Source organism: Burkholderia sp. R-40 (genome assembly GCF_049942845.1).
Lineage (GTDB): Bacteria > Pseudomonadota > Gammaproteobacteria > Burkholderiales > Burkholderiaceae > Burkholderia > Burkholderia ambifaria.
Map to the genome: position 1 here is coordinate 687815 of NZ_CP187969.1, position 56637 is coordinate 744451.

The following is a 56637-nucleotide window of genomic DNA, read 5'->3' on the forward strand; positions in this document are numbered from 1 at the left end:
GCCGCCGCGCGGTGCGCTCGCGCACGACGGCATCGTCGACGACGTGCTCGAGCGGCTCGGCCTGCAGCGCTTCGCCGATACGGCGGCCGGCGTGCTGTCGCACGGCCAGCAGCGCCGGCTCGAGGTCGGGATGGCGCTGGCGGCGCGGCCGCGCGCGATCTTTCTCGACGAGCCGACGTCGGGCATGGGGATCGACGATCTCGACGACATGAAGGCGCTGATCCGTGGCCTGCGCGACGACTACACGGTCGTGCTGATCGAACACAACATGGGCATCGTGATGGACATCTCGGACACGATTACGGTGATGCAGCAGGGCCGCGTGCTGGTCGAAGGCAAGCCGGATGCGATTCGCGGCGACGAGCGCGTGCGCAGCGCGTATCTCGGCAACATGATCACGGGAGGCCGCGCATGATGCTCGACGTGAAGGAAGTCCATGCCTGCTACGGCAAGAGCCACATCCTGCAGGGCCTTTCGCTGAACGTGAACGAAGGCGAGACGGTGACGCTGCTCGGCCGCAACGGCGCGGGCAAGTCGACGACGCTCAAGACGATCGCCGGAGTCGTCGCGCCGACCGGCGGCACGGTGACGTTCGCGGGCCGGCCGGTGTCCGGGCAGCCCGCGCACCGGATCGCCGCGCGCGGCTTGTGCTTCGTGCCCGAGCATCGCGGGATTTTCCGGCTGCTGTCGGTCGAGGAGAACCTGCGGCTCGGCGCGCGCCGCGATTCGCCGTGGCAGCTCGACGACATCTACCGGATCTTCCCGCGCCTGAAGGAGCGCCGCCGCAACGGCGGCGCGCAGTTGTCGGGCGGCGAGCAGCAGATGCTCGCGATCGGCCGCGCGCTGATGAACCACCCGCGGCTGCTGATGCTCGACGAGCCGGTGGAGGGGCTCGCGCCGGTGATCGTCGAGGAGATCGTCGCGCAGCTGAAGCAGATCAAGGCAGCCGGCGTCGCGATCCTGCTCGTCGAACAGAACCTCGAAGTGTGCACGCAGCTCGCGGATCGCCACTTCGTGATCGAACAGGGCGTGATCGTCTACGAAGGCAGCAACGCGGCGTTCGCGGCCGATCACGAGGTGAAGGACCGTTACCTGGGCGTCGGCGTCGCGTAAGCGCCGCGCCCTTTCATTGCGAGGAATTCCATCGATGCAAGTTCAGGATTCGACACCGGGCGTCGCGGCGTCCGGCTTGCGCGTCGACGGCGCGCGGCTGTGGGACAGCCTGATGCGTCTCGCGCGGATCGGCGCGACCGACAAAGGGGGCGTGTGCCGCCTCGCGCTCACCGAACTCGATCGCGAGGCGCGCGACCTGTTCACCGCATGGGCGAAGGAAACCGGCTGCACGGTACGGGTCGACGCGATCGGCAACATCTTCGCGCGGCGCGCGGGCGAACGCGACGACCTGCCGCCCGTGACGACGGGCAGCCATATCGACACGCAGCCGACCGGCGGCAAGTTCGACGGCAACTACGGCGTGCTCGCGGGCCTCGAAGTGCTGCGCACGCTCGACGACGCGGGCGTGCGCACGCGGGCGCCGCTCGAGGTCGCGGTCTGGACCAACGAGGAAGGCTCGCGCTTCGTGCCCGTGATGATGGGCTCCGGCGTGTTCGCGGGCGCGTTCACGCTCGACCATGCGCTCGCACAGTGCGACCGCGACGGCGTGTCGGTGCGCGACGCGCTGGCCGCGATCGGCTATGCGGGCGATGCGGGCGATGGGCGGGGCGCTCATCCGGTCGGCGCGTATTTCGAAGCTCATATCGAGCAGGGCCCGGTACTGGAGGCGCACGACACGACGATCGGCGTGGTCGAGGGCGCGCTCGGGCAGCGCTGGTATGACGTGACCGTGCACGGCATGGAGGCGCACGCCGGCCCGACGCCGATGGCGCTGCGGCGCGACGCGCTGCTCGTCGCGTCCGATCTCGTGCGCAAGGTGAACGCCATCGCGTGCGCGCATCCGCCGCATGGACGCGGCACGGTCGGCTGGGTCGACGTGCACCCGAATTCGCGCAACGTGATTCCGGGCCGCGTGACGCTGACCGTCGACCTGCGCGCGGCCGACGATGCGACGCTTGCGGCGATGGATGCCGAACTGCGCGCGGCGTGCACCGAGCTGGGCACATCGGCCGGCATGCCGATCGACGTCGAGCAGGTCGTGTACTTCCCGCCGCAGCCGTTCGATACGGCACTCGTCGAGCAGGTTCGCACGGGCGCGAGCACGCTCGGGCTGTCGTCGATGAACGTGATCAGCGGGGCCGGCCACGACGCCGTGTATCTCGCGCGCGTCGCACCGACCGCGATGATCTTCGTGCCGTGCAAGGACGGGATCAGTCACAACGAGATCGAGGAGGCCGATCCCGCGCATCTGGAGGCAGGCTGCAACGTGTTGCTGCACGCGATGCTGGGCGCCGCTGGGGTCGCGGAGGGCCGCGCACGATGAAAATCCTGATCGCCCGGATGAATCACGAGACGAACACGTTCTCGCCGGTACCGACGCCGCTCGCCGCGTTCGGCCGCAACGGCCCCGACTGGGGCGACGACGCGTATCGCGCGAATCACGGGATGCGCACCGCGATGGCCGCGTTCATCGATGCGGCCGTGCGTGAAGGCGCGGAGATCGTCACGCCGGTGTCGGCCGCCGCGAACCCGAGCGGCCCGGTCACGGCCGACGCGTATGCGGCGATCTGCGATGCGATCGTCGCGGCCACGCCCGGCTGCGACGCGGTGATGCTCGACCTGCACGGCGCGATGGTCGCCGAGCAGAGCGCGGACGGCGAGGGCGACCTGCTCGAACGTGTGCGCGCGGCACTGCCCGGCGCACCGATCGCGGTGGCGCTCGACCTGCATGCGAATGTCACGCAGAAGATGATCGACCACGCGGACGTGATCGTCAGTTTCAAGACCTATCCGCACGTCGACATGTACGAGACGGGCGAGCATGCGGCACGCGTGCTGCTCGAACGGCTGCACGGCCGCGCGCGGCCCGTGCTCGCATGGCGCCAGCCGCCGCTGATGACGTCGACGCTGCGCAGCGCGAGCGCCGAAGGCGCGATGCGGCGCGCGGTGGAGGCCGCGCGCGCGGCCGAGGCCGACGGAATGCTCGCGGTATCGGTGCTGCCCGGCTTCGCGCTCGCCGATATTCCCGCGCCGTGTATCAGCGTCGTGGTGGTCGCCGACGGCGACCGCGCGGCAGCCGACGCGGTGGCCGAACGCATCGCCCGGCAGATCTGGGACGCGCGCGACGCGTTCGTGTACCGCAGCGCGCCGCTCGCGGAATCGGTCGCGCAGGCCGCGGCGCTGGCGGGCGGCGCGGACCGTCCGGTGCTGATGCTCGATCACGGCGACAACTGCATGTCGGGCGGCCCGTGCGACACGATGGACCTGCTCGAGTCCGCGCTCGCGCAGGGGCTCGACGGGATCGTCAGCGGGCCGCTGTGCGACCCCGAAGCCGTCGCCGCGCTGATCGACGCGGGCGTGGGCGCGACCGTCACGGTGCCGGTCGGCAACCGGATGCCGTCGCATGGCGGCGCGCGGCGCGCACCGTTTCGCGCGACGGGCATCGTGCGCGCCATCACCGACGGCGAATACGTGATTACCGGGCCGACCTATACGGGCCAGCGCGCATACATGGGCCACGCGGCGGTGCTCGATATCGGCGTGGCGACGCTGGTCGTCACCGAGCGCACACAGGAACCGTGGGATCTCGGCGTGTTCGAGAGCGTCGGCATCGATCCACGCCGCGCGCGATTCCTGCTGCTGAAGTCGCGCATGTATTGCCGGCCCGTGTTCGTGCCGATCGCGGCCGCGCTCGTCGAGTGCGACAGCCGCGGCGTGACCGGGTCGGACTTCGGGCTGTTCCGCTACGAGCGGCTCGCGCGGCCCGTGTATCCGCTCGACGACGTCCGTCAGTGGGAAGGCGCGGGGCCGCGCACTCGCTGACCGGCGGCCGCGACACACCGGTTTCGCGTGCTTTCGGGCATCATGCGATGGCATCGACCCGTCGAGCAGCAGGGTCGTGCGATTCCTTGCGTCCGCAACCGATCCGGAGAACCGTCCGTCATGCATTCGAATCCTTTTCGCCTTCGTCGCGCCCGTCTGCTCGCCGCGCTGACGCTTGCCACCACCGCCGTCGCCGCGCATGCGGCCGACTGGATCGTGTCCGGCAACGACGGCAAGTACCAGCGCGTCGAAGGCCGCGACACCTTTCTCGCATCGCCGCCCGCCGACACGCTGACGCTGCTCGATGCGAGCGTGTTCCCGCCGAAGGTCGCGCTGCAGGTCGACGTCGAGAACGGCATCCAGGGGCCGCCGCAGGCCGTCGCGATCACGCCCGACGCGAAACTCGCGCTGGTCGGCGCGCCGACGCGTTACGACACGAGCGCGAAGCAACTCGTGTACGACACGTTCCTGCAGGTCGTGAATCTCGATGCGTCGCCGGCGGCGATCACGCGCATCGACCTCGGTACGCACCCGCAGGGGATCGCGATCGACCGGTCGGGTCGCGTCGCGCTGGTGGCGAACGTCGACGGCAGCGTGTCGATCCTGCGGATCGACGGCACGCAGGTGACGCTCGACGGCAACCTGAAGATCGGCAAGAAGCGGCTCGCCGGGATCAGCTTCACGCACGACGGCAAGCATGCGCTCGTGTCGCTGCGCGACGAGCAGGGCGTCGCGGTGCTGAACGTCGACGACGGCAAGGTGACCGACAGCGGCGCGCGGCTGAGCACGGGCGTCGCGCCTTACACGATCGACGTGTCGAGCGACAACCGCTGGGCTGTCGTCAGCAACGTCGGGCTCGCGGGGCTGCCGGGCTATACGGGCACGCTCGCGGGCGATGCCGATACGGTCGCGCTGATCGACGTGTCGCGCACGCCGTTCCGCACGGTCCAGTACCTGAACGTGCCATCGTTGCCGGAAGGCGTCGCGATCTCGCCGAACGGCAAGTGGATCGCCGTGCAGGCGATGGACGGCTCGAACCTCACGGCCGACAACCCGGGCCGCCACAAGCTCGGCAAGGTCGTGCTGTTCGAGATCCGCAACGGCCGCGCGGTGCAGACGAGTGAAGTGCCGGGCGGCGAAGCCGCGCAGGGCATCGTATTCACCGCCGACAGCCGGCACGTGATCGTGCAGTTCAACGTCGAGCGGCAGCTCGCGCTGTATTCGGTGGAAGGTGGCCAGTTGCGCGATACGGGCAAGCGGATCGCGCTGTCGGGCGGGCCGTCGTCGCTGCGGACGTTGCCTCGCTGACGTGTGGCGCGGGTGGGCCGGCTGCGGGGTCGCCGTTGGCGATGCGGATGGGGCTGACGTGCGACGAGGGGCGGGGGCCGCGCCTGCGATGAACCGGCGCTCCGTTACGGACGCAGCAGATCGAACCCGCCGAACACGACCACGCCGCTGAGCGCAATCATCGCGACCGAATGCTGGCCGAAATAGAGAATCGCGGCCGCGAGCCACGTGGTCAGGCAGAAGGCGCCGATGCGGGCCATCGTGAATTCCTCGAAATGCGTGATGAAGGGGATGCACGCCGAAGCCGTCGCGTCGTCGTGTCGCTTCGCGCGCGGACTCGCGCAGCGACGGCGCCGGACGGCGTCGCGTGTCGCGCCCGATCGGGCGGGCGCCAGTGCGGGCGTAGCCCGCAAGGCTTGCCGAAAGCAGCCGGTGTGCTGCAGCGGCAGGCCAGCCGGCGATTTTACCAGCGCGGATGGCCGGTCATTCTGGCCCCTTCGCAGCAATCCGCAGCCTGCGCATGACAATGGCGCGCGGTGCCGGCTGCGCGGCCGCGCCGGCGCGCCGCAGAAAGCGAGACTAAAGTTTCGTCGGACAAATACCGTAAACCGGTTGCAAGGATTTCCCTGTTCAACCGACACGAGTCGCACACACTCATTACGGACCGACACGATGCAGATCGATCTCTCTTCCGCCATGCAGACACCGCTTACCACCAGCACCGCGGCCGCCAACCCGTCCGGCACGGGCGCCGCGGCGACGGCCACCGCGGCTGCGTCGTCGCCTACAGGCAGCGCAACGAAGACGTCGGCAAGCGGCGCCGCGCCGTCCGGCGACGCGGGCGAGACGCTGGGCGCGTCGGGATCGTCGGCTGACGATCCCGCGGTCGCGCAACTGAAACAGCTCATCGAGCGCTTGCAGAAACAACTTGCGCAATTGCAGCAGCAAATGGCGGCCGCCGCGCAGCGCGCGAAGGATGACCCGGCCGCCGCGGTCGAGCAGCAGACGCTGAACGCGGAAGCGAGCACGATCTCGGCCGCGCTGTCGACGGCGATCGCGCAGCTCGCGCAGGCCCTCCAGAAGTCGGGCGGCTCGACGTCCGGCAGGCTCGTATCGACTCAGGCCTGACGGCACGGCGCCGCGCAGCCGAGCACAGCACGCCGACGCGTCGCGGCACGTCACCTCGCGCATTACAATCGCAAGCTCGTCTCCCTCGAAAGGACGGCAGAACGATGACTGCGGAATTCGCCGACGACGACCTCGTCCGCTTCGACGCGCAAGGCGGCACGCCGCTGCCCGCGGCCGATGCCGAAGGTTGGCTTGATCACGACGGCGCGCGCATCTGGCACGCGTCGTTCGGCCACGGCCCGCCGGTCGTGCTGCTGCACGGCGGCCTCGGCCACGGCGGCAACTGGGGCAACCAGGTGCCGGCGCTGCTCGCGGCCGGCTACCGCGCGATCGTGATCGACAGCCGCGGCCACGGCCGCAGCACGCGCGACGAGCGCCCCTATTCGTACGAACGCATGGCCTCGGACGTGCTCGCGGTACTCGATGCGCTGCACATCGGGCGCGCGCGCTTCGTCGGCTGGAGCGACGGCGCGTGCGTGTCGCTCGTGCTGGCTGCCCGCGCGCCGCAGCGCGCGGCGGGCGTGTTCTTCTTCGCGTGCAACATGGATCCGGGCGGCACGAAGGAGATGGTGCCGAGCCCGCTGATCGACCGCTGCTTCGCGCGGCACCGCAAGGACTACGCGCGACTGTCCGCGACGCCCGACCAGTTCGATGCGTTCGTCGCCGCCGTCAGCGAAATGATGCGCACGCAACCGGATTACAGCGCGGCCGACCTCGCTGCGATCGCGGTGCCGGTCGCGATCGTGCAGGGCGAGCACGACGAGTTCATCCGCGCCGAGCATGCGGCCTATCTCGCGCGCACGATTCCGGGCGCGACACTGACGATCCTGCCCGGCGTGAGCCACTTCGCGCCACTGCAGCGGCCGGCGCGTTTCAACGCCGCGATGCTGGCCTTTCTCGACCGCTTACCGGACTGACATCGGCATGGCCGGTGCATGCGTTGCATAAGATTTTCTTTAGGCTCGCGCAAAATATCGTCGATTGTTGGATGGCGGCCGGTGGCGGATAGTCCTGCTTCGACCGGCCGGCTCCCACAGTCTCCGCGCGGCGCGGCCGGACCTGTTGTCCACACAACCATCAGAAAATCGAAGGAACCGCAACCATGCGATTCAACGCGATACGCATCGCCGCGACCCTGTTCGTCGCCGCGTGCGCCGCCGTCACGGCCGGCCGCGCGGCCGCCGCCACGCCCGACGAGATTCACGACACCGTGACCCGCAACGTCGCGCCGCTGATGAAGCAGTTCGCCATTCCCGGCATGGCGATCGGCATCGTCGCCGACGGCAAGCCCTACGTGTTCGACTATGGCGTGATGTCGACGCAAACCGGCAAGCCGGTGACTGGCGACACGCTGTTCGAGATCGGCTCCGTCAGCAAGACGTTGACCGCGACGCTCGCGTCCGACGCGCAGGAGGGCGGCGAGCTGTCGCTGTCGGATCCGGCGGCCAAGTACCTGCCCGCGCTGCAGGGCAAGCCGTTCGGTGGTGTGACGCTGCTCGAACTCGGCACGCACACGCCGGGCGGGATGCCGCTGCAGGTGCCCGACAGCATCCGCGACGACGCGGACCTGATGCGCTATCTCGATGCGTGGCGGCCCGCGTACGCGCCGGGCACGCGCCGCACGTACTCGAACGTCGCGATCGGGATGCTTGGGCAACTCACCGCGAAGGCGATGAACCGCGACTTCGCGGCGTTGATGGAACAGCGGTTGTTCCCCGCGCTCGGGATGACGCATACCTACATCAACGTGCCCGCCGCGCGCCAGGGCGACTATGCGCAGGGCTATAGGCGGGACGGCAAGCCGATCCGGATGACGAGCGGCATGCTGTGGCAGCCGGCGTACGGCGTCCGGACCACGGCGGCCGACCTGTTGCGCTTCGTGCAGGCGAACATGGGGCTGGTCGGCACGGCGCCGCGTCTGCAGCGTGCGCTCGAGCGCACGCACACCGGCTATTTCCGCGCGGGGCCGTTCACGCAGGACCTGATCTGGGAACAGTATCCGTATCCGGTCGCGCTGCCGACGCTGCTCGAAGGCAACGGGCCGGCGATGCTCCACGACGCGACGCTCGCGACCGAACTCAAGCCGCCGCTCGCGCCGCGCCCGGACACGTGGATCAACAAGACCGGCTCGACCAACGGCTTCAGCACCTATGTCGCGTTCGTCCCCGCGAAGCGGATCGCGATCGTGATGCTCGCGAACCGCAATTTTCCGATCGAGGATCGCGTGAAGGCCGCGTACCGGATCGTCGAGTCGCTGAACGGCAAGCCTTAACCTGCGTCGTGCCCGCGCTCAGGCGAGCGCGGCGTCCGCCGCCGTGGACGCGGGCACGGCGTGCGCGCCGGCCGACGACGCGCCGCCGGCCAGGCGCCGATAACGCGCGAGCGCCCACAGCGGGAAGTACGCGGTGTAGCCGTGATACTTCAGGTAGAAGATGCGCGGAAAGCCCGGCGCCGTGAGCGCGTCTGGTGCCACCAGAAGCCCGTCGTCCTTCTGCACGCGATTCAGGTACTCGATGCCGCGCGTGACGGATTCCGGTTGTTCGCCGTCGCCGGACGCCATCAGGGCGAGCAGCGCCCACGCGGTGCAGTTCGACGTGCTTTCACCGGCATTGGTGCCGGCGAGCGCCGGGTCGATGTAGCTGTCGTTCGTCTCGCCCCAGCCGCCGTCCGCGTGCTGACGTGCGCGCAGCCACGCGAGCGCGCGGGCGATGTACGGCTGCGACGGGTCCTCGCCCGCGAGCGCGAGCCCGGCCAGCACGCTCCACGTGCCGTACAGGTAGTTCGTGCCCCAGCGGCCCCACCAGCTGCCGTCAGGCTGCTGCGTGCGCTTCACGTAGTCGATCGCGCGCGCGAGCGACGCGCGGTCCTCCGCGCGCTTCGTGACGCCGAAGCACAGCAGCACGCGGCCCGACACGTCCTCGGTCGGCGGATCGAGCAGCGCGCCGTGATCGGCGAACGGAATCGCGTTCAGGTACAGGCGGTCGCAGTCGGCGTCGAACGCCGCGAAGCCGCCGTTGCGCGATTGCAGCCCGCGCATCCAGTCGAGCGCGCGCGCGACGCGCGCCGCATACGGATGCGAGCCGTCCGCGTTGCGATGCGTGCGGCCGCGGCGGTCGAGCATCGCGGTGACGACCGCAGTGTCGTCGATGTCGGGGTAGTACGGGTTCGCGTACTGGAACGCCCAGCCGCCCGGTTGCGTGTCGGCGGGCGCGTTCTCGATCCAGTCGCCGCGCAGGTCGTTCACCTGGCGCTCGGCCAGCCAGTCGTACGCGCGCGCGATGCGTGCGTCGAGTTCGTACGGTGCGCTCGCGGGCGCGCCGGTGTCCGGCACGGCCACGGCGCGCGCCTGCTCGAGCGCCATCGTGCTCCACGCGGTGTCCCATACAGGCGACAGGCACGGCTGGCAGTACATGCTGCCGTCGGGCCGCGTGACCAGCAGCTTCTCCAGCGCGTTCTCGCAGTCGCGGCGCAGCGGATGATCGTCCGGGTAGCCGAGCACGTCCATCATCTGGTAGCTGTACACGATCGGCGGAAAGATCCCGCCGAGGCCGTCCTCGCCGTTCATGCGCTCCGCGCACCATGCTTGCGCATGCCGGATCGCGCGCTGCCGCAGGCGTTTCGGCAGCAGCGGTTCGACATGGCGCACCACGCGGTCGAGCGCGAGGAATGCGCGGCGCATCCCGCGCGCGGGCGGGAAGTACTGGCGTTCCTCGTCGGGCGGCGTGACGAACAGCTCGGGGATCGCGATGTTGCGCGGATTGCGCGCACGCGCTTTCAGCGAGCACAGCACGAGCAGCGGCACCATCGTCGTGCGGGCCCAGTACGCGACCTTGTACATCGAGATCGGCACCCACTTCGGAAACAGCACGAATTCGATCGGCATGAACGGCGTCGCGCGCCACGGCACCTGGCCGAACGTCGCGAGCAGGATGCGCGTGAACACGTTCGAGCGTCTCGGCGCCGCCCATCGTGTGGATCGCGTCGCGCGCGCTGCATGTGTCGGCGCTTCTCGTTGTCGCCGACCACCTTCAGCGCGAAGTACGCCTTCACGCTGCACGACACGTCCGGGTCGCCGTCGACGTACAGGTCCCACCCGCCGTGCGTGTCGAGCCGCTGGGTCGCGCGCAGGTAGCGCGCCATCTTCTCCTGGCGCGCGTCGTCGATCTTGTCCATGAAATGCATCATCAGGATGTATTCCGCGGTGATCGTCGCGTCGGATTCGAGTTCGAAACACCAGCTGCCGTCAGGCTGCTGAAGGCGCATCAGCGCGTCGCGTCCACGGGCGATCGCGGTGTCGAGCGCGGACCAGGGGGAGGGGGCGGATTTGTTCATGCGGCGGATAATACCATCCGGCCGGAATGTTTATACCGAGACCGCGGGTGCTAACATCGCCTCCATGAAAAAACGCCTCGAACCCGCTTCGCGCGATACCGCCGCGCCTGTCGACACGGCCGGACCGGCCGACGCACGGCGCGCGCCCGCGCCTGCGCCCGCTGCCGGCGTGCGGCGGAAAAAGGCCCCGGAGCAGGTGCGCGCGCAACTGCTGGAAGCCGCGTCGGACATCGCGACCGGTCAGGGCGTGGCCGCGCTGACGCTCGATGCGGTCGCCGAGCGCGCGGGCGTGACCAAAGGCGCGCTGCAGTATCACTTCGCGAACAAGCAGGGCCTGCTCGATGCGCTGTTCGGGCAGGCGACCGAACGCTTCGCGACGCAGATGGCCGCGCGCCGGGCGGCCGACCCGCACGGCGACGGCGCGGCGGCGCGTGCGTATCTGCATGCGGTGCTCGACACCGCGCAGCCGGCCGCGAGCACCGACGTGCTGCGCGTGCTGGTCGCATCGATGATCACCGAGCAGGAGACGCGCGCGCGCTGGTCGGTGCCGATGCGCGAGTGGACGCGGCCGGACCCGGTGCCGCTCGAGCAGGCGGCAACGCTGATGATCTGCCGGCTGGCCGCCGACGGGCTGTGGATCTCGGAGCTGCTCGACAGCGTGGAGATTTCGGCCGAGCTGCGCGCGGAGATCGTCCGGCAGCTGGACCGCATGAGCGCGGGCGAGCCGCCGGTGGGCACGGACAAGCGTACGAGCGCGCGCGGCAGGCGCGGCTGAACGCGTTCAGTCGCTCAACTTCCCGACGAGCTTGGCGATTCCATCTGACGCTCGTCGTCGCCATGGACGCGGCACGGGCTGCGCAGCGCGACATAGATCCGACGATTTGAAGAGAACCCTCGCGCGTGCCGGCGATTTCCTGACACACGACGCGCGTACCGTGACGGGAAACGACGACGTGTCGAGCGAAAAGCCCAAGCGGCGACACGCCGACGACGCCAGGCCGGCTGCGGTGTTGCGGGGGAGTGTCAATCACATGCTGACAAGAGACTACGTGGAGCGCGAGCTGTCTCATATCGAGAGAATGGTCGCGCTGCTCGAAAGCGATGCGGATACCGGCGCGGCGGCGATGCCGTACGCGATGCGCGTGAGTCGTCCAGGTTACTGGCGCGCACGGATCGAGGTGCTGCTCGCGATTCCCGGCATGCCGCGCCACGTGATGAAACTCGGCAATGTGTTGCTCGCGAAGATCGACGCGATCGAGTCGCGGCGGGGGACGGTGAATCCCTGACTGTGCGGGCGCGCGCAGCGCATGTCGTGATGGGGCTCGGCTGGCGCTTCGGCGATGTGTTCAGCCTGATTGCGATGCCGGCGCTCGCCGCGGCCGGTGCGTTGTATGCGATCGGCCTTTGCAGAACGGAGATCACGGAACACCAGCGCGCGAGCGGGGCGGCCGTGCAGCGAGATTGATTCGGCAGACGCTTGTCGCGTGTGCGCGGATAAAGGAAAAGCCACGGATCGCTCCGTGGCTTTTGCCTTTCTCATGCAGGCGGCCGTGTCACGGCCGCGTATCGCACGGCTTACGCGATGGTCTTCGACCAGTTTGCGTACCAGTTGCGGAACAGCGTGTATTGCGCTTCCGCGTAGTTGCGTTGCGCGTCGCTCAGTGCATCGGTTTCGTTGAAGTGCAGCGTGTATTCCTTGTCGCCGTTCAGCACCATCAGATGCTTGTAGAACAGCACGAGGTCGCAGCCTTCGTCGAACGACGACAGCACGGCCAGCGCCGCTTCCAGTTCCTTCGCACGCACGCGCGCCACGGCATCGCCTTGCGCGGCCTTCTTGCACAGGTCGACCAGTTGCAGCACTTCGCGCGGCAGCGCATTGCCGATGCCGGTGATCGCGCCTGCCGCGCCGCAATTCACGAAGCCGTGGAACACCTGCGTGTCGACGCCGGCCATCAGCGTCACGCTGTCGTCCTGCGACGTGATGTTTTCGGCTGCATAGCGCATGTCGGCCGCGCCGCCGAATTCCTTGAAGCCGATCAGGTTCGGGTGCTGACGACGCAGTTCGAAGAACAGGTCGGCGCGGGTCGCGAAGCCGTAGTACGGGCTGTTGTAGATCACGGCCGGCAGGTTCGGCGCTGCGTTCAGGATCGCGGCGAAATGGGCCTTCTGTGCGGCCGGCGACGCGCCGCGCGACAGCACGCGCGGGATCACCATCAGGCCGTGCGCGCCGACCTTCGCCGCATGCGCGGCGTGCGACACGGCTTCCTTCGAGTTCACCGCGCCGGTGCCGACGATCGTCGGCACGCCGGCTTCGACCAGACGCGCGACGCCTTCCTGGCGCTGCGCTTCGGTCAGCAGCGGCCAGTCGCCCATCGAGCCGCAGTACACCACCGCGCGCATGCCGAGTGCCACCAGCTCCTTGCCCTTCTTTACCAGCGCGTCGAAATCCGGCTGACGATCAGCGGTGCACGGAGTCATCAAGGCCGGAATGGTGCCGGTAAAAATGTTGTCGCTCATCTCGTTTCCTCACATTCAGATAGGGTCAATTGCCAGTGCTGACAACCTGGGCCGTACGCGCGCTCGCCGTCTCGTCGGTGCTTCACGTCACCCGGACGGCGGCTGGCCGCCTCTTGTTTGCCTCGGTGCCGAAACGTTGCCTCCGGTTTCGACCGAGAGTCAGCCATCGACGAGTGCATTCTAGCCAGTCCGCATATTTTATACAATATAAAATAAAAAGGGCGTGACGCGGGGCGTCGTTTCGAGGTGTCGGGGAAGTTGAGAACCGCGTCGCGGCGGCCTTCGGCGGGGAGGGCGGCCGCACTCGACAAAGCTGGTCGACGCCGCGTTCCGGCTCCGCCTGATGGCTTGGCAGCCCGACTGGCGCCCCGCAAGCTTATCCCCGCCGCACTTTCCCCGGACCAAAAACATCCGTCTCGCAGGCTTCCATCCCGGTCGGCGTACCCCCGCCGACTTGTCGCATTTCTGCGGAAAGCATTTTTGAGATTGCGTGGATTGTGTATTGGATATTGTATAAAATCTTTCGGCGCGCTTACTCACGAGCCGCCCCGTCACGGGAAATGGAAGACAACGAGAGGAGATACGGAGATGACAAGTCAGGTCGGCGAGGCAGTCTCGCCCGGTAGTGCAGCAGCCGTGCAGGACACGGCGTCGAAACGGGAATTGAAGCGGGTCGTCGCGGCGTCGATGGTGGGGTCGGTGGCGGAGTGGTACGAGTTCTTCCTGTATGGAACGGCGTCGGCGCTGGTATTCGGCACGCACTTCTTCAAGAAGACGGGCAACCCGATCGACGGCCTGCTCGCCGCGTTCGCGCTGTATGCGGTGGGGTTCGCCGCGCGCCCGATCGGCGGGCTGGTGTTCGGCTACTACGGTGACAAGTTCGGCCGCAAGTACCTGCTGCAGGTCAGCCTGATCGTGGTCGGCATCACGACCTTCCTGATGGGCTGCCTGCCGACCTTCGATGCGATCGGCTATTGGGCGCCGGTGCTGCTGGTGTCGCTGCGGCTGATCCAGGGCTTCGCGTTTGGCGGCGAGTGGGGCGGCGCGATCCTGCTGGTCAGTGAACACGCCCCCGACAACCGCCGCGGCTACTGGGCCAGCTGGCCGCAAGCCGGCGTGCCGGCCGGCAACCTCGTCGCGACCATCATCCTGCTGGTGCTGTCGAGTTCGCTGTCCGAGGCCGACTTCCTGTCGTGGGGCTGGCGCGCGGCGTTCTGGTTCTCGGCGGTGGTCGTGCTGATCGGCTTCTGGATTCGTCGCAAGGTCGACGATGCGCCGATCTTCAAGGAAGCGCAGGCGCGCCGCGCGCAGAAGCAGGAAAAGCAGCTTGGCGTGGTGCACGTGCTGAAGTATCACTGGCGGCAGGTGCTGATCGGTATCGGCGCGCGGTTCGCCGAGAACATCCTGTACTACATGGTCGTCACGTTTTCGCTGACCTACCTGAAGCTGGTGGTCGGGGCCGACACCACGCGGATCCTGAAGCTGATGTTCGCGGCGAACGCGATCCACTTCTTCTTCATTCCGCTGATGGGGCTGCTATCGGACTTCGTCGGCCGCAAGCCCGTGTACCTGACGGGCGCGGTGCTGACCGCCGGCTGGGGCTTCGTCGCGTTCCCGATGATGGATACCGGCAACGACTGGATCATCATGGCCGCGATCGTGCTTGGCCTGTTCATCGAATCGATGACGTACTCGCCGTACTCGGCGCTGATGACCGAGATGTTCCCGACCAACGTGCGCTATACCGCGCTGTCGCTGTGCTACCAGGTTGCGCCGCTGATGGCCGGCTCGCTCGCACCGCTGATCGGGCTGTCGCTGCTCGAGCGCTATCACTCGTCGACGCCGATCGCGCTGTACCTGGTCGCCGCGGCCGTGATCTCGATCGTGTGCGTGGGCGTCGCGAAGGAAACGCGCGGCAAGTCGCTGCGCGATGTGGATGCGGAGGCGAGCCGGCGTACGCATCTGTGACGCGGTGGTGATCGCCGGCGTGATCGCTGATGGGAAGCCACCCGGAAGGGTGGCTTTTTTGTTTGGTATCGCGGGGTTCTCGGGAGCGTTGGGGAGGAATGGCGGCGTTCGGTTGCGGATTCAACCCGCCATCGATTTGCTCAGACACTCAGACGGCCGCTTCACATCGAATTTCGGTCGCTTACGAAAGCACCAAAGCTTCGTCGGAAGGAAGCGGTCATTGACGCTCACTTACCGTGACCGGGACGATTTTTTCTAGTCTGTCCAGCAACAGTTCCTTTTGCTGCTCCGGGAGCTTGACCAGGCTGGGATACATGTTAATCAAGGCCAGCCGTTGCGATGCCGACTTGGATGGCAGCAGCATGAGCAACCCCGCTCTCTCACGGTCGGACAGCGATGACAGATGCGGTAGCGCACTGAGTTGCACCATCTTGGCAGAGCCTGTCGACGGCACGGGAGGTTCGTCCACCACTCCCAACGGTGCCGATTTTTCCCCTCCTGGCGGCGTGCCTTGCGCCGCCAATGGGGCCAATCCCGACGAAGCTTGCTGCGGAGCTGCCGTCGATGGTGGAGCGGAATCCCCTCCGCTGCATCCGGTGACCAGCAGACTAAACAGCAGCATCGACCGAGCGTGCAAAAAATAGCGCGCTGCATGTGGGACATGCCACGCGCGGCAACCAAGGTGAACATCGTGTTGCATGACCAAGCATCCGATGATTCATGAAAAAGTGGGCGTGGCACCGTATGAAATGACGGTACCAGCCGTCACCGATTGCAGACGTGCCAGCGGATGCTGGCACGCCCATCCCTATGGCTTAGGGCGTTCTCGCTAATGCCGGGGTCTTCCCGTTCAGTGGAATGTGCCGAAGCCTGTGCCACGTCAATCAAGGACCCACGAGGCTGAAATAAGGCCCGCTGAAGCCCGCGAAGGTGATCGTATAGACGAAATTCGCGAGGGCCGGGCCCGCGGTAAGCTGCTTGGTCCAGTTCCCGTTGGGGCAGCTGGCATTGGCAAGTAACTGCTGGGCCGTCGGCGCCACCACGCCGAGCGGCGGCACGACGATTTGCCCGTTCTTGGACGCGATCAGCTTTCCCGCCGAAGCAGCATCCGTGACCTGCGTCTTCACATCAACGACCTGACCGCCATGGTTTGTGCACTGCACGGTGCCCGAATAAGTCGCCGACAGGTTCGCTGTCGCATTCGTGTGGCCGATCCCCCCGATGGTAGCCCCGGTACAACTGACATCCAGAGTGGATTGATCTACGGTGCATACCGGCGCGGCAGTTGCAAAATGTGCTCCACTGGGCCCATCGGCGGCATTGGTTTCGGCCCATGCCGCGGGAGCGACCAGCACCGCTGTCAATGCAATCAAAGCTAGATTCTTCATGCTTGTTCTCCAAGAAGCTATTGATAAATAACCGGCTTGCTAATTGCCTTTTTTCTCCTTTCATCAGATTAAGGAAGCACCGATCAATCACCTTTTTGTCGGTGAGTGTTTCGACAAATCCCGCAATCAAATATCTTGATATAAAATACGCGCCGAGAATGTTTTCACGAAAATGAGCCGAATTGGTCTCTTTCCTGACTCGCTTTACGCACTCAGGACCGGACCTCCCTCTTAACAGATCAACAGCCACGCAGTGCTCATCGTCAGATCTTTGTAGCGCACCTTACCGCGACCTGACTGATCGTTGACCACGCGAAAAGGATGCTCGCCCCGCCTGGCTCTCGCCTTGCTTTGTTCCGCAATAGTCAGCAGACGCGTCAAAGCCGTGGCGAAAATCTCGCTTCATATTAATAATATTCGCTTCGGAATTTAATTGGCGTTTCCAATCAACGATTAGAAAGTATAGAAAAAGAAAGGCAGTGAGCTAGAAATTTCTTTTTTGCTTGGCGAAGTTTCGCGCTCCATCTTGGCGCATAACTCACGTGCAACCCGATCTATACTTTAAAGATTTGCAGCACTGCAGATCGGCATTCACTTATTATTAATAAAAGAACGACAAGGCGTATATTTTCACAATTATCGAAGCTGCGAATAAGTTCGCGTTTGAATTGCACGTAATATGCGCTATGCCGACGATGCAGTCGCAGAGGTGCCATTGTCTCGCAAGACGCGTCGGAAGACGGCGTCGGGTCGAGGCTGTGTGAAAACGCAGGCTGGCCGCGTTGCTCCAGGAATTCGCCCCTTCAGATCGCGCTGTATAGGCTTGGCGGCGGTTCGGGAAGGGTAAAGCGACACCCGAAAACCGGCTAGTTTCGCGTTTTCACACAGCCTCGGTAACGGCCGATTCTCGAAAGGGTAAGCGTAGGTCGTGGCGTAGGTTTGCGCGCCGAGCCTCGTCAGATAAGGTGCAGGTACTGCTGCATCATTGGAGTGACGGTTGCAGGTGCTGCTGTGGGTTGCGTGCTCATGTTCATCGGCCAGAAGGGACATCAATCTGAGCGGCCAAAGACGCGCAGCCCCACCGAGCAGGGCGTCTCCCTTGTTAATCCCTGTCAGCTTGCCGGATTGCGTGCCATGACGATCCACGCCGCGCCGTCGATCATCACTGACCGCTCGCCGGGGAGGCCCGCGAAGGCGGCACGAACCGCGGCCGAGGCGCGGGCGCGGATGTCGTCGGGCTGATCAGCGAGCGCACGCGACAGTGGGCCGACCTCGAGTGTCATCTTCGCCGCGTCGTCGATCGCCGCGTTCCGCGTTTCGCCCTCGCCGAATCGGACGGCAGCGTCGAAGGGCGAGATAGCGATATCCGTCAAGCCGGCCGTCGTCAGGATGCGTGCCACGCGCTCCCGGTCGCCGAACGAAAATGGGCCGGGCGCTTCGGGATCGGGCAGCGCACTCGGCGGGAGGATGCCCTTGAGCGCGCCCACCGGCAGGCGCATCCAATCGTTCTCAGCCGCACCGCGCCAGCAGACGAAGGCGACCCGCCCGCCCGGCCGCAGCGCGCGTCGCATATGGGCGAACGCCGCTGTCGGATCGTCGAAGAACATCACCCCGAAACGCGAGAACAAGATGTCGAACGCGCCCTCGGGCAGCTCGGCGCTGCTGGCGTCGGCCACCTGGAACAGGGCCGGCGTATCCTGTGGCGCAAGTGCGCGCGCTCGGCCGATCAGCGGTTCGGATATGTCCACGCCCAGCACTTGGCCCCCCGGGCCGACGCGGGCGGCCAGTGCCAGACTCGACGCGCCCGCGCCGCAGCCGACGTCCAGCACGCGTTCGCCCGTGACGGGCGCGGCGGCTTCGATCGCGGCCTGGCCGAACACCGCCACCAGAGCGTCGAGCCGGGCCTGGTTGGCGACCCAGCGCTCCCCGCTTTGACCATTCCAGTCACCCACCTGATCCGCACGTTGCTTTGCCATGTCATCTCCTTGGCTCGACGATCCACCCTTCGCCGCATCGATCTACGCCAACCTTTTCGAAGGCGGCGACGCAACAAGAGAAGGGAATCCGTGCTCTCAAACCAGCATCGACTGCTGGGCGAAGATGCCCGCCATCGCGCCCTGCGAGGATGCCTGGGTAACCGATGGCAAGAAGGGCGTGGCGAGGTCGCCAGCGGCGTAGATGCCGGGCATGCTGGTTTGGCGGCGCTCGTCAACCTTGAGAACGATGCCGGTGGGCGTATCCACCGTGGCGAGGCTCAGCGATTCATGCAGATTTGCGGACGGCTTGTTGCGCGGATGGGCGAACAGGATGTCGACCGCCACGTTGCGACCGGTATCGAGATTGACGGTGACGATATGGCCCTCGTGATGGGCGATCTCGACGATCCGGCCATCGACGACAGGTATCTTGCGGCGCGCCAGATCGGCCTGGATATCGGGTGGCATGTCGTGACCATCGGAGAAGACAGTCAACTTGTCGGTCCAATCGTGGAACAGCCTGACAGACTGGTGCGACTGCGGGCCGGACCAAACGAGGCCCCAATGCTGGCCGGCGACTTCAAAGCCGTCGCAATAGGGGCAGGGCACGATGGACGTGCCCCAGCTTTCGGCAAAGCCCGGAACATCAGGCATCTGGTCGGCGACGCCATAGCTCAGGATCAGACGGCGCGCCTTCAGGCTTTCGTTGTCGTCAGTGACGATGCAGAAATCGTCGATGGCGCCAGACACGCTCTCCGCCCGGGCATTGACCATCCTGATCGTTGGATAGCGCGCCAGCTGCTGCCGCGCCTCGAGCAGGATGTCCAGCGGCGGCTTGTGATCGTGGCCGAGCAGGCCATGCGAGTGGCCGGCAAAGCGGTTGCGCGGACGGCCGGTGTCAAGAACGGTGACGTTGCGGCGGGCACGGCCGAGCTGCAGGGCGGCGGCGAGGCCGGCAAAGCTGCCGCCGATGATGATGACGTCATTCATGGTGATGGGCTCCGTGTTGTGGATGGAGGGGGCTGGGGGGAAACCTATTCGGAGGACGCCACCCATTGGCTTGCATATTTCAGGTACTGCGTGGTATCGTAATTATATTATTGAGATACTGTCAAGTACCGGAATTATCGTGACCGAAAATAAACAGGCCCGGCGTGGCCGGCCCGCCAATGAGGCGCTTGCCCAAACGATCGTCGACGCCGCGGGCGAACTATTTGTGGAATTGGGTTTTCAAGCGACGACGCTGGACAAGGTCGCCCAGCGGGCGAAGATATCCAAGCTCAGCATCTATCGGCACTTCGAGAACAAGGAGGCGCTGTTCAGCGCGGCAATCGCGGCCGGCTGCCATCAGCTGTTTGCACCACAGGCCCTTCTTGAAGGCGTCGACGGTTCGGTCGAAGATCAGCTCATGGCGGTGGGATCATCACTGCTGCGCACGCTGTTGAGATCAGATGTTCGCAGTGTCGAAGCCATGGTCATGGCCGATAAGACGAATCAAAACTCGTTAAGCAAGCTCCATTACGAAGCTGGCCCCGCCCATGTCATCGCCCAAATTGAGGCCCTGTTGCGTCAATTGCATGCGAAGGCGCTTCTGAACGTGCCCGATCCCCTCCGGTCCGCCCGCTTGTTTGCCGCGCTTTTCAAAGGATCCGATCTTCTGATGGTTGCACGCTTCGATCAGGCGAGAGCAGCGGACGACAACGAAATCGAATCCTATTGCCGGTCGGCCGTTGCCATGTTCATCGCCGCGCACGGTGGCATCTAGCTAAAGGCGCGCGGTATGTCTTGGGCGCCGGTTGCTCTAGCTTTTGTTGACCAACTTAAAGTCGCTGGAGGCGGCGGTGCCTAGAAACCGGCCTCACTCTGTTGTCGGCTTCATAGTCAGCGCGCTTCCTGTCGCTTCAAAGCATCCGGTGCGCCGTCAACAACTTGCAGCATCATTGACGGCGCTATTAGCTTATTTACCCTGAAGCAGCATACCGAGGGGTTTGAGCGGGCCGACCCGCAGGAACTCGAAGTCGAGGAAGCCGCCAGCCGCGAGAGGCATTGCACCCACAATCGCCCTGGCTTCATCGACAGATTCGACGCTCATCAGGAAGACCACGCCCGGATGTTCGTCGATAAAGTAAAACTGCTCGATCTTGCCTTCGAGGTAGAGCTTAAGTGTGTGCGGGACTTCCTTCGGCATGATCTGTTGCCGAACGTCGTCCGTGATGGGTTTCACGCCCTTTCCGATTGCAAAAACTTTCATCTGTCGTCTCCTTGGTGAATCGACGAGGCAGAGTCTAGCCCCCGCACTCGAAAGAAGGTACAGTCGTAAATGCCAACTTTGGGGTCGTTTACGCCATGCGAATCACGCTGATCGCTCTCGATGGAGTGTTTGACACCGGGTACACGGCGATGCTCGATGCGCTCAGGATGGCGAACAGTTTCGCGGCCCGTGAAGGCCGGCAACTTCCGTTTGAAATAAGCGTCGTGGGGGTGCGCAAGAAGGTGCGGACCAATGGCGGGCTCCTTATTCCCGTGCAGCCCATAACGCCGGCATTGATGCCGGACTGGGTGATTCTTCCTGCCTTGGCGACTTCGACACCGGAGCTTCTGATTCCGGCGCTCGAGCGGGCTGACGTAAAGCAGGCCGTTGTGGAGCTCCGGAGGTGGCATGAGCAGGGAGCCAAGCTCGCCACTTCGTGTATCGGGGCGTTCGTGTTGGCCGAAACCGGTCTTCTCGATGATCGCGAGGCGACGACGACCTGGTGGCTTGCGCCGCTGTTCCGGCAACGCTTCCCCAAGGTGCAGCTCGAAGAGTCGCGAATGCTGGTGCCGACCGATATCGGCGTAACAGCCGGCGCGGCGATGGGGCATCTCGACCTTGCGCTTTGGCTGATTCGCAAGGCGAGTCCGGAGTTGGCCGTGGTGGTCTCGCGATACCTGCTCGCCGACCTGCGTTCGTCGCAGGCGCAATACATTATCCCGAACCATCTGGCGCAGGCCGATCCCCTCGTCCTGCGTTTCGAGCGCTGGGCAAGGGATCATCTGAAAGACGGATTCTCCCTGCCGGATGCCGCTTCCGCGGTAGGGACCAGCACGCGCTCATTGCAGCGGCGATGCCAAGCGATACTGGGAAAATCACCGCTGTCCTATTTTCAGGACTTGCGCGTGGAGCACGCCCAAGCGCTTCTCCATGGCGGCATGGACCTGGAAGCCGTGGCCGCCCAGGTAGGCTATATCGACGGGGCGACGTTGGGTGCGCTCCTGCGCCAGAGGACGGGGCGCGGCGTGCGCGACCTTCGTGCCGATCTGCGCTGATGGTTTGGCTAAAGATCGGTGCAGCTTTACCCCACCAAACCGGCGTTCGTTGATGCTCTGCCAAGGAGGTGCGCTCAAATGAACAACGTTGCTCTCGCATGCGTGGTGGTTCTAGGGCTGCTCCTGTTCGGCCTCGGATTGTCCATCTCGGCGATGCGTTTCCGTGAAGGCATCGCGTCGGGCTGCAAGCCGGACCCCGCGAACCTGCTGCACAAGCTCGTCCGGGCTCATGCCAACACGGCCGAATACGCGCCGTTCCTCGCGTTGCTGTTTCTCTATCTTGGCGCGCGATCGCCTTCGACGGCGACAGTGTCGCTGATGGTCGCGGCAACCGTGTGCCGCTGCTTGCTCGTCGTCGGACTGATCGCGTGGCCGACGATGGCAAGGTTCAACCCTTTGAGGTTTGTCGGCGCACTGGGCACCTACCTGACCGGTATGGCGCTATGTGTGTCGCTGCTGCTTTGAGATGCGACTGACGACGAGATCGCGTGTGCTTAGCGCGCGCCGACGCGCGCGTTCTTGCCCATCAGCTCAACAACGAAGTCAAGAAACGCCCGCGTCTTTGCCGGCAGGTGATGCCGGGACGGGTAGTACGCGTATAGCGGAAATCGCTCGTCTGCCCATTCGGGAAACAGATTGATCAATTGGCCGTTCGCGATCAGTGGCTCGGCACCGAGCAGCAACATCTGCGCGATTCCGGAACCGGCGAGGCATGCGTTGAGCAGGGCGCCCGGATCGTTGACCGTGAGGCGTCCCCGGGTGTCGACCACAATGCGCTTTCGCCGGCGATGGAATTCCCACGCGAACGGCTTGCCTGTCTCCGGGTTGCGAAATTCAATGCATCGGTGGCTTCGGCTTTCAAGGTCCTCGGGTTTTGCCGGCCGCCCCCGGCGAGCGATATACGCGGGCGATGCGACCGTAACAATGCCGGTATCGAGCAACTTTCTCGCGATCAGCGTAGAGGCTCGGGGCTCGCCGAATCGCACGGCGATGTCGAAGCCGTCCATGACGAGGTCGCCAAGACTGTCTCGCGCGATGAGCTCGATTTCGAGTTCGGGGTTCGCGTCCATGAACGCATCGAGTTGCGGCCCAAGAATGGTCCGGTAGACGACAGGATCCAGATTGACTCTCAGCTTTCCACGCACAGCGGAGGCGCTACCTGCCGCGGCCGCGGCTGCTTCCTCCAGCCCGGCGAGATGGGGCATGACCTGCTCGTAAAAGCGGCGGCCCTCTTCAGTCAGCGAGACGGAGCGCGTCGTTCGGTTGAAGAGCCGGATGTTCAGCTTTTTTTCCAGCCGCGCAATCGCGCGACTGACGCCCGGCGGCGTCATTCCGATGACTTCCGATGCGGCCGCGAACGTCCCCATATCCACCACGGCGGCGAACACGCTGATGCTGCCGGACAGCTTCTCGCTACTGGATCTCATGATTGCTCGACTGAATGCGGGTGGTGAATCGCGACCGACCAACCCGAAGGCCAACGCGCCAAAACTGCGCCGTGCAGCAGCGCAGGATAACTCCGTGGATCATGCCGCATTGATGACTCGTTGTCACTGATCTGATGCCATCCATGTCATTTTGTTTCGATCGGTGTTTGTCCAGAATGCGTGTCACCGAGACACCCGATGTATCCACATATGGAGAACGAGCAATGTATGCAATAACAGGAATCACCGGCCAGGTCGGCGGCGCACTGGCCCGCGAGCTGCTGGCCACGGGTCAGCCGGTGCGCGCGGTCGTGCGCGATGCGACGCGGGCAGGATCATGGGCAGACCGAGGTTGCGAGATCGCGACGGCGTTCATGGAGGACGCTTCGTCGCTCGCCGCCGCGTTCGAGGGCGCCACCGGCGTTTTCATCCTGCCGCCTTCGGAGTTCGATCCGGCACCCGGGTTTCCCGAAGCGCGGAAGGTGATCGAGGCTGTGTCCGCAGCGCTTCTGAAGGCGCGGCCAGAAAAAGTCGTTTGCCTGTCGACGATCGGCGCACAGGCCGACGAGATCAATCTGCTTACTCAACGCACGCTGATGGAGCAGGCACTGCGCGAGATGCCGATGCCGGTGACGTTCCTGCGGCCTGGCTGGTTCATGGAAAACGCTGCATGGGATGTCGCGTCCGCGCGCGACGATGGCGTCATTGCCAGTTACCTGCAGCCTCTCGACAAGCCCGTGCCGATGGTCGCTACCGCGGACGTAGGCCGCGTTGCGGCCGAACTGCTCCAGCAGACGTGGCGCGGTGTGCGCGTGGTCGAGCTCGAGGGCCCGCGCCGGGTGAGTCCCAATGATCTCGCATTGGCCTTCGCTCGCGTGCTGGGTGCGCAGGTACGCGCGGAAGTTGTCGAGAGACAGACGTGGGAAGCGCTGTTCCGCGGGCAGGGCATGAAGCATCCTCTACCCAGGATGCGCATGCTGGACGGCTTCAATGAAGGCTGGATCGATTTCGAAAGTAATCCTGACGAAATCTTGCGTGGCCGCGTCGAACTGGAGACGGTTCTGCGCGAGCTAGTGTCGCGTGCAGTCTGACCGGCGCCTCGATCCGTCGGATTGATCGACCGCCATGTCGTGCACGGGCCAATCGGCAACTTGGAACTATACTGGGGCAACCTGGAGGGTTCCATGACTGATCACGACAGACTGCATCCGCTACGTCCGTTCCTGAAAAATTGGGTTTGGGAGCACGGCCGAATCGGGACTCGCTATCTGGACTGCGTCGACTGCGAAATCAAGTTTGATGAAGGCAAGAAGTCGCATTTCGCAGCGGAAAAATATATCTATGTGCCGCTTGGCAACGGCGCTGACGACGATGCGTCTGTGGAGGGGCCCGCAATTCAGGAGGCCGGACTTGCCCGGTTTTTGCGGGCTGCGCAGTTGGGTAAGCCGGAAGAAGCCGGTTCTGTAGCGGAGGTGCAGCGCGCAGTGCAGGACTGCGTGGAGATTGGCCTGTTCAGTGCGTATCAAGGAGAGGCTCGCAATGCATTTGCCCGATACGCGCAGGAACCCATGTTCGACGACGAGATCCGCGCGGCGGTTGTCGACGACATCCGGCGCGTTTATGTCGGCATGCGCGAGCAACTTGGACTGTACGATTTTAGTGTGCTCTACGGCTTGCCCCAGCCACTGCTTATCGGCGACACGCCCTTCATTGACTGGCGCGTATCCGCGAGTCCGGCACTTCCGTTCGTGTCGCTTCCGCTGGGACCTTACTGTCTGCTGGTCGGCGCGCCATCGGGCAGGAAAAGCCGTATCGGCCCGGTGGTCTGGAAGGCCGCTGCCACGATGGGCCCGTTGAAAGACCACAACCGCCGGATCGAGGAGCAGGCACGTCTGTGGCTGGTGGCGACTACGGATGATCAACTCGTTGCTGTGCAAAGTCGCATGGTTGCGGCTAGAGGGGCCAGGGAAGGGGAAGGGAAGCCCTGAGTGATGTCGACGGGAGGGAGGGCGTCGTCGGGGGCTGAATGCTGAGCGGTAGTTCGTTGACGTGTTTGGGTAAGCGATCGCGACAGCCCTTGTTCCAACTAAATGGTCGTTGTCCGAAGGGGCATACCATGGCTGAACATCTGAATATTGTCACCGTGCTTGAGAAGGCGATCTCACCGGCTGAACGCCTCGGGATGGTTTTCGATCTCGCAAAGTCCTACGCCCCGTTCTTTGACAACCTTCACGAGATATGTCGGAACAACTACAAGACCGGCGTTGCGCAATGTGAACCGTGGCCTGAAGGCGAGTCCCTATTGGCAGCCGGTGCAGGAAATGACGAACTGCTTTTCATATACGGTGATCAATCTATCGGAGCCGGCGGCGCTCGAAGCAGCATCGGTATTGAAGAAAATGGTGTGAGGGCACAGTTCGTCGTCTCCCTTCCTTTGCCGCGCAATTTTGATCTCGACGAGTTGCGGCAGTTTCTTATGGAGACGGCAAACGTCGCCAGACGCATCTCGAACACCTTTGTTGTCGCGGCAGGACGGGAGCTTGAAAGCGATATCGACAGAAAGGTCGACGATGGACTACCAAAGGTCCTTGCAGAGGATTGGACATGCGAGCGGATTGTTGTCCCAAGGCATCTAATTTCGGTGCCTCTCAGATGTTTCGCAACGTTGGTCGAGTCGGATCAAGCCATTCTGCTTAAGCGAACGTCAATGCCATGAATCGATGGGGGACTTCGCTGTCAGTTCATTCAAAAACTGTTTACTTTTTCTTGAAATGAGGCGCCGTTCGCCTGCATGCACATTCGGACACTCGAGCGACCGCTCCAGTCGGCAAACGGCCGTTCCGATGAGAATGATTCAGATTCCGTCATCTGCCAAAGCGTTCCTGACCTCCACTCAGAGTGTCAGAACCCGGTGAATTCTTAACCCGACGGATTGGCGCAGCGGCGACATGCTACGATCAACGCGATCCGACTTTCATCCCGACGCACAATGACGACGATGTATGAATTGCTCGGTGTGTGCGAGAACGCGACCAACGAGGAAATCAAGCGAGGCTACCGAAAGGCGGCGATGAAAGCGCATCCCGACCGCAACGTCGGGTGCGAAGCGGACGCGCATGCGCGATTTCAGGAGATCAAGGAGGCATACGCGATTCTCTCGGACCCGGAGCTGCGCCGCGTCTATGACACCACTTACGCAGAGGAAATGCTCCGTCACGCACGGCTTCGCGAAGAAGAGGAGCGCTTGAACGCGGAGCGCGAAGCGGAATATGCGCGGTTCGTGGCATGGGCGATGCGCTTCGCCGAGCAAGGGCACAACCGCGACGTCGTGTTCGGTGTTCTGCTCGGCCGTGATTGCGATGTTCAACTCGCCGAGCGCATTGCCGGCAGCGTGGTCGAGCTGCATGCGTCGCGCCAGCCGGGCGGGTCGCAGGACGGGGAGCGTGATGAGCAGATGCCGCAATGCGACGAGAGGGCGACACAGGCGGCATCGGCGCCGGCGTCAAAGAGCGACGCGCGAAGGAGTGGCGAACACGCGCATACGGACTTTTTCAGCGCTCTCTGGCACGGCGTGTTCGGGCTGCGCCGGTGAGCCTTGGTGTGTGACCAGTTCTGCGAACGCAGAACTCGACCGCGATCGGCGCCAAGAGCTTCGGTTCTCGATAAACAGCTCGTGTACCCGGCCACGCGGTGCCATGCGCTCGGCGTCAACGCGCTGGGCATGCTCCCGGTATGCATACTGGCAGGATCGCTATAGTCGAATACCGTGCAGATCAGTTCGACCGATTCGCTTGCGCCGATCTGATCAATTGCTTCGCACGTTCGGTGCCTTCCGACATCAAGAGCGCGGCAGCTTTTTTAAAATGGCCTTCTCACGCTCGAGGCGTTCGATACGCGCCTCGAGTTCCTGAATGCGCCGTTGACCGGCGTGATTGCCTTGCCCTGCGGCACGACGCCCCGACGCTCCATCTGAAGTTGCTGCACCCAGTGACACAGCACCGTCTCGCCGACATCGACCGAGCGGCTTGCCTCCATATGGCTATAGCCCTGGTCGAGCACCAGACTGGCTGCTTGCTGTTTGAACTCCGGGGAAAACGGACGTCGGTGCTTGCTCGTCAGACACCGCTTCATGGCGACCAGTCTCGCCAAAATCAGTGTCCGAATTCATTCGACCACTACACATCTGATAAATCCATCTACGATTCGGCCCAGCGGGCCGGCCTTATTGTGCGAGGCACGGCGAATGGTGATGTCGGCACCTGGATCTTCTACGACACCGCTAGCCGGACCCTCACGCTCGACCGATCTAGGTCCGGCAACATCCGATTCTCGAACGCGTTCAGCAAGCAGCACATTGTCAATATGCCGTGGAGAACGGGAAGTTGCGCCTTACCGTACTGATCGACCGGAATTCAGTGGAAATGTTTACGGGCGACGGCCGTACCGTCATCACCGACCTCATCTTTCCGGCACCCGACGACAATCGCGTTTCGGTCTTCGCCGACAACGGCGAGGCGACGTTCAGCGATATGACGATTACCCGTCTCGCTGATCCACGTGCAAAGCAATAGTGCCATGCGTTGGCTCGAAAGCTGGGCTCCGCCAGAACGCATCGCATCTACAGCAAGGACTTGCCTGGTTCTCCCGGACGTGCCGCGTTGAGAACGCCAAGTGTATCGCTGCCGTCAAGGCATGCAGGATGGTCCGTCACGCCGAACGGCGCGCGACTTTGAACTATGTATGTAGTTCCACGGATGCCGGCTGTAGGGCCAATCCCATCGGGCATCGGCCTGACACAATCAAGCGGTTGACACCTTCAATTGCGTGCTCTTGACTAGACTCGCATTTCGTAAAAATTACGGTGTGCTACCAGTTATTACTCAGGAGAGAAATGATGATGAGTAGCTGTTTTCAGCAGAGCCGGCTGCTCCGCCCCCACCTGCTCGCGAGCGCAGTTTCTGCCGTCGTGATGATTATCGCCACGACACCAGCTCAGGCACAATTCCCAGCCCCGACACCTCACTCCCAACAGGCATTCGATCCGGCTGCCAGCTTTACCTCCCGATGGACAAGGGCGGATGCCCGGCAGATCAAGGCCATGTCCCTTCCCACTACAGTCGGCGGGAACTCGCTGCCCCCGGCCCTCACCATGCCGAACATCCGCGCGGACTTCCCTGACACCAATGCCGACTTCTGGGTATGGGACACCTGGCCGCTCGCGGACCTGCACGCAGTGCAACTCAGCTACAAGGGCTGGGACGTGATTTTCTCGCTGACCGCCGATCGCCACGGCGGCTATTCGTTCGATGACCGGCACGTGCATGCGCGCATTGGATTCTTTTATCGCAAGACGGGCATTCCCGCGTCACAGCGGCCCGCGAACGGCGGATGGATCTTCGGCGGCCATCTGTTCCCGGATGGCTCGAGCATCAGGGTTTTCGGCCCCACCGTGCCGATCACGCAAAACGCTGAATGGTCCGGCTCCGCCAGGCTCACCAGCGGCGCCAACGTGAGTCTCTACTACACGGCGCTGGCGTTCAACAAAACGTCCCCGAACGGCCCGGACATCACCCCGCCGGTCGCGATCATTGCGCGCGCGGACGGCCATATCCACGCGGACGCCACGCATGTGTGGTTCGACGGCTTCAACGATCACCAGGCGCTGCTGCAACCCGACGGTGTCCTGTATCAGAATGGTGCGCAGAATAATTTCTACAACTTCCGTGACCCGTACGTGTTCCTCGATCCGGCTCATCCCGGCGACACGTACATGGTGTTCGAGGGCAACACCGCCGGCCCGCGTGGGGCGCCCACGTGCACTGCCGACGACCTCGGCTATGTATCCGGCGACCCGTTCGCCGAGACTGTCGCAGCTGTGAATGCCTCCAGTGCGGTACTGCAGAAAGCGAACGTCGGCCTCGCGATCGCGACGAATCCTCAGCTCACTGCATGGAAGTTTCTTCCACCGATTCTTTCCGCGAACTGCGTGGACGACCAGACCGAGCGGCCGCAGATCTATCTGAGCAACGGCAAATACTATCTGTTCACGATCACTCACCGCTCGACCTATGCGACTGGCGTCGACGGGCCGGATGGCGTGATGGGTTTCGTCGGCAACGGGATCCGCAGCGATTTCCTGCCGATGAACAAGGGCAGCGGCCTGGTGCTCGGCAACCCGACCGACCTCACTCAACCTGTCGGCTTTCCGTTTGCGCTGGATCCAAACCAGAATCCACGCACATTCCAATCGTATTCGCACTATGTGATGCCGGGCGGCCTGGTCGAATCCTTTATCGACGCAATCGGCCCGCGGCGCGGCGGGTCGCTCGCGCCGACCGTCAAGATCAACATTGGCCTCACGACGTCGGCGGTTGATCTGACCTATGGCACTGGCGGTCTGGGCGGCTACGGTGATATCTCTGCCAACCAGCCGGCTCTCGGCCGGGGCGGTGCGAACAATGGAAAGGGAGGCGGCAACGCGCCGTAAGCTGCGCTTGATTGTTACAGGGTAAGTTTCGCGGAGAGCGGCATACCCGTATGCTACCCGTCTCGATCCGGGTGCGGCCACGAGGCCGCACCTTACTTGCTTTGCGACTGCAAATGCCGATGCGCATCGCGCGAAAAGTCCGGGTGTGCCGGCCATCTGCAATACGAGCATTCCTGCATGATCAATCCGGCGGTCATTTTCCAACGCCGGGCAGTTACGATCAGACCGTCTTCAATCCAGAATAGGCTCTGGGAGCCTGGCGACGCATTGGCCTGACCTATTCCCTCCCGCGGGCGCTGAGCCAAACGCCGATGTGTCGCCACGTCGACTCGCTAATGATGTCGGCGACGTTCCGCGTGATCGAGCTGAACGCGTTTCTGATTGCGCGCAGCGGATATTCCCGATTGTCGGCGCGGACTCAGGTTCCGGATCGACATGGTCGGGCGCCAGCACTTAGGTACAGGTGACTTCTTGTGTGCAGTACCTGCCGTTGAGGTAGCTTAGGTTCCAACGGCGCGAGTGGGTCGACTCCGGTCCGCTGATGATCTGCGAGCGCGAGCACGGATTAGGGGTGGGCTTGCCCAATCGCGCTCGCATGGGCGCGACGACCACGGCTGCGATCACTCCCGAAAGGACGGATCAAGCCCCTCGACCAATCGCATCAGCGTATAAAGTGCCCTTGCTTCAGGACCCGCGTGCAAGTGCTCGAGCTGTTGCGCCGCGTGTTCACAACCAGCGGGTGCCGGTAAGGTCCAGTTGTTGATATTGCCTATCGGCGTGTCAAAGTGCGGGCCGAAGGGCAAACAGCCCCGGCGTGAAACACACATGAAACCGGGGCTGTCGGGTACGTCAATGCAGTTGTCGCTTTAGATCGGAAAGTTCCGAATGCATCGTACTTACTGCATTCATGATCTTGGCATCAAGACTGCCGGCCTGTTGGCAAGCACGCTCTGCACGATCACCGATTCGTTCGAGATCGTCGACGCATTGCCGAATACGATCTTCATCGTTGGACGCCATGAGCTTCTTCGCCGATTTGCATTCCTTGTCCAACTCATCCACCCAGTTGATCAGGTCCTTTGGAATCGTCCTGTCGGCGTGACAGGTACGTGATGCCTCGCTCACGGTTTGCTGCAGATGGGTAAAGCGCTTTTGGATTTCACTGGTTTGCAACATGATGAACTCCTCCTTGAACGTCGGTTCCAGATGAGCTCAGGCAGCAGATAACTCCGGCGTCGCCCGTGGTATCGCCAGTCGCTCGCTTCAATCGGCCGGCGGCAACACTGCATTGCATCGAAGCTGCAACTGCAACCGAGCCCGCGGAACGGGTAAGTTCTAGTGTAGGCCACTACCGCAGGGAGTAGTAATCCGGGCAGGCCGCCAGGATGCGACATCGACGGATACTCCGTGCACCGCCGACGGCGCAGGCTGATTGCTCGAGGCAATATCTCCTGTGCGCTCGCGCCCTGTGAGCTGCAAGGAGCTGCAAAGGCTCCTTACCCCGAATACGCATGGCCTTGGACGCCGGACTCGTCGTCCCATCGGTAAGCGATCGATAAAAGACAGAAACCGGCCAATTTCAGCCGTTCGACACGGACGCTCGGATCGTTGACAATCGATGGCCAACTCCGCCGGCAGGCCTACCAACCGCACGTGGCGACCATCCGCGTCGGGCCATTTCGTTCTCTGACATCACGTTCCGCCGCCCAATACGGCCGCCGGAAGCCGCTCACATTCAAACCGGAACGGCTGGAGCGCAACGTGGGGCGGATAGTGGCCGCACCCTACGCGTTGGTCTCTCCGGTCACCAGGTCCTGAACGTCTCTCGGCCGAAGGATTTTCTCAACCAGGCGTGCCGACATCTCGCGGCTCAACAGTCTCTGCAAATTGGCAAGCAGCCGGTTCCGGGTTCCAACAATCCGATGGCTCCGATTGCGATCCAGCGCCCACAAGGCATCCTGCACCACACTCGCGACAGGCATCGGCGTGCCGACGGCCGCCTCCTGCGCGCCAACGACATCGAAAAAGGCGGTTTGCGTCGCCCCGGGACATAAGGCGACGACCCGGATGCCGCGATGCCGGTTCTCAGCCCAAACGGCTTCTGAAAATGACAACAGAAAGGCCTTGGTTGCGCCGTAGACGGCCATATAAGGATCGGGCTGGAATGCGGCTGTCGACGCGACGTTGATGACCACGCCAGCGGAACGCGCCTGCATCCCCGGCAGCAGAAGATGAGTCAGCTCGATTGCGGCCATGCAGTTCACCAGCACTTCGTCGCGTTGGCGCGTCCACGGAATCGTTTCGAAGCGCCCGTAAGCCGCAAAGCCCGCATTATTGACGAGTACATCGATGACTTTGCCGGTCACCTTCAGGTGGCAATCGATCGTGTGTACGGCATCAGTTGTGCTCAGGTCGGCCGTCAGGAAATCGGCGTCGCACGCATAGTCGCGTCGCAGTTCCGCGGCCAGATCGCGCAGCTTGTCGCGAGAGCGTGCGACCAGCAGAAGTCTCGCGCCACGTTTGGCCAATGCATAGGCAAACGCGCGCCCGATACCCGACGATGCACCCGTGACAAGTGCTGTTTTTCCGTGAAAATCGAAACGATTTCTCATAGCCCGCGGATGGAGTGGAAGGTGACTTGGACTGTAAACCGTTGACTACAGGCAACGGTCAAGCCTTAATGACGGTCCACAACATTGAATGGAGGCAGCATGCGCATCGGCGAACTATGCAAGCGGGCGGGCGTTTCGCACGATACCGTGCGCTACTACGAGCGAATGGGGCTGCTGGACAAAGCAACACAACCTCACGCGACAAATACGTACAAGCACTACTCCGAACGCTCGTTACAGCGGATACAGCTGATTATCCATGCGAAGGCATTAGGCTTCACGCTCACGGAAATTGGCGACGTCATTCATATATGGGACAGTCCGACATTCGGTGTTGCGAAAAAGGTCGCTTGCCTGCAAGCAAAGCTCACAGAAATCGACGAAAAGAGCCGCGCGCTGACCCTGCTGCGCGCAGGGCTGGTGAATGCGCTGGCCAAAGTTGGCAGCGATTGTGTCGAAGGACACATCGCGTGGTGAGGCGCTATTGGTGAAAGCGACAAACCGACTCAAGCAAGAGTGTCAATGGCCGCTTCGGTTTCAGGCGAGCGTCCGGGTCAGGTAGCGCCCGTTGCTCGGGACTCGAACTGGATCTCCCTTCAAGTCAAGTTGACGTAGCGAATGGCCGGGAAGGGTGGCGGATTCAACCGGATGCAGTCCGTTCGACGCCGGCATCCGACAACGGCTCACCGTCGGGCTGTAGTCGGCCAGAAGCGGTCTTATTCGTGCGACGACTTGCTGACGCTCAATCGTCTGCTTCAGGACGGTGAACGACCATTCTGTCTTCGAGCTAGAGGCGGCGTCTGGCCTAAATTTCGCCAGGCCATTGCGGCGCCGACTATCAAGAGTAGTACCGAAACGACCAATGCATGCTCCATCCCGTGCATAAACGACACCCACCCTGACCGCCGAACGAAGAAGCCGAATATCGCGACGCCCATTACGCCACCGATCTGACGGGCAGCATTCAACAATCCCGATGCCACCCCCGAGTGTGCGCTACTCACGGCGGTAAGCGTGGCAGCAGTAATAGTGGGAATCGTAAGGGCGATGCCACTGCCTGCGAGGAGCATCGGGACTGCAAGCAGCCAGAAAGATTCCGCGGCGATTGCCGGCCACATCGCGAGATAACCGACTGCGGAAATCAGTAAGCCGATCGTTGCCAACGTCCGCGCCCCCAGCCGACTCGCCAGTCGCCCGGCAACTATGTTCATCAGCATCAAAATACCCATCATCGGCAAGAGTGCAACTCCCGAGCGCACTGGCGTCATGTGCCAGATGGACTGAAAGAGCAGGCTTAACGTGAAGACAATGCCGTAAAAGACCAGATTCGCGATCATGCCGATAATCGTCGCGCTGCGGACGGTCCGGTCCTCCCACAACGCGGTCGGCAGCATCGCGGCCGGATTGCGTGTTTCCAAACGGATGAATACGATACTCAGCCCGATGCATAGTGCGAAGGCGCCGAGAACAACGGGACTGCTCCAGCCCAGCGCGCTGACTTCGGTTGATGCGAACGTGAGCGCCGCCAGTGCAAGTGCGCCGGTGAGTTGCCCGGGAAGGTCGAGACTCCTGCCACGTTGGGCTTTCGTATCAGGCACGAATCTCCAGGTCAACCAGATGCCTGCTACACCGACGGGCACGTTGACCAGAAAAATACTGCGCCAGCCGATTACAGCGACAAGTAGCCCGCCCACAAGCGGTCCTGCGGCCAACGCGATACCACCTCCCGCGCCCCACCAGCCTATCGCCCGACTGCGCGTCGCCGTATCCTGAAACGCCAGACGCAAGACGGCCAGCGAATTCGGCACCAGCAGCGCTGCGCCTAGCCCTTGGACCAGACGCCACTCGATCAACGCTTGCATGGTTTGCGTCAAGCCGCAGCCGATCGATGACAGCGTGAAAATCGCGTAGCCTGCGATAAACATATGCTTTGCACCAAGCCGGTCGCCCAGCGCGCCCGCAATTAGCAGCAACGATGCGAAGACGAGCGCATACGCATTGACGACCCATTGCAGGTCGGTGACATTTGCGCCAAAAGCCGTCCGCAACGTGTCGAGCGCGACGTTGACGACACTGACGTCGACCAGAACGACGACAAAGCCGAGGCATGCCGCCACTTGAACCAGCAACGACTGATGTTTGGATGGTGACGGCATCGACAATCCTTCGAATTGGGAAGGTCGAAGCGTATAGGATCGCGGTCTGTGCGAATATTCCGCAAAATCGCATAGCAACCCGGAGAAAATGCACCGATGTTCGACTGGGAAAACCTTCGCTGCTTCATTGCCGTTGCGCAAACTGGCAGTCTCTCGGCCGCGGCACGACGATTGAGTGTCGATCATGCGACGGTCAGTCGTCGCATCAGCGCGCTCGAAGCCGAACTGCAGGTACGTGTGATCGACAGATTGCCGCGTGCGTGCCGACCAACGTCAGCAGGCGGGCAGATTCTCCAATTGGCCGAGCAAATGGAAGAGCACGCGTTTGCGATTGAGCGACTTGCGCTAGCGGAGCACATGCCGATGCACGGCATGGTGACCATGAGCGTGCCGCCAGTGCTCGCGAATAACCTCTTCGCGAATCACTTTCATGAATTCACTCGATTACACCCGGGCATTCGGTTGTCGATGGCCAGTCAGGCGCAGCGAATCTCGCTAGGCCGCCGTGAAGCGGATCTTGCGGTGCGGCTCGTTCGCCCCGAGGAACCACAAAACGTCACGCGCAAGCTTGGTGAGATGATGTTTGGGCTATATGCGAGCCACGGATATGTGCACGCGTCTACCCCCGCCGATTGGGCATTCATCGGCTATGAAGCGCAATTCGCGGAAATGCCGCACCAGAAGTGGCTTGAGTCGATTGCCCAAGGGCGACCGATCATTTGCGAAGTAAGTGATATCACGACGCAGCAGGTGGCGGCCCGAACGGGAGTCGGAGTGGCTGCGTTGCCAATGTTCATGGGTGATAGCGATCCCGATCTGCAACGCCTGCCGTTTGATGGGGAGTCGTTCTCTCGCGAAATCTGGCTGGTTGTGCATGCCGATCTCAGGCATGCGCCGCCGATTCGCGCGGTCATCGATTTCATCTCGGGCGTGGTCGGCAGGACCTTCGCTCCGCATTTGCGGCAGTAGCGACAACTACGACGCGGGCTTGTAACGTCGGGGACCATTGTCCAATGCTGCCCCGAACCGACATTCACGCTCCGACTTCGTGACTGGCTGAAATGGGTCGGTAGCGACACCCACGAAGAGCCCTTTTGTTGGCTGACCGACGGGCGCGGCGGCACGCCTGCCCGACGCTCCGCGTCCGCCGCCACCTCCCCCCAAGACCCCTCTGCTAATATTGTAGAAAATATGCAATATCCGCCGCCGCGCCGGCGCTTGCCTGCCCGCCTTCCCCCAGTCCGAACCGCAACATGAACGAGAAACGACGCCCTGCTCTTGTCTACGCCACGCGCGCCGAAGCCGCAGCGAACGAATTGCGCCGCCGTATCCTGACAGGGGAGTATGTCGACGGCTACCAGCTTCGCCAGGATGCGCTCGCGACCGAACTCGGCATCAGCCGCATCCCGCTGCGCGAAGCGCTCGTGCAGCTCGAGAGCGAAGGGCTCGTGAAGATCCTGCCTCACAAGGGCGCGATTGTCTCGGAGCTGTCCCCGGAGGACATCACCGAACTCTTCGAATTGCGCGCCCTGCTCGAACCCGTGCTGCTGAAAAAATCGATTCCCAAGCTCACCGCCGACGATTTCGCGCGGCTCGATGCGATCCTCGCGGAATACAGCGAAGTGCTCCATGCGAGCCAGTCCGGACGTTGGGGCGAACTGAACACCGAACTGCATCAGCTGCTGCTGTCGCGCGCCGACCAGCCGAAAACCACGGCGATCGTCGCGTCGCTGCTGCAACAGACCGACCGCTACACGCGCGTGCAACTGTCTCTATCCGAGGCCGCGCGCGACGTGGCCGAATCGGAACACGCCGAACTCGTCTCGTTGTGCCGCAAGGGCGATGCGCGCGCGGCGGCGTCGCTGCTCAAGCGGCACATCGAGCATGCGGGCGGTGAGTTGAATGCGTTCCTGCGTGACCGGCGGCTGGGTCGTTGAAGTCATCCGGGCGCCATGGCTGACATGCGGCTCTAGCCTCCGGCACAGTGAAGCGGGGTCGCATGCGATGCGCAGGCTGTCCGTGCATCACCGGATCCCGCTTGCCTCCATCATCACGTTCGCTTACCCGCCGCCGATTCCCTGCAACACCTTGCCGGTTCCGCCGCATACCGCGCATTTCTGTCCTTCGACCATGCCGGTGCCGCGGCATACTCCGCACAGATCCTCGCCTACGCCGGGCGCATCGGGCGGCCCTTCGTCGCCCGGATTCAATGGCGGGTCTTGATTCTGGCCCGTCGGCGTTCTGGTCGTCTGCATCACACACCTCCATTCGCGTTTCCGACGTCGCTGCGAGCACGCATCGTGCGTGCCCGCTGCGACGACACGGGCACCATGTCCGACCTGCATGCCGACAGCGCGCAGGGCAGGCGGACCGACAACGATGACGCCACGTCCCGCATGACGACGGAGAATCGACGTCATCGCGTCGTCGTTACAACGACGGCGCCCATGTCGAGCCGAACGGGTTCGACTGGTCGATGCCGGGGAAGTCGACGAACGCCTTGCTGCAGTCGAGCACATTGCCTGGACGCGCGTTGCGGGTGGCCTCGCCGTTCACGACGACGCGGTTCGCAGTCGATGCGAACACCGGCAGGTTCACGTTGTGCAGCGTGAGGTTCGCGTCGGATGCGATCGTCGAGATTCCGTCGGGCGTGTCGGCGGTCGAGACGTGCGCCGCGAACAGGGCGAGCACGCGCGGGTGTGCGCTCGACCCGGAAAGTCGGGAGGTCATGACGGATGTCTCCTGGTGAGGCAGTGTCCGCGGACGCTGCCGGGTTGGTATCGGGTCGGTCGAGGCGGGGCGGCGGCGTGGGCCGTAGCCGCCCTTGTGAACAGTCATCCTATGACGTGAGGCAGGGAAACGAAAGACGGCATTCGGCATCAGGAAAACGACGCAACCTACCTCCGATTCAAATACAGAGCCATTTCCGGAAAACGTTTCGCCGACATCGGGCTAAACAGAGAACGCTTTTCCCTCTATCCGTCCGCCAACCCGCTACAGAGGCGCTTATAGGGGTATGCACCAAGTGAGTTAAACGATTAACCGACGTACATTCGCCTCCACACGTCATACAACGTATGACTCCGGTTTCGCGAAGGCCCAAGCCCGACCTATGCGCAAGACCACCCGAATCGCCGCCAAATAGCGAGCTACAACCAACAAGGAGACTGACGATGACGCACCGATTCCCCCGCTCCCGTACCGCACTGGCCGTCGCGCTGATGGCCGGCTTCGCGATGTCCGCGCAGGCACGCGTATTCCGCTCGGCGGACGTGCACGGCGACAGCTTCCCGACCAACATGGCGGTCAAGTACATGGGCGACGAGCTGTCGAAGCTCACGGGCGGCAAGGACTCGATCAAGGTGTTCGGCAACAGCGCGCTCGGCTCCGAGAAGGACACGGTCGACCAGGTTCGGATCGGCGCGATCGACATGGCGCGTGTGAACGGCGCGTCGTTCAACGAGATCGTGCCGGAGTCGCTGATCCCGTCGTTCCCGTTCCTGTTCCGCGACGTCGACCATTTCCGCAAGGCGATGTACGGTCCGGCCGGCCAGAAGATCCTCGACGCGTTCGCGGCGAAGGGGATGATCGCGCTGACGTTCTACGAGAGCGGCGCGCGCTCGATCTATGCGAAGCGTCCGGTGCGCACACCGGCGGACATGAAGGGGCTGAAGGTGCGCGTGCAACCATCTGACCTGATGGTCGACGAGATCCGCGCGATGGGCGGCACGCCGACGCCGATGCCGTTCGCCGAGGTGTACACGGGCCTGAAGACGGGCCTCGTCGACGCGGCGGAAAACAACCTGCCGTCGTACGAGGAAACCAAGCACTTCGAGGTGGCGCCCGACTACTCGGAGACGCAGCACGCGATGACGCCGGAAGTGCTGGTGTTCTCGAAGCAGATCTGGGACACGCTGTCGCCGCAGGAGCAGGCCGCGATCCGGAAGGCCGCGGCCGATTCGGTGCCGTATTACCAGAAGCTGTGGACCGCGCGTGAGGCATCGGCGCAGCAGGCGGTGACGAAGGGCGGCGCGAAGATCCTGCCGGCCGCGCAGGTCGACCGCGCGGCGTTCGTGAAGGCGATGCAGCCGCTGTGGACGAAGTACGAGAAGACGCCGCAGATGAAGCAGATCGTCGACGAGATCGAGGCCACCAAGTGACCCGTCGCACTTCCCTGAACGGCGCGGCGGCCGTGGGCTCGCCGGACGCGGCCTCCGCGGACGGTGCGGCGCCGGGCCGGCCGCGCGCGGCCGCGCCGCTGTTGCGCTGCGCGAACGACCTGCTGTTCCGTGCGCTGGCGGTGATTGCGTCGCTGTGTCTCGCGGCGCTCACGCTGCTGGTGTTCTACGCGGTGGTGATGCGCTACGTGTTCGAGAACGCGCCCGATTTCGTCGAGCCGATCGCGCTGCTGCTGGTGATCGTGATCGCGATGTTCGGCGCGGCGATGAAGGTGCGCGACGGCGGCCATATCGGCCTCGACTCGTTCGTGCGGCGCCTGTCGCCGGGCCCGCGCACCGTGGTGATCGCGATCCAGCATCTGAGCCTGATCGCGTTCGCGATCGCGATCATGGTCGGCTGCGGCAGCATGGCCGCCGAGACGATGGCCGACCGCATCCCGATCATCGGGCTGCCCGAAGGCGTGCGCTACCTGATCACGATTCCCGCGGCGATCGCGATCGTCCTCTTCTCGCTCGAGCACCTGCTCGTGCTTCGTCGTTCTTCGTCGGGACAATAACGCCATGGAACTCGCGATCCTGTCCGTCAGTTTTCTGATTTTCCTCGTGCTTGGCGTGCCCGTCTCGTTCGCGCTCGGCATTTCCTGCGTACTGACCTATATGGTCGAAGGGCTGCCGATCGCGACCGCGATGCAGTCGATGATCTCGGGGATGAACGCGTTCTCGTTTCTCGCGGTGCCGTTCTTCATCTTCTCCGGCGAGCTGATGCTGCATGGCGGCATCGCGGACCGGATCCTGCGCTTCGCGCAGGCGACCGTCGGACATTTCCGCGGCGGCCTCGGGATGGCCAACGTGGTCGCCTGCACGCTGTTCGGCGGCGTGTCGGGCTCGCCGACCGCCGATACGTCGGCGATGGGCGGCGTGGTGATTCCGCTGATGAAGCGCGAAGGCTACAGCGCGGCTTACGCGGTCAACGTGACGACGCACGCGTCGCTCGCCGGCGCGCTGATGCCGACCTCGACCAACATGATCATCTACGCGTTCGCCGCGCAGGGGATCACGGGGATGCTGCACGGCCAGCAGGTAAGCGGCGTGTCGATCGGCGACCTGCTGTTCTCCGGGCTGCTGCCGGTGTTGTGGGTGATGGGCTTCGTGCTCGTCGCCGCGTACTGGCAAGCGGTGCGTCACGGCTATCCGCGCCGTGAAGACGGTTCGTCCGCGCTGCCGTCGTTCCCGGGCTGGTATGCGGTGCTGCGCAGCTTCGTCGGCGCGGTGCCGGGCCTGATGGTGATCGCGATCATCCTCGTGTGTGTCGCGAAGGGGATTGCGACCGCGACGGAAGCGGCCGCGATCGCCGTCGTGTATTCGCTCGTGCTGACCGCGATCGTGTACCGCACGCTGACCGTCGCGAAGCTGCGCCGTGCGCTGTCGCATGCGGCGCGCACGACGGGCGTCGTGCTGCTGCTGATCGCCGTGTCGAACATGCTGCGCTTCCAGATGTCGTACCTGGAGATTCCGGATGCGATCGAAGGGCTGCTGAAGCAGTCGACCGCCGCGCCGTGGCTGATGCTGCTGTACATCAACATCATCCAGGTGTTCCTCGGCACGTTCGTCGACATGGCCGCGCACATCCTGATCACGACGCCGCTGTTCCTGCCGATCGCGATGGCGTGCGGCGTCGGGCCGGTGCAGTTCGGGATCATGCTGCTGCTGAACTGCTCGCTCGGCCTCGTGCACCCGCCGATCGGCTCGGTGCAGTTCGTCGGCTGCGCGATCGGCAACGTGTCGATCGGCGAGACGACGAAGATGGCGTGGCCGTACTACCTCGCGATCTTCAGTGCGATCAACATCGTCACGTATATGCCGTTCTTCTCGACCTGGCTGCCGAGCCTGATCAGCGGCCACGCGGTGTTCTGACCGCTAGGCCTTGTCTGTCGCGGCGCCGGACGACCTCCGGCGCCGTCATCACGTCAACGGTGTTTTTCACGTATCGCGTATCACGGATAGCGTATCCATCCCCATGAACCACAACACAGCATGGCGCGCCCTCGCCGCCGCCGCATTCGCGCTGGCCGCATCGCTCGCGCATGCCGCGACGTATGCGTACGTATCGAACGGCGACAGCCGCGACATCTCGGTGTTCGGCGTCGACACGTCGACCGGCGCGCTGCGCGCGATCGAAACCGTGCCGGTCGACGGCACCGTGATGCCGATGGCGTTGTCGCCCGATCATCACCGGCTGTACGCGGCGCTGCGCTCGACGCCATATCGCGTCGTCAGCTTCGCGATCAATCCGCTCGACGGGCGGCTGATCGAGCTGGGCCGCGCGCCGCTCGCGGACAGCATGGCGTATGTGTCGACCGATGCGTCGGGCCGCTACCTGTTCTCCGCGTCGTACGGCGGCAACCTGCTCGCGGTCAACCGGATCGGCGAGAACGGCGTGGCCGGCGACGTGCAGCAGACGATTAAGACCGGCCCGATGGCGCATGCGATCCGCCAGTCGCCGGACGGCCGCTATGCATTCGCGTCGGTGCTCGGTGCCGATGCATGGCTGCGCCTGCCGTTCGATGCGTCGACCGGCACGCTGACCGACACGGCCGAGCCCGCGTACCGGCTGCCGGAGAAGTCGGGCCCGCGTCATTTCGTGTTTTCGTCGAACGGTCGGTTCGCATACCTGATCGACGAGCTCGACGGCAAGCTGCACGTGCTGGCGCTGTCGCATGGCGGCGCCGAGGCGCGGCCGATTCAGACGGTGTCGATCCTGCCGCCGGATTTTCATGGCGACAAGCCGTGGGGCGCGGACCTGCACCTGACGCCGGACGGCAAATTCCTCTACGCGTCGGAGCGCACGTCGAGCACGCTCGCGGCGTACCGGGTCGATGCGGCGTCGGGCAAGCTCGCGCGAGTCGGCACGTTCGCGACCGAGCGGCAGCCGCGCGGCTTCGCGATCGATCCGTCGGGCACATATCTGCTCGCGGCCGGGCAACTGTCGCCGACGCTCGCGGTGTACCGGATCGACCGGCACACCGGCCACCTCGACGCGATCGGCAAGTATCCGGTCGGCAAGGGCGCGAACTGGGTCGAGATCGTCACGTACGACGGGACGAACTGATCCGCGCGACGAAGCGCGATCGACTCAAGTTGAACCGGCCGCTGTCGTTAACCGACTAGGGATAACTTCGAGAGTCGATTCACCATGCGCGATCTGAAGGTAAAAAACAGTTTGCTTGCCGTGCTGGCCACGTTTGCAGCGATGATCATCGTCGGCGGCATCGTCGGGGTCGTTGCGCTCGGCAGCGCGAACACGAACGCGAAGCGCCTGCACGCGATCGCAACGCAGACGTCGCTCGTCAACGACGCGTACAAGGACAGCACGCGTACCCGCTCGGCGCTCGTGCGTGCGTATTCGGCACTGAAGGAACACAACGATCCGGCGCAGCGCGACTCGGCATTGCAAAGCGCGCAGCGCACGTTCGATCTGTCGGCAAAGGAAACGCAGGCGTTCAAGGACACCGCGCCGATCGGCAGCCTTGGTGCCGACCTGAAGCAGGCGCTGGTCGAATCGTCGACGCATCTCGCGGGCGTCCTCGCCCGCGCGAGTGACGCGCTGCGCAACGGCGATACCGCCGCGTATGCCGAGATCAACGACAAGGAAATCACGCTTGCCGGCCAGGTGTATTCGGCGAACGTCGAGAAATTCCAGCGCACGGCCAACAAGCTGGCGGAAGACACGATCGACGACGACAACGCCGCGTACACGCGCATCGTCGCGATGGTCGGCATCGGTGTCGCGCTGGCGCTCGCGCTGATCGCCGCGACGCACTTCGCGTTGCGCGCGATCGTGTCGCGGCCGCTCGCGAACGCGGCCGCGCTGCTCGACCGGATCGCGTCGAACGACCTGACCGTGAACGTGCCCGATGCCGGCCGCAACGAAATCGGCCAGTTGTTCGCGGCGATGAAGCGGATGCAGGCCGGCCTCGCGACGACCGTCACCGGCATGCGCGACAGCAGCGACGCGATCCACACGGCCGCGCGCGAGATCGCCGCGGGCAACCTCGACCTGTCTAGCCGCACCGAACAACAATCCGCGTCGCTCGAGGAAACGGCCGCGAGCATGGAGCAGCTGACGTCGACGGTACGTCAGAACGCCGACAACGCACAGCAGGCGAGCACGCTCGCCGCGAGCGCGGCGGACCTAGCCCAGCAAGGCGGCGAACTGGTCGGCCGCGCCGTCGACATGATGGGCGTGATCAACACGAGCTCGCAGAAGATCGCGGAGATCACCGCGATGATCGACGGCATCGCGTTCCAGACCAACATCCTCGCGCTCAACGCGGCGGTCGAATCGGCGCGCGCGGGCGAGCACGGGCGCGGCTTCGCGGTGGTCGCGGGCGAGGTGCGCTCGCTCGCCCAGCGCAGCGCGGGCGCCGCGCGCGAGATCCGGCAGTTGATCGGCGCGTCGATCGACGACGTGCGCGACGGCAATGCGCTCGTGTCGCAGGCGGGGCGCGCGATGGACGAGATCGTGTCGTCGGTGCGGCGCGTGGCGACGATCATGACCGAGATCACGACGGCCACCGTCGAGCAGAGTGCGGGTATCGACCAGGTCGGCCAGGCGGTCACGCAGATGGACCAGATGACGCAGCAGAACGCGGCGCTCGTCGAACAGGCGAGTGCCGCCGCGAGTGCGCTCGAGCAGCAGGCCGGTTCGATGCAGGCCGCGATGTCGGTGTTCCGGATTGCGCGGGGGCGGTGAGTGGGAAGCGTCCGGGCTGCGACGACGCGCACGCATGCGTCGCCTCCCGAACCGGACGGCGATCGGTCGTCCGCATCGTCACCTACCTGTGCGATGATGCGCAGCGCCGCGTTTCCTGAAACGCGCCACCGACCCAGCGCCCGCTTGCGGGCGACTGCCGAATCATCGTCATATCCGGAGGCCCGATGCCCACTCGAATCGTTCACGGCAGCACACTGCATTACCAGGATCACGGCACCGGCTTTCCGGTGCTGCTCGGGCACAGCTATCTGTGGGACGCGGCGATGTGGGCGCCGCAGATCGATGCGTTGTCCAGCCGCTATCGCGTGATCGTGCCGGACCTGTGGGGGCATGGCGCGTCGGGCCCGCTGCCCGACGGCACGCAGACGCTCGACGATCTCGCCGCACACGCGAGCGCATTGCTCGATGCGCTGGAGATCGAGCAATGCGCAGTCGTCGGGCTCAGCGTCGGCGGGATGTGGGGTGCGCGGCTCGCGTTGCGCGAACCGCGGCGCGTGCGCTCGCTCGTGCTGATGGATGCGTCGCTCGAGGCCGAGCCCGACGCGACGCGGCTGCGCTACTTCGCGATGCTCGATGCGATCGAGGCCGCCGGCAGCATCGTGCCGCCGCTGCTCGACGCGATCGTGCCGCTGTTCTTCCGGCCGGACGTGAACCTGGCCGACCCGGTGCCGAGCGCGTTTCGCGCGGCGCTCGCGAAGCTGCCGGCCGACCGGCTGCGGGAATCGATCGCCCCGCTCGGCCGGTTGATCTTCGGGAGACCCGATACGCTGGCCGCGCTCGCCGACCTGGACGGCGAACGCACGCTGCTGATGTGCGGCGCGGGCGACATGGCGCGCCCGCCGTCCGAGACGGTGAAGATGGCGAGCGTGATCGGCTGCCGCCACGCGCTGGTGCCGGACGCCGGCCATATCTCGAACCTGGAGAATCCCGCGTTCGTCACGCGGATGCTGCTCGACTGGTTCGACGAGCAGCAGCTCGCGGCGGGCTGACCGTCATGCGCGCGACGCCGGCGGCGGATGCCCGCGCGGCGTCGTGTGATGCGGGCCTGCGTGATGCGGCCCGGCGTGATGCGCGTAACGCGTGTTACGCGCGTTCGCCGATCGGCGTGAACTTGCGGTCGCGCACGCGGCCTTCGTCCGCGCCGCGGCGAATCAGGTCCTGCGCTTCCGCACGGCTCGCGACGCACGGCGCGGAGCCGGGCAGCGGCCGCCGCGCGGTTTCGCGCAGCGCGAGCACCGACACGATGCCGATGAACGACGCCCCCATCAGGTAGTAGGCCGGCATCATCAGGTCGCCGGTGCGATCGACGAGCCATGCGGTGACGAGCGGCGTCGTGCCGCCGAACAGCGACACCGACACATTGAAGCCGATCGCGAGCGCGCCGTAGCGGATGCGCGTCGGGAACAGCGCGGGCAGCGCGGACGGCATCACGCCGGTGAAGGTCGACAGCAGCGTGCCGTAGATCAGCATACCGCTGAACACCGACGCGGTGGTGCCCGCATGAATCAGCATCATCGACGGGATCGACAGCACGAGCAGACCCACGCAGCCGGCCATCATCACCGGCTTGCGGCCGACGCGATCGGACAGATGGCCCGCGTAGAGCGTCATCGGCATCATCAGCACCATCACGATCAGCACCATGAAGAGGCCGTGCGTCTCGTTGAAGTGCAGCGTCGCCGACAGGTAGTTCGGCAGATACGACAGCGCCATGTAGTCGGTCACGTTGAAGATCAGCACGAGGCCGACGCACTGCAGCAGCGGCCTCCACTGTTCGATGAGCAGCGTGCCGAACGACTGCTTCGGGCGCGCTCGTTCGTCCGCTTCGCGCGATTCGGCTTCCTTCTTGAACGCGGGCGTTTCCTCGAGCTTGAGCCGCACGTACAGGCCGACGAGGCCGAGCGGCCCGGCGATGAAGAACGGCACGCGCCAGCCCCACGACAACAGTGCTTCCTGCGACAGCGTGGCTGTCAGCACCGCGACAGTGGCCGCGCCGAGCGTGTAGCCGATCAGCGTGCCGAACTCGAGGAAGCTGCCCATGAAGCCGCGGCGCTTGTCGGTCGAGAACTCGGCGATGAAGGTGGCGGCGCCGCCGTATTCGCCGCCGGTCGAGAAGCCCTGCACGAGGCGGGCGACGAGCAGCAGCACGGGCGCCATGATGCCGATAGACGCGTAGCTGGGAATCAGGCCGATCGCGAAGGTGCCGACGGCCATCATGATCATCGTGGCGGCGAGCACGCGCTGGCGGCCGATGCGATCGCCGAGCGGGCCGAACACCATGCCGCCGAGCGGACGCACGAGGAACGCGGCCGCGAACGTGCCGAAGGTCGCGAGCAGCTGCGCGGACGGGCTGCTCGACGGGAAGAACACCTTGCCGAGCGTGACGGCGATATAGCTGTAGACGCCGAAGTCGAACCATTCCATCGCGTTGCCGAACGCCATGGCCCCGACCGCGCGTTTCAGGACGGCCGGGTCGACGATCGTGATGTCGTCCAGCTTCAGGGCCTTGCGCGAAGACCGGGCTTTCGCGGGGTGCGCTTGCGATGAACTCAAGGAACGCTCCTGGAAGGAGCCTTCGCGGCCGGCCGAGCGGGCGCACGGGGGGCGGGCGCGGAACCGTCGGGGACGAAGGCGGTTGTCTCTGGATCGCCGTGATGTCGAGGGCGCGGCGCGCGCCACGCGACACCCGGCAAGGGTGTGTTGGTGTAAAGCAGTGTAGAGAAACGGGGAAAGCGGACTATCGGTCATGCGCCCGGAAACCGGTCGTAAACGACACGGATGGCGCAGGCGGGCAACTCGTCGGGCGGCGCCCGGTAAGGGTTCGGCGGTCCGGGCAGCGTCGACGGTGGTCTATACCGGAGCCGCGACGCGAGGGGCGCGTCGCGTCGTGCGATCGTGCGGGCATGATGCGGCCGATACGTCATGCACGGATTCGCACGCGCGATGGAAGCTGCGCCGAATCCGGACGCGCCATCGCGCCATCGCGCGACGAACGCGACGAACGCGACGAACGCGACGAACGCGACGAACGCGACGAACGCGACGAACGCGACGAACGCGACGAACGCGCGGCACGATGCTTCGGACTGCGAAGGCAGAAGGGCGGCAGTTCGACGAAGGCAACCGCCGCCCGCGCACATCAGAACAGGTGGCGAATCCCGAGGTTTGCGCCGACGGTCGTCCCGGTGACCGCGTAAAGCGCGTTGTTGATCCCGAGCCCGGTATTCATCGCGCCGTGGTTGTTGACCATCGCGACCTGCGCGTACAGCGCGGTGGCCTTCGACAGGCTGTAGCTCGTGCCGATGGCCGCGAGCAGCGAGTGATTGGCCGTGTCGTTGCGGTCGCTGGTGAACCACACGCCGCCGTTCAGGTCGACCGCCGGCGTCGCCTGGTAGTCGAGGCCGCCGCCGTACACGTTGTTGCTGAACGATCCGCCGACCTTGTAGCTCGCGAACGACGCCTTCGCGGTGACCGGGCCGAACCGGTACGCGGCGCCGATCGTGCGGCCGACGAACGCGACGGTGCTCGGCGTCGGCGTCGGGTTGGTGCCGTCGTTGCCGTCGTAGAACGCGGCGTTGATCATGAAGCCGTCGTGCTCGTATTTGACGCTCGCCGAATACTGGCGTCCGGCCTGGAAGTCGCCGGCCTTGCCGCCGAACGCGAACATCGCGCTACCGGTAAGGCCGGCGATCGTCGGGCTCGTATACGACACGGCGTTCGGATTGAACAGGCCCGTCACGAGCACGTTGTCGACGTAGTTGATCAGCCCGCTGCCGAAGTGCGAGAAGTTGCGCGGATCCGAATCGAAGATCGCGAGCAGGAACGGCGAATACTGCACGCCAGCCTTGATCGTGCCGAAGCCGCCGTCGAGCCCGACCCACGCCTGGCGGCCGAAGAAGTTGCCGTTCGAATGGGCGAACGCGCCGTTGGTGACGGCAAAGCCGCTTTCGAGCTGGAATTTCGCCTTGAGGCCGCCGCCGAGATCCTCGGTGCCGGTCATCCCGAAGGTCGTCGGCGTCATGCCGGTATCGGTCATCGCGAACTGATGGCCGGCGTTCGCGCCGGTGGCGGCGTCGAGCGTCTTGCTCGTGTACAGCAAGGCGGCGTCGAGGTTGCCGTACAGCGTCACGCTGCTTTGCGCGAAGGCGCTGCTACTGGCCATCGCGCCCGCCAGCGCGGCGCAACCGATCACGATTCTGTTTTTCATTGGGATGTCTCCAGTGTTGTTGTACGTCCATGCATCGAACAGGGATGTGACGGACGCCGCGCATGGCGGGGTCCGTCGTGCAGGCCGCGCACGCAGGGTGGGGCGCGGCGGGACGCACGTGCGCGGCAGGGTGTCGGCCGCGCGCGACGCGTTCATGACCCGGATGGGCGCCGGAACGCGCGTGCGTCGAGGAAGTTGGGTGAGGGCAGCCGGTGCCGCCCTCGCGATTCAGAGCGACTGGCCGAGCTGATCGAGGATCGCCGGGTTCTCGAGCGTGGACGTGTCCTGCGTGATCGCCTCACCCTTCGCGAGCGAGCGCAGCAGGCGTCGCATGATCTTGCCCGAGCGCGTCTTCGGCAGGTTGTCCCCGAAGCGGATGTCCTTCGGCTTCGCGATCGGCCCGATCTGCTTGCCGACCCAGTCGCGCAACGTCTTCGCGAGCGCCGCCGCTTCCTCGCCTTCCGGACGCGAACGCTTCAGCACCACGAACGCGACCACCGCCTCGCCCGTCGTGTCGTCCGGACGGCCGACCACCGCCGCCTCCGCCACCAGCTCATGCGAGACCAGCGCCGACTCGATCTCCATCGTGCCGAGCCGATGGCCCGACACGTTCAGCACGTCGTCGATGCGGCCCATGATCGTGAAGTAGCCGGTGTCCTTGTCGCGCACCGTGCCGTCGCCGGCGAGATACAACCGGCCGCCGAGTTCCTCCGGGTAATAGCTTTTCTTGAACCGCTCCGGGTCGCCCCAGATCGTGCGGATCATCGCCGGCCACGGCCGCTTGACGACCAGGATCCCGCCTTGCCCGTTCGGCACGTCCTGGCCGGTCTCGTCGACCACCGCGGCCATGATGCCCGGCAGCGGCAGCGTGCACGAACCCGGCACCGTCGGCGTCGCGCCCGGCAGCGGCGTGATCATGTGGCCGCCGGTTTCGGTCTGCCACCACGTATCGACGATCGGGCAGCGCTCCTGGCCGACGTGCTTGTGGTACCACATCCACGCTTCCGGATTGATCGGCTCGCCGACGGTGCCGATGATGCGCAGGCTCGACAGGTCATGGCTCTTCGGGTGCACCTTGTCGTCGGCTTCGGCGGCCTTGATCAGCGAGCGGATCGCGGTCGGCGCGGTGTAGAACACGGTGACCTTGTGATCGCCGATCATCTTCCAGAAGCGCCCGGCGTCCGGATAGGTCGGCACGCCCTCGAACACGACCTGCGTGCCGCCGCACGCAAGCGGCCCGTACGTGATGTACGTGTGGCCCGTGACCCAGCCGATGTCGGCCGTGCACCAGAAGACGTCGGTGGGCTTCCAGTCGAAGGTCCACTTCATCGTCTGCGCGGCCCACAGCAGGTAGCCGCCGGTGCTGTGCTGCACGCCTTTCGGCTTGCCGGTCGAGCCGGACGTATACAGGATGAACAGCGGATGCTCGGCGCCGACCCATTCCGGCGCACACGTGTCGGACTCGGCGTGGGCGAGTTCGTGCATCCACAGGTCGCGCCCGGCGTGCCAGTCGAGCTTGCCGCCGGTGCGGCGATAGACGATCACGCTCTTCACCGCTTCGCAGCCGCCCATCGCGATCGCTTCATCGGCGATGCTCTTGAGCGGCAGCGTCTTGCCGCCGCGCGCCTGCTCGTCGGCGGTGATCAGCGCGACCGCGCCGACGTCGACGAGCCGCTCGTTCAGCGATTTCGCGGAGAAGCCGCCGAACACGACCGAGTGGGTCGCGCCGATGCGTGCGCAGGCCTGCATCGCGACGATGCCTTCGATCGACATCGGCATGTAGATGACGACGCGGTCTCCCTTCGCGATCCCGCGTTTCTTCAGCGCATTCGCGAAGCGCGACACGCGTGCGAGGAGATCGGCGTAGGTGACGCGCGTGACGGTGCCGTCGTCGGCCTCGAAGATCACCGCGACGCGCTCGCCGTTGCCGGCTTCGACGTGACGGTCGAGGCAGTTGTACGACGCGTTGAGTTCGCCGTCGTCGAACCACTTGTAGAACGGTGCGTCGCTCTCGTCGAGCACCTTCGTGAACGGCTTGTGCCACGAAAGGCCTTCGCGGGCGAGACGCGCCCAGAAGCCCTCGTAATCGCGTTCGGCTTCGGCGGCGAGTGCCTCGTAGGCCGGCATGCCGGAAATGGTCGCGCGCTCGCGCGTGTCGGCCGTCGGTTCGAAGATCCGGCGTTCCTGAAGGATCGATACGATGGCGGTCAAGGTGTTCTCCATGGAATTCGTAGTGTGTGGCCTGACGGTTGAAACGCAACTTGCATGCCAATCGCTTGAATATTCGGCCGGAATGGCTTGTGTGCGGGCTCCTATGCTGCTGCTGTCGTTCGATCTGCACTGCAAAGCAATGATGAAGGGAACGGCCGGTGTACCTGTCGGCTTGCCGCTTGCGTCGAAATGCAGCAGACGTGTTGCAGGCTTCAACACGGCGTGGGATTAGCGACGAGCGCCGCCCGCGATGCCGCTCGAGTACTACGCGATGAACGACCGGAGCAGACCGAGCGTGTCGGACGCACGAAGGCGGGCGAGCGCCGACGCCTCGATCTGCCGCACGCGTTCCGCGGACAGGTTCAGCTGGCGGCCGATGTCGCGCAGCGAGCAGCCTTCGTCCGTGTGCAATCCGTAGCGCAGCTTGAGCACCATCGCCTCGCGCGGCGGCAGCCGGTCGATCACGGCAGCGATCGTGCGGCGCAACTGCGTGGCGCCGGCCGCGTCTTCGGGAGAAGGCCTCGACGTGTCCGGCGCGACGTCGGCGAACGTCATGTCGCCCTCCGGCGAGACCGGCACGTCGGCCGATACCGGTTCCTTCACGATGGCCATCAGGTCGCGCACCTTGTCGACCGGCTCGCCCATGTGGACGGCCAGTTCGGCCGGCGTCGCCGCCGTGCCCGCGCGCTGACGATGCTCGCGCGCGAGCCGCGACAGCTTGTTCAGCGCGTCAACCGTATGCGTCGGCACGCGGATCGTGCGGCCGAGGTCGGCGAGTGCATGCGTGATCGCCTGCCGGATCCACCAGGTCGCGTAAGTCGAGAACCGGAAACCGCGCCGGTAGTCGTAGCGCTCGATGGCTTTCAGCAGTCCGATGTTGCCTTCCTGGATCAGGTCCGCGAACGGTAGGCCGCGATCCGGATAGCGCTTCGCGATCGACACGACGAGTCGCAGGTTCGCATCGAACAAACCCGCCTTCGCCGGCTGCATCGCGCGCTCGATCGCGCCGAGCCGTGCATCGAGCGACGCGGTCGCGCCGGGCGGTAGTTCCGATGCGGGGGCCGCGCGCAGGATCGCGTCGCGTGCATCGACGAACTCGGCCGCCCGTCTCGTCAGCGTCGACGCGCAGGCCGGGTGTGCGGCGATGCATGATGCGAGCCAGCCGGCGTGATCGTCGTCGGCCGCGTGCGCGAACGACGGCGGGACACCCACGTCGGCCAGCATCCGCTCCAGTCGGCCGCGCAACGCGCGGTGCCGGCGTGCGCGGCCGCGTAGCGGCTCGCTCATCCGTTCGAGCGCGCGGGCGGACAAGCCCAATGTGCGGAGCAGTGCCGCGGCGTCGCGTACGTGCGAGCGATACGCGGCGCAAGCGCTGCCGCCGGACGCCAGTGCCGCGCGCATGCCGTGCGCAAGCGCATCGATGCGTGCGAGCCGCGCCACCACCGCGTCGCGCCAGCTCGAATCCTCGGTCTGCGTATCGGCCTCCGTATCGTCGTCGCGCGCGGGTTCGCCGGCGGCGGTGGCCGACGTGCCAGCCTCGGCCTGATCGGCCGACGTGTCGTCGCGCGGGCCGTCGTCGAGAAAGATCACATAGGTCGACGCGGCGGTCCGGCATTGCGCGATCTCGACGCGAATCGACACGAGCGCGTCGAGCGCATCGGGATCGCCGCACAGCACCGCGGCCGACGCGGCGCGGCCACGCTCGATCCGTCGCGCATACGCGAACTCCTCGTCGCGCGTGAGGAGCGGCGTCGTGCCCATCTCGCGCAGATACAACCGGACCGGATCGGTCGTGCGCGGCGCGAGCAGGTCGGCCGTGGCGAGCGCGCCGGCGCCGTCGGCCCATGCGCGCGTGGGCGGCGCAGGCCGGAAGTAGCGCTCGAGCGTCCAGCCGCTCGCGGTGTCGGCGCTGTCGCACACTGCGATGCCGAGTTCGCCGAGCACCGCCGCCACCGCATCGACGCCGCTGTCATTCGCATCGTCGTCGGGCAGTGCGTCGATGATGTCGCCGCGCGTGACGAAGCCGCGCGACAGGCCGGTCGCGATCAGCGCGTGGAGGTGCGCGACGGCGTGCGGCGCTGTGCCATCGTCGCGGCCGGCTGCGGGCACCACCGCGTGCCGCGCTGGCATCCCGTCGCGCGCCGCGTCACGCGCGCTTCGCATACACGTTGCACCAGCCGTCCGCTGCGACCGACTTGCCGCCGAACATCGGGCACGTGCCGCTCGCATCGGCCGCCTCGCCCTTGTAGAAGCGGCAGTTCGAGCAGCGCTGGCCGGCCTGGTATTTCGGGAACTGCGCGGGGTCGACGCTGGACGCATGCGCGCGATAGCCGAGCGTCTTCGCGGTGGCGTCGTTCTCGTCGACGAGCGGCGGCGCCGCATAGGCGGTGCGCCCGGCGGCGAGCGCGGCGCACAGGCCGATGGTGTTGACGATGAAGGTTCTGCGGGAAGTGGAGTGCGTCACGGTCGTGTCCTGGTCAAGATGAAATCGTGGGGAAGGGCGCGGCCCGCATTGCGTGGCGGAGCCGCTTGCCCGGTGTTACTGGCTCGCGTTCGCGTCCTTGTGGGCGGCGGGGCCGGCGATGAGCGGCGCCGTCGACGCGCGTGCGGCATCGGCCGTCAGCTTGTTCTTGCTGGCGATATAGCCGTTCGACGCGAGCAGGAAGGCCATCAGGTCCGCGTAGTCCTCGTCCTTGAGCTTGCCGGGCTGGTCGGCCGGCATGTTGGTCGCCATGTAGCCGAACACGCCGCCGATCGTCAGGTGCGAATGCGACAGCGGTGCGAACGACGTGCCGCTCAACGCGGGCGCGGTGTTGCCTTCGAGGTCGGCGCCGTGGCACTTCGCACACGCATTGCCGTAGAGTTCCTTGCCGTGCGCGGCCTGTGCGGCGTCGAACGCGGGTGCGGGGTCGCCGGCGCCCGCGGCGACGCGGATGAAGCCGCCGCCGGCAGTCGCGTTGCGCGCGCGCAGGAGGCCGCCCGATTGACGGCCGCCGGCGGCCGTCGCGCCGTCGAGGAAGCGCGCCGGCGTGCGCGATTCGTGCGACTCGTGCGCCTCGAGCGCGCTGCCGGGCAGTGCCCACTTGCGGGTCAGCGCGGCGAGCCGGCCGTTGTTCTTCATCTGCGTGAGGGCCGCGTCGATACGCTGCTGCAGCGCGGCCGAGCGCGGTGCGAACGCGAACGTGAGCTGCCACTCGGCATACGGCGACGACGTCGCGCCGATGCGGAACGCCTGCTTCGGATGCGTGGCCTGATACGCGACGACCGCCGGATACCAGACGATCGCGCGATGCGCGCGGCCGCGGGCGACCGCGTCGACGGTTTGCTCGGACGTGTTCTCGAGATCAAAGCGCGCGTCCTTCTGCTGGACCGCGATCAGCTGCGCGGGGCTCGCATAGGTGGCCGCGACGATTTCGCGGCCGGCCGTCGGCGTGCCGGCGTCGCGGCGCGTGACGCTCACGTAGCCCGAGCGCAGGTAGCCCTGCGAGAACAGCAGCTTCGTATCGGATGCATCGGCGATCGCCGAGCGCGGGAAGCCGGCGAGCACGTCGCAATCGCGTTCGAGCATGCCGGCGAGCTCGTGCGCGGACACGCCGTCGTCGTCGCTGCCGCCCGCGTCGTGCGCGGAGAACGTGGCGGCGATGCCGGCTGCGCGGAACACGTCACGGGCGATGGCCTTGTCGAGCGCGGCCGTCGGCGTGCCGGGCAGCGAGCAGACGCGCACCGGCGTCGCGGCCGTGGACGGCACCGGGAGCAGCGCCGTGCCTGCCGCGAGCGCACAGGCCACGGCGAGACGGGAAAGTGGAAGGTTCATGATCGTCGCTCGGTTGGAAACGGGGGAGGCACCCGCGCCGTCGGCGCGGGCGCAATACGGTTGGCCGGGTGGAGATCAACCGCGGTCGAGGGCGAATACGTACAGCGTGCCGCCGCGCGGCACGTCGTCCGCCGCCTTGGCCATCGGGCCGCCCCAGATCGGGTTCGCGCCGCCGTAGCCGGCCAGTACCGCTACGTACTCCTTGCCATCGACTTCAAACACCGACGGCTGCGCGATGATCCCGCTCGCCAGCTTCGGGCTTTCCCACAGCACCTTGCCGGTCGACACGTCGAACGCGTACAGGTGGCCGTCCAGCGAGCCGCTGAACGCGAGGCCGCTCGCGGTCGTCGCGACGCCGCCGTTCCACGGCAGCTTGCTCCAGTGGCTCCATACCTTCTTGCCGGTGTTCACGTCGATCGCCTGGAGTTCGCCGTAGCCTTCGCTGCCCGGCTCGGGCTTGATCTCGAAGCCTTCGCCGAGATACGGCAGCCCTTCCATGTAGTTGACCGACTTGCCCGACAGGCTCATGCACGCATGCAGCGTCGGCACGATCGCGAGATGACGTTGCGGGTCGTACGACACCGACCACCAGTTCTTGCCGCCGAGGAAGCTCGGGCACGTGTCGATCGTCGTGCCGACCTTCGGATACTTCGCGGGATCCTGGATCGGCGCGCCGTCTTCCGTGTAGCCGGTGACCGAGGTCGCCTTCACGAACGGTTCCGCATAGATCAGCTTGCCGGTGTCGCGATCGATCGCGTGGAAATAGCCGTTGCGGTCCGCGTGGATGATCGCGTCGTGTTCCTTGCCCTTGTACTTGATCGTCGCGAGCACCGGCGTGTTGACGCCGTCGTAGTCCCATGTGTCGTGCTTCGTGTACTGATAGTGCCACTTGAGGTCGCCGTTCTTCGGGTCCAGCGCGAGCAGCGAATCGGAGTACAGGTTGTCGCCCGGGCGCAGGTCCGCGAGCCACGGCCCCGGGTTGCCGACGCCCCAGTACAGCGTGCGCGTCGCCGCGTCGTAGGTGCCGGTCAGCCAGGCCGGTGCGCCGCCGTGCGCCTGCATGCCGTCGGGCCAGGTATCGGCGTGCTTCTCGCCCTGGCCGGGGATCGTGTAGCGCTTCCACAGCAGCGCGCCGTCGTTCGGGCTCAACGCGGCGATGAAGCCGCGCGCGCCGTACTCGCCGCCTGAGCTGCCGACCACGATCGCGCCGTCGATCGCGAGCGGCGCGAGCGAGAACGAGTAGCCGAGGCCCGGCTCGAACATCTGCGTCTTCCACACGAGCGCGCCGGTCTGCGCATCGAGCGCGGCCACTTCGCCGCTCAGCATCGCGACGTAGACGTTCTTGCCGTACAGCGCGACGCCGCGGTTCACGACGTCGCAGCAGGCCGTCTTGAACGACTCCGCGCCGAGCTTCGGTTCGTATTTCCACAGCTGCGCGCCGGTGGCCGCGTCGAACGCGTATACGTTGTCCTTCGGCGTGGTCACGAACAGGTAGCGGCCGTTGACGATCGGCGTGGCTTCGAAACCCTGCTTCAACTGGGCCGGAAACTTGTAGCTCCACGCCTGCGTGAGCTGCTTCACGTTCGACGGGTCGATCTGCTTGAGCGGCGAATGCGACTGGCCGTTGTACGTGCGGTAGTAGGTGAGCCAGCCGGGATCGCGTTGCGCGTCCGTGAGGCGCTGGTACGTGACGGCCGGATAATCGGCGGCGGCGTCCACGAGGCCGGGATTCAAGGCGATGGCGACGGCTGCCGCGATTCCGATCGTTGCCAGTCGGCGCGTCGAAGCCGAGAGTTTTTTCATGGTTGTCTCCTGAGTCATTGTGGTCGCACCGCGGCCAACTCATGGCCGGGCCGGCAAGGGTGGGGATCCGGGTCCAGTGCGCAGCCAGTCACGCAAATCGCATGCCATTGCGGCGGAAGCGTTGCCACGCAAGGCGTAGCGGCCGATTGGACGCGCGGTGGTGTCGCATGCGGCGCAGCGCGGGCGATCCGCGGGTGTTGCGTTCGGGGACAGTCGCGGGCGGAGTGTTGCGAAACATGACAGTGGGTTGATGGTGATGCGCTGCGCATCGCGTGCGATGGTGCGTGTTCGTTCGGTGCGGTCTTTGGAGGCGTGCACGTGCGGCGCAACGCTCGCGATCGCCATCGACGGAGCGCAGGGGGCGCGCACGGTGTCGTGCCGGCGACGATGCGCACGCTACCGGCAGCTCTGGGCCGTGCACGCGAGGCGTGCGTGGCGACCGGGTTGCCGCGTCACTGATCCAGATCGACACAGGTGCGACTGCGGTGACACGGACAGCAATAGGGACGCGCCGCGCGCCGTCGCGTGGCAGCGGCCGCATGCCGCCGGCTAGCCGGTGCATGTGTCGGTATGCTTCTTGCCGCTGTCGACCTCAAACGATCGCGTGCGATGACACAGTGCGATGATCGTTCCGATGCCGCCTGTAGCTCCGGCCGATCAAAGCAGCGTCGATTGCCATACGTGAGTCGTTACGGATAACGACATAAATAAATGGCGAGAGGCGACATGGAGATGAAGGAGACCGATGCGTCGGAGCGCCGCTTCGTCGTCCGGCGCGCGCTATGCATGGGACTGAGCGGGCGATCCGGCATGCGGTGGTGCGTCCGCGGCGGCGGTTAGCATTTCACGCACAGCGCGCGCGACGCCATGCGCGAGCGCAGCGTCGCTCGCTAAATGCCCGGCCCGCACGCGTTCGACGATGGCGGCCGGCACAGCGCGCGCGAGACGGTCGACGTTGTCGACCGGGCATACACGGTCGCGCGTGCCGTGCACGGCATGCAACGGCACGCCGGCCCGTGCGGCCTCTCGCGCCAGCGCGAGCAGCCGGCGCTCGCCGAGCCAGCACGCACGTTGCAGGTAATGCGCCTGGATCCGGTATTTGTCGATCAGCCGGTCGACGGTGCGTTGGG

General features: G+C 65.0%; 51 protein-coding genes and 4 pseudogenes (2 of these 55 only partly in view). 31 read left to right on the forward strand and 24 right to left on the reverse strand.

Annotation, left to right across the window (positions count from 1 at the left end):
- The 5 genes from ACP26O_RS31875 to ACP26O_RS31895 all read left to right on the forward strand — a co-directional run.
- Positions 1-415, forward strand: partial view of an ABC transporter ATP-binding protein gene (locus ACP26O_RS31875; RefSeq protein ID WP_085040185.1) — the 3' portion only. The gene continues 353 nt to the left of window position 1, outside the view; only the last 415 of its 768 coding nucleotides appear in the window; the start codon falls outside the window, past its left edge; it ends in the stop codon at positions 413-415.
- Positions 412-1113 (forward strand): ABC transporter ATP-binding protein, encoded by a 702-nt coding sequence (locus tag ACP26O_RS31880; protein ID WP_175666327.1) that lies wholly within the window; start codon positions 412-414, stop codon positions 1111-1113. Before ACP26O_RS31875 ends, ACP26O_RS31880 begins: the two co-directional genes overlap by 4 nt.
- Positions 1114-1147: 34 nt before the next feature.
- The gene (locus ACP26O_RS31885) at positions 1148-2437 is read left to right on the forward strand and encodes a Zn-dependent hydrolase (RefSeq protein ID WP_175666326.1); all 1290 of its coding nucleotides are present in this window, start codon (positions 1148-1150) and stop codon (positions 2435-2437) included.
- Positions 2434-3936: a M81 family metallopeptidase gene (locus ACP26O_RS31890; RefSeq protein WP_175666325.1), complete on the forward strand. Its 1503-nt coding sequence runs from the start codon at positions 2434-2436 to the stop codon at positions 3934-3936. The genes ACP26O_RS31885 and ACP26O_RS31890 overlap by 4 nt, the downstream gene beginning before the upstream one ends.
- A 120-nt stretch (positions 3937-4056) precedes the next feature.
- The gene (locus ACP26O_RS31895) at positions 4057-5244 is read left to right on the forward strand and encodes a YncE family protein (protein ID WP_175666324.1); all 1188 of its coding nucleotides are present in this window, start codon (positions 4057-4059) and stop codon (positions 5242-5244) included.
- Positions 5245-5348: 104 nt separating this feature from the next.
- On the opposite strand, the gene ACP26O_RS31900 is transcribed toward ACP26O_RS31895, so the two are convergent.
- Entirely contained in the window at positions 5349-5483 is a 135-nt protein-coding gene (locus ACP26O_RS31900; RefSeq protein ID WP_006750603.1) for a hypothetical protein, read from the reverse strand.
- 412 nt (positions 5484-5895) lie between these two features.
- Between ACP26O_RS31900 and ACP26O_RS31905 the strand changes: the two genes are divergently transcribed.
- The 3 genes from ACP26O_RS31905 to ampC all read left to right on the forward strand — a co-directional run bounded on the left by ACP26O_RS31905 (position 5896) and on the right by ampC (position 8623).
- Positions 5896-6351: a hypothetical protein gene (locus ACP26O_RS31905; RefSeq protein WP_175666421.1), complete on the forward strand. Its 456-nt coding sequence runs from the start codon at positions 5896-5898 to the stop codon at positions 6349-6351.
- Positions 6352-6455: 104 nt separating this feature from the next.
- Positions 6456-7268 (forward strand): alpha/beta fold hydrolase, encoded by an 813-nt coding sequence (locus ACP26O_RS31910; RefSeq protein ID WP_175666323.1) that lies wholly within the window; start codon positions 6456-6458, stop codon positions 7266-7268.
- Positions 7269-7453: 185 nt separating this feature from the next.
- Positions 7454-8623: a class C beta-lactamase gene (ampC, locus tag ACP26O_RS31915; protein ID WP_175666322.1), complete on the forward strand. Its 1170-nt coding sequence runs from the start codon at positions 7454-7456 to the stop codon at positions 8621-8623.
- An 18-nt stretch (positions 8624-8641) separates the two neighbouring features.
- Here ampC and shc read toward each other — a convergent pair whose 3' ends face one another.
- Complete coding sequence (shc, locus tag ACP26O_RS31920) at positions 8642-10294, reverse strand: squalene--hopene cyclase (protein WP_426356412.1); 1653 nt, start codon at positions 10292-10294, stop codon at positions 8642-8644.
- Between the two features lie 95 nt (positions 10295-10389).
- Positions 10390-10683, reverse strand: a pseudogene (locus tag ACP26O_RS31925) (squalene--hopene cyclase); the annotation flags it as partial.
- 64 nt (positions 10684-10747) lie between these two features.
- On the opposite strand from ACP26O_RS31925, the gene ACP26O_RS31930 reads away from it, so the two are divergent.
- The 3 genes from ACP26O_RS31930 (at position 10748) to ACP26O_RS31940 (ending at position 12148) form a co-directional block, all read left to right on the forward strand.
- Positions 10748-11458 carry a TetR/AcrR family transcriptional regulator gene (locus ACP26O_RS31930; protein WP_175666321.1) on the forward strand — a complete coding sequence of 237 codons (711 nt, stop codon included), beginning with the start codon at positions 10748-10750 and terminating at the stop codon, positions 11456-11458.
- Between the two features lie 256 nt (positions 11459-11714).
- Positions 11715-11969 (forward strand): hypothetical protein, encoded by a 255-nt coding sequence (locus ACP26O_RS31935; protein WP_175666419.1) that lies wholly within the window; start codon positions 11715-11717, stop codon positions 11967-11969.
- A gap of 29 nt (positions 11970-11998) precedes the next feature.
- The gene (locus ACP26O_RS31940; RefSeq protein ID WP_244099084.1) at positions 11999-12148 is read left to right on the forward strand and encodes a hypothetical protein; all 150 of its coding nucleotides are present in this window, start codon (positions 11999-12001) and stop codon (positions 12146-12148) included.
- Positions 12149-12258: 110 nt separating this feature from the next.
- Here the strand turns inward: ACP26O_RS31940 and ACP26O_RS31945 are convergent, their stop codons facing one another.
- Positions 12259-13200, reverse strand: coding sequence for a dihydrodipicolinate synthase family protein (locus ACP26O_RS31945; RefSeq protein ID WP_012372215.1), 942 nt, complete (start codon positions 13198-13200; stop codon positions 12259-12261).
- Positions 13201-13788: 588 nt separating this feature from the next.
- On the opposite strand from ACP26O_RS31945, the gene abaF reads away from it, so the two are divergent.
- Entirely contained in the window at positions 13789-15168 is a 1380-nt protein-coding gene (abaF, locus tag ACP26O_RS31950) for a fosfomycin efflux MFS transporter AbaF (protein WP_279607357.1), read from the forward strand.
- Between the two features lie 217 nt (positions 15169-15385).
- Here abaF and ACP26O_RS31955 read toward each other — a convergent pair whose 3' ends face one another.
- The 4 genes from ACP26O_RS31955 to ACP26O_RS31970 form a co-directional block, all read right to left on the reverse strand.
- The gene (locus tag ACP26O_RS31955) at positions 15386-15868 is read right to left on the reverse strand and encodes a hypothetical protein (protein ID WP_244099083.1); all 483 of its coding nucleotides are present in this window, start codon (positions 15866-15868) and stop codon (positions 15386-15388) included.
- 184 nt (positions 15869-16052) lie between these two features.
- Positions 16053-16556, reverse strand: coding sequence for a hypothetical protein (locus tag ACP26O_RS31960; RefSeq protein WP_175666320.1), 504 nt, complete (start codon positions 16554-16556; stop codon positions 16053-16055).
- 1112 nt (positions 16557-17668) lie between these two features.
- Positions 17669-18532, reverse strand: coding sequence for a class I SAM-dependent methyltransferase (locus tag ACP26O_RS31965; protein WP_175666319.1), 864 nt, complete (start codon positions 18530-18532; stop codon positions 17669-17671).
- A gap of 96 nt (positions 18533-18628) precedes the next feature.
- Positions 18629-19522 (reverse strand): NAD(P)/FAD-dependent oxidoreductase, encoded by an 894-nt coding sequence (locus ACP26O_RS31970; protein ID WP_175666318.1) that lies wholly within the window; start codon positions 19520-19522, stop codon positions 18629-18631.
- 139 nt (positions 19523-19661) lie between these two features.
- Between ACP26O_RS31970 and ACP26O_RS31975 the strand changes: the two genes are divergently transcribed.
- A complete protein-coding gene (locus ACP26O_RS31975) occupies positions 19662-20297 on the forward strand; it encodes a TetR/AcrR family transcriptional regulator (protein ID WP_165754289.1) in 636 nt (211 codons plus the stop codon).
- A 192-nt stretch (positions 20298-20489) separates the two neighbouring features.
- On the opposite strand, the gene ACP26O_RS31980 is transcribed toward ACP26O_RS31975, so the two are convergent.
- Positions 20490-20783: a hypothetical protein gene (locus ACP26O_RS31980; protein ID WP_175666317.1), complete on the reverse strand. Its 294-nt coding sequence runs from the start codon at positions 20781-20783 to the stop codon at positions 20490-20492.
- Positions 20784-20878: 95 nt separating this feature from the next.
- On the opposite strand from ACP26O_RS31980, the gene ACP26O_RS31985 reads away from it, so the two are divergent.
- Together ACP26O_RS31985 and ACP26O_RS31990 are read left to right on the forward strand one after the other, a co-directional pair.
- Complete coding sequence (locus ACP26O_RS31985; RefSeq protein WP_175666316.1) at positions 20879-21838, forward strand: GlxA family transcriptional regulator; 960 nt, start codon at positions 20879-20881, stop codon at positions 21836-21838.
- A 78-nt stretch (positions 21839-21916) separates the two neighbouring features.
- Positions 21917-22303, forward strand: coding sequence for an MAPEG family protein (locus ACP26O_RS31990; protein ID WP_175666315.1), 387 nt, complete (start codon positions 21917-21919; stop codon positions 22301-22303).
- Positions 22304-22332: 29 nt separating this feature from the next.
- Here ACP26O_RS31990 and ACP26O_RS31995 read toward each other — a convergent pair whose 3' ends face one another.
- Positions 22333-23265 carry a LysR family transcriptional regulator gene (locus ACP26O_RS31995; protein WP_175666314.1) on the reverse strand — a complete coding sequence of 311 codons (933 nt, stop codon included), beginning with the start codon at positions 23263-23265 and terminating at the stop codon, positions 22333-22335.
- 224 nt (positions 23266-23489) lie between these two features.
- Here ACP26O_RS31995 and ACP26O_RS32000 point away from each other — a divergent pair, with 224 nt between their 5' ends.
- From ACP26O_RS32000 to ACP26O_RS32015, 4 genes are all read left to right on the forward strand, one after another.
- Positions 23490-24356 (forward strand): NmrA family NAD(P)-binding protein, encoded by an 867-nt coding sequence (locus ACP26O_RS32000; RefSeq protein ID WP_175666313.1) that lies wholly within the window; start codon positions 23490-23492, stop codon positions 24354-24356.
- Between the two features lie 93 nt (positions 24357-24449).
- The gene (locus ACP26O_RS32005; RefSeq protein WP_175666312.1) at positions 24450-25253 is read left to right on the forward strand and encodes a hypothetical protein; all 804 of its coding nucleotides are present in this window, start codon (positions 24450-24452) and stop codon (positions 25251-25253) included.
- A 128-nt stretch (positions 25254-25381) separates the two neighbouring features.
- Entirely contained in the window at positions 25382-25981 is a 600-nt protein-coding gene (locus ACP26O_RS32010; RefSeq protein ID WP_175666311.1) for a hypothetical protein, read from the forward strand.
- Positions 25982-26254: 273 nt separating this feature from the next.
- Positions 26255-26857, forward strand: a complete 603-nt coding sequence (locus tag ACP26O_RS32015; protein WP_175666310.1) for a J domain-containing protein — start codon at positions 26255-26257, stop codon at positions 26855-26857.
- A gap of 54 nt (positions 26858-26911) precedes the next feature.
- Here ACP26O_RS32015 and ACP26O_RS32020 read toward each other — a convergent pair.
- A pseudogene (locus tag ACP26O_RS32020) lies at positions 26912-27396 on the reverse strand (transposase); the annotation flags it as partial.
- Between ACP26O_RS32020 and ACP26O_RS32025 the strand changes: the two are divergent.
- Positions 27301-27836: pseudogene (locus ACP26O_RS32025) on the forward strand (GH32 C-terminal domain-containing protein). The pseudogenes ACP26O_RS32020 and ACP26O_RS32025 sit on opposite strands and share 96 nt — an antisense overlap.
- Before the next feature lie 398 nt (positions 27837-28234).
- A complete protein-coding gene (locus tag ACP26O_RS32030; RefSeq protein ID WP_175666417.1) occupies positions 28235-29752 on the forward strand; it encodes a glycoside hydrolase family 68 protein in 1518 nt (505 codons plus the stop codon).
- 849 nt (positions 29753-30601) lie between these two features.
- On the opposite strand, the gene ACP26O_RS32035 is transcribed toward ACP26O_RS32030, so the two are convergent.
- Together ACP26O_RS32035 and ACP26O_RS32040 are read right to left on the reverse strand one after the other, a co-directional pair.
- On the reverse strand, positions 30602-30928 hold the full coding sequence (locus ACP26O_RS32035; protein WP_082089716.1) for a hypothetical protein: 327 nt from the start codon (positions 30926-30928) through the stop codon (positions 30602-30604).
- Positions 30929-31536: 608 nt separating this feature from the next.
- Positions 31537-32364 (reverse strand): SDR family NAD(P)-dependent oxidoreductase, encoded by an 828-nt coding sequence (locus ACP26O_RS32040; protein ID WP_006750617.1) that lies wholly within the window; start codon positions 32362-32364, stop codon positions 31537-31539.
- Between the two features lie 99 nt (positions 32365-32463).
- On the opposite strand from ACP26O_RS32040, the gene ACP26O_RS32045 reads away from it, so the two are divergent.
- A complete protein-coding gene (locus ACP26O_RS32045) occupies positions 32464-32841 on the forward strand; it encodes a heavy metal-responsive transcriptional regulator (RefSeq protein WP_175662684.1) in 378 nt (125 codons plus the stop codon).
- A gap of 278 nt (positions 32842-33119) precedes the next feature.
- Here the strand turns inward: ACP26O_RS32045 and ACP26O_RS32050 are convergent, their stop codons facing one another.
- Complete coding sequence (locus tag ACP26O_RS32050) at positions 33120-34520, reverse strand: MFS transporter (RefSeq protein WP_175662683.1); 1401 nt, start codon at positions 34518-34520, stop codon at positions 33120-33122.
- 96 nt (positions 34521-34616) lie between these two features.
- Here ACP26O_RS32050 and ACP26O_RS32055 point away from each other — a divergent pair, with 96 nt between their 5' ends.
- Both ACP26O_RS32055 and ACP26O_RS32060 read left to right on the forward strand, forming a co-directional pair.
- Positions 34617-35489, forward strand: coding sequence for a LysR family transcriptional regulator (locus tag ACP26O_RS32055; RefSeq protein WP_175662682.1), 873 nt, complete (start codon positions 34617-34619; stop codon positions 35487-35489).
- 284 nt (positions 35490-35773) lie between these two features.
- Positions 35774-36457, forward strand: a complete 684-nt coding sequence (locus tag ACP26O_RS32060) for a GntR family transcriptional regulator (RefSeq protein ID WP_175666308.1) — start codon at positions 35774-35776, stop codon at positions 36455-36457.
- Positions 36458-36580: 123 nt separating this feature from the next.
- Here ACP26O_RS32060 and ACP26O_RS32065 read toward each other — a convergent pair whose 3' ends face one another.
- Positions 36581-36775, reverse strand: a complete 195-nt coding sequence (locus ACP26O_RS32065) for a hypothetical protein (protein WP_105830208.1) — start codon at positions 36773-36775, stop codon at positions 36581-36583.
- A gap of 175 nt (positions 36776-36950) precedes the next feature.
- A pseudogene (locus ACP26O_RS32070) lies at positions 36951-37178 on the reverse strand (endopolygalacturonase); the annotation flags it as partial.
- Between the two features lie 515 nt (positions 37179-37693).
- On the opposite strand from ACP26O_RS32070, the gene ACP26O_RS32075 reads away from it, so the two are divergent.
- The 6 genes from ACP26O_RS32075 to ACP26O_RS32100 all read left to right on the forward strand — a co-directional run bounded on the left by ACP26O_RS32075 (position 37694) and on the right by ACP26O_RS32100 (position 44461).
- On the forward strand, positions 37694-38680 hold the full coding sequence (locus ACP26O_RS32075) for a TRAP transporter substrate-binding protein (protein ID WP_426356413.1): 987 nt from the start codon (positions 37694-37696) through the stop codon (positions 38678-38680).
- Entirely contained in the window at positions 38677-39255 is a 579-nt protein-coding gene (locus tag ACP26O_RS32080) for a TRAP transporter small permease (protein WP_175666306.1), read from the forward strand. Before ACP26O_RS32075 ends, ACP26O_RS32080 begins: the two co-directional genes overlap by 4 nt.
- Before the next feature lie 4 nt (positions 39256-39259).
- Entirely contained in the window at positions 39260-40612 is a 1353-nt protein-coding gene (locus ACP26O_RS32085; RefSeq protein WP_006755328.1) for a TRAP transporter large permease, read from the forward strand.
- A gap of 103 nt (positions 40613-40715) precedes the next feature.
- The gene (locus ACP26O_RS32090) at positions 40716-41807 is read left to right on the forward strand and encodes a lactonase family protein (RefSeq protein ID WP_175666305.1); all 1092 of its coding nucleotides are present in this window, start codon (positions 40716-40718) and stop codon (positions 41805-41807) included.
- Positions 41808-41891: 84 nt separating this feature from the next.
- Positions 41892-43451, forward strand: a complete 1560-nt coding sequence (locus ACP26O_RS32095; RefSeq protein ID WP_426356414.1) for a methyl-accepting chemotaxis protein — start codon at positions 41892-41894, stop codon at positions 43449-43451.
- Positions 43452-43636: 185 nt separating this feature from the next.
- The gene (locus tag ACP26O_RS32100) at positions 43637-44461 is read left to right on the forward strand and encodes an alpha/beta fold hydrolase (protein WP_175666303.1); all 825 of its coding nucleotides are present in this window, start codon (positions 43637-43639) and stop codon (positions 44459-44461) included.
- Positions 44462-44555: 94 nt separating this feature from the next.
- Here ACP26O_RS32100 and proP read toward each other — a convergent pair whose 3' ends face one another.
- The 3 genes from proP to acs all read right to left on the reverse strand — a co-directional run bounded on the left by proP (position 44556) and on the right by acs (position 49902).
- Positions 44556-46025 carry a glycine betaine/L-proline transporter ProP gene (gene proP / locus ACP26O_RS32105; protein WP_426356415.1) on the reverse strand — a complete coding sequence of 490 codons (1470 nt, stop codon included), beginning with the start codon at positions 46023-46025 and terminating at the stop codon, positions 44556-44558.
- A 586-nt stretch (positions 46026-46611) separates the two neighbouring features.
- On the reverse strand, positions 46612-47679 hold the full coding sequence (locus ACP26O_RS32110; protein WP_175666301.1) for a porin: 1068 nt from the start codon (positions 47677-47679) through the stop codon (positions 46612-46614).
- A 228-nt stretch (positions 47680-47907) separates the two neighbouring features.
- Positions 47908-49902, reverse strand: coding sequence for an acetate--CoA ligase (gene acs, locus ACP26O_RS32115; RefSeq protein WP_426284484.1), 1995 nt, complete (start codon positions 49900-49902; stop codon positions 47908-47910).
- Here acs and ACP26O_RS32120 point away from each other — a divergent pair.
- Entirely contained in the window at positions 49880-50122 is a 243-nt protein-coding gene (locus ACP26O_RS32120) for a hypothetical protein (RefSeq protein ID WP_175665828.1), read from the forward strand. The genes acs and ACP26O_RS32120 overlap by 23 nt on opposite strands.
- A gap of 32 nt (positions 50123-50154) precedes the next feature.
- Here the strand turns inward: ACP26O_RS32120 and ACP26O_RS32125 are convergent, their stop codons facing one another.
- The 5 genes from ACP26O_RS32125 to ACP26O_RS32145 all read right to left on the reverse strand — a co-directional run.
- On the reverse strand, positions 50155-52020 hold the full coding sequence (locus ACP26O_RS32125) for a sigma-70 family RNA polymerase sigma factor (RefSeq protein WP_175724022.1): 1866 nt from the start codon (positions 52018-52020) through the stop codon (positions 50155-50157).
- A gap of 16 nt (positions 52021-52036) precedes the next feature.
- Entirely contained in the window at positions 52037-52354 is a 318-nt protein-coding gene (locus ACP26O_RS32130; protein ID WP_105830906.1) for a high-potential iron-sulfur protein, read from the reverse strand.
- A gap of 75 nt (positions 52355-52429) precedes the next feature.
- Positions 52430-53704: a c-type cytochrome gene (locus ACP26O_RS32135; RefSeq protein WP_175665827.1), complete on the reverse strand. Its 1275-nt coding sequence runs from the start codon at positions 53702-53704 to the stop codon at positions 52430-52432.
- 75 nt (positions 53705-53779) lie between these two features.
- Positions 53780-55507 carry a methanol/ethanol family PQQ-dependent dehydrogenase gene (locus ACP26O_RS32140; RefSeq protein ID WP_175665826.1) on the reverse strand — a complete coding sequence of 576 codons (1728 nt, stop codon included), beginning with the start codon at positions 55505-55507 and terminating at the stop codon, positions 53780-53782.
- Positions 55508-56287: 780 nt separating this feature from the next.
- A protein-coding gene (locus tag ACP26O_RS32145; RefSeq protein WP_175665825.1) for an alpha/beta fold hydrolase crosses the window boundary here: on the reverse strand, positions 56288-56637 show its 3' portion. It continues 655 nt past the right edge of the window; only the last 350 of its 1005 coding nucleotides appear in the window; its start codon lies beyond the right edge, outside the window; the stop codon is at positions 56288-56290.

What these genes read in the sequence shown, in the direction of transcription:
- ACP26O_RS31880 (WP_175666327.1), top strand. Translation starts at nt 412, where the DNA reads ATGATGCTCGACGTGAAGGAAGTCCATGCCTGCTACGGCAAGAGCCAC.
- ACP26O_RS31885 (WP_175666326.1), top strand. Translation starts at nt 1,148, where the DNA reads ATGCAAGTTCAGGATTCGACACCGGGCGTCGCGGCGTCCGGCTTGCGC.
- ACP26O_RS31890 (WP_175666325.1), top strand. Translation starts at nt 2,434, where the DNA reads ATGAAAATCCTGATCGCCCGGATGAATCACGAGACGAACACGTTCTCG.
- ACP26O_RS31895 (WP_175666324.1), top strand. Translation starts at nt 4,057, where the DNA reads ATGCATTCGAATCCTTTTCGCCTTCGTCGCGCCCGTCTGCTCGCCGCG.
- ACP26O_RS31900 (WP_006750603.1), bottom strand. Translation starts at nt 5,483, where the DNA reads ATGGCCCGCATCGGCGCCTTCTGCCTGACCACGTGGCTCGCGGCCGCG.
- ACP26O_RS31905 (WP_175666421.1), top strand. Translation starts at nt 5,896, where the DNA reads ATGCAGATCGATCTCTCTTCCGCCATGCAGACACCGCTTACCACCAGC.
- ACP26O_RS31910 (WP_175666323.1), top strand. Translation starts at nt 6,456, where the DNA reads ATGACTGCGGAATTCGCCGACGACGACCTCGTCCGCTTCGACGCGCAA.
- ampC (WP_175666322.1), top strand. Translation starts at nt 7,454, where the DNA reads ATGCGATTCAACGCGATACGCATCGCCGCGACCCTGTTCGTCGCCGCG.
- ACP26O_RS31930 (WP_175666321.1), top strand. Translation starts at nt 10,748, where the DNA reads ATGAAAAAACGCCTCGAACCCGCTTCGCGCGATACCGCCGCGCCTGTC.
- ACP26O_RS31935 (WP_175666419.1), top strand. Translation starts at nt 11,715, where the DNA reads ATGCTGACAAGAGACTACGTGGAGCGCGAGCTGTCTCATATCGAGAGA.
- ACP26O_RS31940 (WP_244099084.1), top strand. Translation starts at nt 11,999, where the DNA reads ATGGGGCTCGGCTGGCGCTTCGGCGATGTGTTCAGCCTGATTGCGATG.
- ACP26O_RS31945 (WP_012372215.1), bottom strand. Translation starts at nt 13,200, where the DNA reads ATGAGCGACAACATTTTTACCGGCACCATTCCGGCCTTGATGACTCCG.
- abaF (WP_279607357.1), top strand. Translation starts at nt 13,789, where the DNA reads ATGACAAGTCAGGTCGGCGAGGCAGTCTCGCCCGGTAGTGCAGCAGCC.
- ACP26O_RS31955 (WP_244099083.1), bottom strand. Translation starts at nt 15,868, where the DNA reads ATGCAACACGATGTTCACCTTGGTTGCCGCGCGTGGCATGTCCCACAT.
- ACP26O_RS31960 (WP_175666320.1), bottom strand. Translation starts at nt 16,556, where the DNA reads ATGAAGAATCTAGCTTTGATTGCATTGACAGCGGTGCTGGTCGCTCCC.
- ACP26O_RS31965 (WP_175666319.1), bottom strand. Translation starts at nt 18,532, where the DNA reads ATGGCAAAGCAACGTGCGGATCAGGTGGGTGACTGGAATGGTCAAAGC.
- ACP26O_RS31970 (WP_175666318.1), bottom strand. Translation starts at nt 19,522, where the DNA reads ATGAATGACGTCATCATCATCGGCGGCAGCTTTGCCGGCCTCGCCGCC.
- ACP26O_RS31980 (WP_175666317.1), bottom strand. Translation starts at nt 20,783, where the DNA reads ATGAAAGTTTTTGCAATCGGAAAGGGCGTGAAACCCATCACGGACGAC.
- ACP26O_RS31985 (WP_175666316.1), top strand. Translation starts at nt 20,879, where the DNA reads ATGCGAATCACGCTGATCGCTCTCGATGGAGTGTTTGACACCGGGTAC.
- ACP26O_RS31990 (WP_175666315.1), top strand. Translation starts at nt 21,917, where the DNA reads ATGAACAACGTTGCTCTCGCATGCGTGGTGGTTCTAGGGCTGCTCCTG.
- ACP26O_RS31995 (WP_175666314.1), bottom strand. Translation starts at nt 23,265, where the DNA reads ATGAGATCCAGTAGCGAGAAGCTGTCCGGCAGCATCAGCGTGTTCGCC.
- ACP26O_RS32000 (WP_175666313.1), top strand. Translation starts at nt 23,490, where the DNA reads ATGTATGCAATAACAGGAATCACCGGCCAGGTCGGCGGCGCACTGGCC.
- ACP26O_RS32005 (WP_175666312.1), top strand. Translation starts at nt 24,450, where the DNA reads ATGACTGATCACGACAGACTGCATCCGCTACGTCCGTTCCTGAAAAAT.
- ACP26O_RS32010 (WP_175666311.1), top strand. Translation starts at nt 25,382, where the DNA reads ATGGCTGAACATCTGAATATTGTCACCGTGCTTGAGAAGGCGATCTCA.
- ACP26O_RS32015 (WP_175666310.1), top strand. Translation starts at nt 26,255, where the DNA reads ATGACGACGATGTATGAATTGCTCGGTGTGTGCGAGAACGCGACCAAC.
- ACP26O_RS32030 (WP_175666417.1), top strand. Translation starts at nt 28,235, where the DNA reads ATGATTATCGCCACGACACCAGCTCAGGCACAATTCCCAGCCCCGACA.
- ACP26O_RS32035 (WP_082089716.1), bottom strand. Translation starts at nt 30,928, where the DNA reads ATGTTGCAAACCAGTGAAATCCAAAAGCGCTTTACCCATCTGCAGCAA.
- ACP26O_RS32040 (WP_006750617.1), bottom strand. Translation starts at nt 32,364, where the DNA reads ATGAGAAATCGTTTCGATTTTCACGGAAAAACAGCACTTGTCACGGGT.
- ACP26O_RS32045 (WP_175662684.1), top strand. Translation starts at nt 32,464, where the DNA reads ATGCGCATCGGCGAACTATGCAAGCGGGCGGGCGTTTCGCACGATACC.
- ACP26O_RS32050 (WP_175662683.1), bottom strand. Translation starts at nt 34,520, where the DNA reads ATGCCGTCACCATCCAAACATCAGTCGTTGCTGGTTCAAGTGGCGGCA.
- ACP26O_RS32055 (WP_175662682.1), top strand. Translation starts at nt 34,617, where the DNA reads ATGTTCGACTGGGAAAACCTTCGCTGCTTCATTGCCGTTGCGCAAACT.
- ACP26O_RS32060 (WP_175666308.1), top strand. Translation starts at nt 35,774, where the DNA reads ATGAACGAGAAACGACGCCCTGCTCTTGTCTACGCCACGCGCGCCGAA.
- ACP26O_RS32065 (WP_105830208.1), bottom strand. Translation starts at nt 36,775, where the DNA reads ATGCAGACGACCAGAACGCCGACGGGCCAGAATCAAGACCCGCCATTG.
- ACP26O_RS32075 (WP_426356413.1), top strand. Translation starts at nt 37,694, where the DNA reads ATGACGCACCGATTCCCCCGCTCCCGTACCGCACTGGCCGTCGCGCTG.
- ACP26O_RS32085 (WP_006755328.1), top strand. Translation starts at nt 39,260, where the DNA reads ATGGAACTCGCGATCCTGTCCGTCAGTTTTCTGATTTTCCTCGTGCTT.
- ACP26O_RS32090 (WP_175666305.1), top strand. Translation starts at nt 40,716, where the DNA reads ATGAACCACAACACAGCATGGCGCGCCCTCGCCGCCGCCGCATTCGCG.
- ACP26O_RS32095 (WP_426356414.1), top strand. Translation starts at nt 41,892, where the DNA reads ATGCGCGATCTGAAGGTAAAAAACAGTTTGCTTGCCGTGCTGGCCACG.
- ACP26O_RS32100 (WP_175666303.1), top strand. Translation starts at nt 43,637, where the DNA reads ATGCCCACTCGAATCGTTCACGGCAGCACACTGCATTACCAGGATCAC.
- ACP26O_RS32110 (WP_175666301.1), bottom strand. Translation starts at nt 47,679, where the DNA reads ATGAAAAACAGAATCGTGATCGGTTGCGCCGCGCTGGCGGGCGCGATG.
- ACP26O_RS32120 (WP_175665828.1), top strand. Translation starts at nt 49,880, where the DNA reads ATGGCGGTCAAGGTGTTCTCCATGGAATTCGTAGTGTGTGGCCTGACG.
- acs (WP_426284484.1), bottom strand. Translation starts at nt 49,902, where the DNA reads ATGGAGAACACCTTGACCGCCATCGTATCGATCCTTCAGGAACGCCGG.
- ACP26O_RS32125 (WP_175724022.1), bottom strand. Translation starts at nt 52,020, where the DNA reads ATGCCAGCGCGGCACGCGGTGGTGCCCGCAGCCGGCCGCGACGATGGC.
- ACP26O_RS32135 (WP_175665827.1), bottom strand. Translation starts at nt 53,704, where the DNA reads ATGAACCTTCCACTTTCCCGTCTCGCCGTGGCCTGTGCGCTCGCGGCA.
- ACP26O_RS32140 (WP_175665826.1), bottom strand. Translation starts at nt 55,507, where the DNA reads ATGAAAAAACTCTCGGCTTCGACGCGCCGACTGGCAACGATCGGAATC.